At 56.9% G+C, this 57,671-nt stretch carries 42 protein-coding genes (1 of these 42 running past the window's edge); 23 read left to right on the top strand and 19 right to left on the bottom strand.

Annotated elements, in window-relative coordinates; genetic code table 11:
• Positions 1 to 2,396 carry the 5' portion of a TonB-dependent receptor gene (locus JAO29_RS18940; RefSeq protein ID WP_334269834.1) on the bottom strand. The gene continues 1,180 nt to the left of window position 1, outside the view, so the window shows 2,396 of its 3,576 coding nt (coding positions 1-2,396); its start codon is at positions 2,394 to 2,396; the stop codon falls past the left edge of the window.
• Positions 2,397 to 4,076: 1,680 nt separating this feature from the next.
• Here JAO29_RS18940 and JAO29_RS18935 point away from each other — a divergent pair.
• The 6 genes from JAO29_RS18935 to JAO29_RS18910 all read left to right on the top strand — a co-directional run bounded on the left by JAO29_RS18935 (position 4,077) and on the right by JAO29_RS18910 (position 11,024).
• The gene (locus JAO29_RS18935; protein ID WP_334269833.1) at positions 4,077 to 4,499 is read left to right on the top strand and encodes a hypothetical protein; all 423 of its coding nucleotides are present in this window, start codon (positions 4,077 to 4,079) and stop codon (positions 4,497 to 4,499) included.
• Between the two features lie 257 nt (positions 4,500 to 4,756).
• Positions 4,757 to 5,707: a hypothetical protein gene (locus JAO29_RS18930; protein ID WP_334269832.1), complete on the top strand. Its 951-nt coding sequence runs from the start codon at positions 4,757 to 4,759 to the stop codon at positions 5,705 to 5,707.
• Positions 5,708 to 7,958: 2,251 nt separating this feature from the next.
• Positions 7,959 to 8,381, top strand: coding sequence for a hypothetical protein (locus JAO29_RS18925; RefSeq protein WP_334269831.1), 423 nt, complete (start codon positions 7,959 to 7,961; stop codon positions 8,379 to 8,381).
• 10 nt (positions 8,382 to 8,391) lie between these two features.
• The gene (locus JAO29_RS18920; RefSeq protein ID WP_334269830.1) at positions 8,392 to 9,168 is read left to right on the top strand and encodes an ATP-binding protein; all 777 of its coding nucleotides are present in this window, start codon (positions 8,392 to 8,394) and stop codon (positions 9,166 to 9,168) included.
• On the top strand, positions 9,168 to 10,676 hold the full coding sequence (locus JAO29_RS18915) for a DnaB-like helicase C-terminal domain-containing protein (RefSeq protein WP_334269829.1): 1,509 nt from the start codon (positions 9,168 to 9,170) through the stop codon (positions 10,674 to 10,676). The genes JAO29_RS18920 and JAO29_RS18915 overlap by 1 nt, the downstream gene beginning before the upstream one ends.
• 129 nt (positions 10,677 to 10,805) lie before the next feature.
• On the top strand, positions 10,806 to 11,024 hold the full coding sequence (locus JAO29_RS18910; RefSeq protein WP_334269828.1) for a helix-turn-helix domain-containing protein: 219 nt from the start codon (positions 10,806 to 10,808) through the stop codon (positions 11,022 to 11,024).
• 90 nt (positions 11,025 to 11,114) lie between these two features.
• On the opposite strand, the gene JAO29_RS18905 is transcribed toward JAO29_RS18910, so the two are convergent.
• The 6 genes from JAO29_RS18905 to JAO29_RS18880 form a co-directional block, all read right to left on the bottom strand.
• Positions 11,115 to 12,275 (bottom strand): tyrosine-type recombinase/integrase, encoded by a 1,161-nt coding sequence (locus tag JAO29_RS18905; RefSeq protein WP_334269827.1) that lies wholly within the window; start codon positions 12,273 to 12,275, stop codon positions 11,115 to 11,117.
• A 441-nt stretch (positions 12,276 to 12,716) separates the two neighbouring features.
• Positions 12,717 to 15,923, bottom strand: a complete 3,207-nt coding sequence (gene treS / locus JAO29_RS18900; protein WP_334269826.1) for a maltose alpha-D-glucosyltransferase — start codon at positions 15,921 to 15,923, stop codon at positions 12,717 to 12,719.
• Positions 15,920 to 17,986, bottom strand: coding sequence for an alpha-1,4-glucan--maltose-1-phosphate maltosyltransferase (locus tag JAO29_RS18895; RefSeq protein WP_334269825.1), 2,067 nt, complete (start codon positions 17,984 to 17,986; stop codon positions 15,920 to 15,922). Before JAO29_RS18895 ends, treS begins: the two co-directional genes overlap by 4 nt.
• Before the next feature lie 331 nt (positions 17,987 to 18,317).
• Positions 18,318 to 19,307, bottom strand: coding sequence for an ADP-glyceromanno-heptose 6-epimerase (gene rfaD, locus JAO29_RS18890; RefSeq protein ID WP_334269824.1), 990 nt, complete (start codon positions 19,305 to 19,307; stop codon positions 18,318 to 18,320).
• The gene (hldE, locus tag JAO29_RS18885) at positions 19,304 to 20,785 is read right to left on the bottom strand and encodes a bifunctional D-glycero-beta-D-manno-heptose-7-phosphate kinase/D-glycero-beta-D-manno-heptose 1-phosphate adenylyltransferase HldE (protein ID WP_334269823.1); all 1,482 of its coding nucleotides are present in this window, start codon (positions 20,783 to 20,785) and stop codon (positions 19,304 to 19,306) included. Before hldE ends, rfaD begins: the two co-directional genes overlap by 4 nt.
• An 87-nt stretch (positions 20,786 to 20,872) precedes the next feature.
• Positions 20,873 to 21,964: a glycosyltransferase family 9 protein gene (locus JAO29_RS18880; RefSeq protein ID WP_334269822.1), complete on the bottom strand. Its 1,092-nt coding sequence runs from the start codon at positions 21,962 to 21,964 to the stop codon at positions 20,873 to 20,875.
• 88 nt (positions 21,965 to 22,052) lie between these two features.
• On the opposite strand from JAO29_RS18880, the gene JAO29_RS18875 reads away from it, so the two are divergent.
• The 4 genes from JAO29_RS18875 (at position 22,053) to JAO29_RS18860 (ending at position 25,181) form a co-directional block, all read left to right on the top strand.
• Positions 22,053 to 22,655 carry a DUF4254 domain-containing protein gene (locus tag JAO29_RS18875; protein WP_334269821.1) on the top strand — a complete coding sequence of 201 codons (603 nt, stop codon included), beginning with the start codon at positions 22,053 to 22,055 and terminating at the stop codon, positions 22,653 to 22,655.
• A 164-nt stretch (positions 22,656 to 22,819) separates the two neighbouring features.
• Complete coding sequence (locus JAO29_RS18870) at positions 22,820 to 23,380, top strand: TPR end-of-group domain-containing protein (RefSeq protein WP_334269820.1); 561 nt, start codon at positions 22,820 to 22,822, stop codon at positions 23,378 to 23,380.
• A gap of 90 nt (positions 23,381 to 23,470) precedes the next feature.
• Positions 23,471 to 24,553 (top strand): gluconeogenesis factor YvcK family protein, encoded by a 1,083-nt coding sequence (locus JAO29_RS18865; protein ID WP_334269819.1) that lies wholly within the window; start codon positions 23,471 to 23,473, stop codon positions 24,551 to 24,553.
• A 31-nt stretch (positions 24,554 to 24,584) separates the two neighbouring features.
• A complete protein-coding gene (locus JAO29_RS18860; protein WP_334269818.1) occupies positions 24,585 to 25,181 on the top strand; it encodes a GNAT family N-acetyltransferase in 597 nt (198 codons plus the stop codon).
• Here JAO29_RS18860 and rlmN read toward each other — a convergent pair.
• Positions 25,108 to 26,382 carry a 23S rRNA (adenine(2503)-C(2))-methyltransferase RlmN gene (rlmN, locus tag JAO29_RS18855; protein ID WP_334269817.1) on the bottom strand — a complete coding sequence of 425 codons (1,275 nt, stop codon included), beginning with the start codon at positions 26,380 to 26,382 and terminating at the stop codon, positions 25,108 to 25,110. The two genes, JAO29_RS18860 and rlmN, sit on opposite strands and share 74 nt — an antisense overlap.
• A 76-nt stretch (positions 26,383 to 26,458) precedes the next feature.
• Here rlmN and JAO29_RS18850 point away from each other — a divergent pair, with 76 nt between their 5' ends.
• From JAO29_RS18850 to JAO29_RS18830, 5 genes are all read left to right on the top strand, one after another.
• The gene (locus tag JAO29_RS18850) at positions 26,459 to 27,778 is read left to right on the top strand and encodes a M16 family metallopeptidase (protein WP_334269816.1); all 1,320 of its coding nucleotides are present in this window, start codon (positions 26,459 to 26,461) and stop codon (positions 27,776 to 27,778) included.
• A 41-nt stretch (positions 27,779 to 27,819) separates the two neighbouring features.
• Positions 27,820 to 28,338 carry a type IV pilin protein gene (locus tag JAO29_RS18845; RefSeq protein WP_334269815.1) on the top strand — a complete coding sequence of 173 codons (519 nt, stop codon included), beginning with the start codon at positions 27,820 to 27,822 and terminating at the stop codon, positions 28,336 to 28,338.
• Positions 28,338 to 28,973 (top strand): outer membrane lipoprotein chaperone LolA, encoded by a 636-nt coding sequence (gene lolA, locus JAO29_RS18840; RefSeq protein WP_334269814.1) that lies wholly within the window; start codon positions 28,338 to 28,340, stop codon positions 28,971 to 28,973. The genes JAO29_RS18845 and lolA overlap by 1 nt, the downstream gene beginning before the upstream one ends.
• A gap of 152 nt (positions 28,974 to 29,125) precedes the next feature.
• Complete coding sequence (locus tag JAO29_RS18835; protein WP_334269813.1) at positions 29,126 to 29,851, top strand: HAD family hydrolase; 726 nt, start codon at positions 29,126 to 29,128, stop codon at positions 29,849 to 29,851.
• A gap of 46 nt (positions 29,852 to 29,897) precedes the next feature.
• Positions 29,898 to 30,362, top strand: a complete 465-nt coding sequence (locus JAO29_RS18830) for a (deoxy)nucleoside triphosphate pyrophosphohydrolase (protein WP_334269812.1) — start codon at positions 29,898 to 29,900, stop codon at positions 30,360 to 30,362.
• Positions 30,363 to 30,381: 19 nt separating this feature from the next.
• Here JAO29_RS18830 and JAO29_RS18825 read toward each other — a convergent pair whose 3' ends face one another.
• From JAO29_RS18825 to JAO29_RS18815, 3 genes are all read right to left on the bottom strand, one after another.
• Positions 30,382 to 31,638 (bottom strand): Nramp family divalent metal transporter, encoded by a 1,257-nt coding sequence (locus tag JAO29_RS18825; protein WP_334269811.1) that lies wholly within the window; start codon positions 31,636 to 31,638, stop codon positions 30,382 to 30,384.
• Positions 31,639 to 31,785: 147 nt separating this feature from the next.
• Positions 31,786 to 33,375, bottom strand: a complete 1,590-nt coding sequence (locus JAO29_RS18820) for a UbiD family decarboxylase (protein ID WP_334269810.1) — start codon at positions 33,373 to 33,375, stop codon at positions 31,786 to 31,788.
• 90 nt (positions 33,376 to 33,465) lie between these two features.
• Entirely contained in the window at positions 33,466 to 34,719 is a 1,254-nt protein-coding gene (locus tag JAO29_RS18815; RefSeq protein WP_334269809.1) for an acyltransferase family protein, read from the bottom strand.
• 141 nt (positions 34,720 to 34,860) lie between these two features.
• On the opposite strand from JAO29_RS18815, the gene JAO29_RS18810 reads away from it, so the two are divergent.
• Positions 34,861 to 35,574, top strand: coding sequence for an energy transducer TonB (locus JAO29_RS18810; RefSeq protein ID WP_334269808.1), 714 nt, complete (start codon positions 34,861 to 34,863; stop codon positions 35,572 to 35,574).
• 6 nt (positions 35,575 to 35,580) lie between these two features.
• On the opposite strand, the gene JAO29_RS18805 is transcribed toward JAO29_RS18810, so the two are convergent.
• The 4 genes from JAO29_RS18805 to JAO29_RS18790 form a co-directional block, all read right to left on the bottom strand.
• Positions 35,581 to 36,609, bottom strand: a complete 1,029-nt coding sequence (locus tag JAO29_RS18805; RefSeq protein WP_334269807.1) for a VTT domain-containing protein — start codon at positions 36,607 to 36,609, stop codon at positions 35,581 to 35,583.
• Between the two features lie 119 nt (positions 36,610 to 36,728).
• A complete protein-coding gene (locus tag JAO29_RS18800; RefSeq protein ID WP_334269806.1) occupies positions 36,729 to 37,325 on the bottom strand; it encodes a Dps family protein in 597 nt (198 codons plus the stop codon).
• Between the two features lie 79 nt (positions 37,326 to 37,404).
• Positions 37,405 to 38,652: an HlyD family secretion protein gene (locus tag JAO29_RS18795; protein ID WP_334269805.1), complete on the bottom strand. Its 1,248-nt coding sequence runs from the start codon at positions 38,650 to 38,652 to the stop codon at positions 37,405 to 37,407.
• A 2-nt stretch (positions 38,653 to 38,654) separates the two neighbouring features.
• Positions 38,655 to 40,220 (bottom strand): TolC family protein, encoded by a 1,566-nt coding sequence (locus JAO29_RS18790; RefSeq protein ID WP_334269804.1) that lies wholly within the window; start codon positions 40,218 to 40,220, stop codon positions 38,655 to 38,657.
• 230 nt (positions 40,221 to 40,450) lie between these two features.
• Here JAO29_RS18790 and JAO29_RS18785 point away from each other — a divergent pair, with 230 nt between their 5' ends.
• Together JAO29_RS18785 and argJ are read left to right on the top strand one after the other, a co-directional pair.
• Positions 40,451 to 41,524: a Gfo/Idh/MocA family oxidoreductase gene (locus JAO29_RS18785; RefSeq protein ID WP_334269803.1), complete on the top strand. Its 1,074-nt coding sequence runs from the start codon at positions 40,451 to 40,453 to the stop codon at positions 41,522 to 41,524.
• Positions 41,525 to 41,843: 319 nt separating this feature from the next.
• A complete protein-coding gene (argJ, locus tag JAO29_RS18780; protein ID WP_334269802.1) occupies positions 41,844 to 43,076 on the top strand; it encodes a bifunctional glutamate N-acetyltransferase/amino-acid acetyltransferase ArgJ in 1,233 nt (410 codons plus the stop codon).
• Positions 43,077 to 43,149: 73 nt separating this feature from the next.
• Here argJ and JAO29_RS18775 read toward each other — a convergent pair whose 3' ends face one another.
• Entirely contained in the window at positions 43,150 to 44,724 is a 1,575-nt protein-coding gene (locus tag JAO29_RS18775) for a putative bifunctional diguanylate cyclase/phosphodiesterase (RefSeq protein WP_334269801.1), read from the bottom strand.
• Between the two features lie 254 nt (positions 44,725 to 44,978).
• Positions 44,979 to 46,496: a GGDEF domain-containing protein gene (locus JAO29_RS18770; RefSeq protein WP_334269800.1), complete on the bottom strand. Its 1,518-nt coding sequence runs from the start codon at positions 46,494 to 46,496 to the stop codon at positions 44,979 to 44,981.
• Between the two features lie 320 nt (positions 46,497 to 46,816).
• On the opposite strand from JAO29_RS18770, the gene aceE reads away from it, so the two are divergent.
• The 3 genes from aceE to JAO29_RS18755 all read left to right on the top strand — a co-directional run bounded on the left by aceE (position 46,817) and on the right by JAO29_RS18755 (position 52,442).
• Positions 46,817 to 49,495 carry a pyruvate dehydrogenase (acetyl-transferring), homodimeric type gene (gene aceE / locus JAO29_RS18765; RefSeq protein ID WP_334269799.1) on the top strand — a complete coding sequence of 893 codons (2,679 nt, stop codon included), beginning with the start codon at positions 46,817 to 46,819 and terminating at the stop codon, positions 49,493 to 49,495.
• A gap of 80 nt (positions 49,496 to 49,575) precedes the next feature.
• Positions 49,576 to 50,454, top strand: a complete 879-nt coding sequence (locus tag JAO29_RS18760) for a thiamine pyrophosphate-dependent enzyme (protein ID WP_334269798.1) — start codon at positions 49,576 to 49,578, stop codon at positions 50,452 to 50,454.
• Between the two features lie 74 nt (positions 50,455 to 50,528).
• A complete protein-coding gene (locus tag JAO29_RS18755) occupies positions 50,529 to 52,442 on the top strand; it encodes a capsule assembly Wzi family protein (RefSeq protein WP_334269797.1) in 1,914 nt (637 codons plus the stop codon).
• A gap of 12 nt (positions 52,443 to 52,454) precedes the next feature.
• Here JAO29_RS18755 and JAO29_RS18750 read toward each other — a convergent pair whose 3' ends face one another.
• Together JAO29_RS18750 and JAO29_RS18745 are read right to left on the bottom strand one after the other, a co-directional pair.
• Positions 52,455 to 53,399 carry a UDP-glucuronic acid decarboxylase family protein gene (locus JAO29_RS18750; protein ID WP_334269796.1) on the bottom strand — a complete coding sequence of 315 codons (945 nt, stop codon included), beginning with the start codon at positions 53,397 to 53,399 and terminating at the stop codon, positions 52,455 to 52,457.
• 107 nt (positions 53,400 to 53,506) lie between these two features.
• Positions 53,507 to 54,922, bottom strand: coding sequence for a UDP-glucose dehydrogenase family protein (locus JAO29_RS18745; RefSeq protein ID WP_334269795.1), 1,416 nt, complete (start codon positions 54,920 to 54,922; stop codon positions 53,507 to 53,509).
• A 127-nt stretch (positions 54,923 to 55,049) separates the two neighbouring features.
• On the opposite strand from JAO29_RS18745, the gene JAO29_RS18740 reads away from it, so the two are divergent.
• Both JAO29_RS18740 and JAO29_RS18735 read left to right on the top strand, forming a co-directional pair.
• Positions 55,050 to 57,299, top strand: a complete 2,250-nt coding sequence (locus JAO29_RS18740; RefSeq protein ID WP_334269794.1) for a GumC family protein — start codon at positions 55,050 to 55,052, stop codon at positions 57,297 to 57,299.
• On the top strand, positions 57,296 to 57,671 hold a 376-nt coding region (locus tag JAO29_RS18735), incomplete at its 3' end, for a polysaccharide biosynthesis/export family protein (protein WP_334269793.1). The genes JAO29_RS18740 and JAO29_RS18735, both read left to right, overlap by 4 nt.

Here is a 57,671-nt window from a genome sequence, read left to right as displayed (position 1 = left end):
GCCGCCGGTGTGGGAAATACAGGCTGGGGAAACGGAGAAACGTCGGTGCCGCCTGTTTGACCGCAGCCTGCATTGCCCGTACCGCCGACTAACCATGGATCACTGAAGCATAGCTGTGCGGAACTGTTCGGCGAAACCAGATAATTGAATGGAGGGTTTTGCTGGACGCGCTGCTGAACGAAGAAGTTCGGCTGGGTGTACGCATAAGCCGCGCCGGCACGAACCACCGTCTTGCCGTTTCCATAAAGATCGTAGGCGACACCGAGGTTTGGATTGAACTCCCAAGGCGTGTTTTTTGTGAAGTTGGACGTAACTCCCGAATCTCCGTAGAAAAACACTCCAGCGGGAGCATTGGGATACACGGAGCTATGCTGGTTGGCTGCAAACGCTTCCATATTGAATACACTTCCGCGATGAAAGTAGTCATGCGGGAAGTACAGGGGCTGCCAGCGAATGCCGCCCGTCATGGTCAGTCTGGTCGAAGCATGAAAGGTATCCTGCACGTACAGGCTGGGAATTGATCCCCGCAGCGCATTCTGCTGGGGATTGCTTTGCTGGAAGCCACTCAGAGCCCCCTGGAGTAAATCCAGGTTCGCGTCGCCTGGCTTTGTTTGTCCGCTCCAGGTTCCATTGAAGGTGAAGGCGCCGTTGGCTTGATAGCCGTTGTTAAGATTCAGCTGGTTTCGAACGAATGTACCACCGAAAACTATTTGGTGCTTGCCTCGTATCCAGGTCAGGTCGTCGGAGATATCGATTGGAATGTTGTCATTGATCGTAGCGAGCAGGTTGCTGCTGCTGCCGATCGAATTGCAATGATTGGCCCCTTTGGTTCCGCAGCTGATCGCAATACCGGAGGATACAGCCTGGAAATCCTTGATCCCGAAAGCAGAGGCGTTGGGGGTCGCGGAATTGAAGCCTCGACTCAGCTGACGCCGCACTGCCGTGAAATGCACCGAATTCACAAGGCTGGAACTGAAAACGTGATTTTCACCGATTGTGATCGTCTGCCACCGGATCTCAGGATTGCCGGATTGGGTCGTCAGCAGGATATTCGTCGGCGAGTAAAAGCTGGGAATTTGGTTGCTATCGAGGAAGTACCGGACATACAAGTTGTCTTTGTTGCTGATGTTGTAATCGACCCGAGTATCGAACTGGTTATCGGAACTGACGTTCGGAATGGAATACGAGACATGGCCGCAATTGGAGGGATCGAGAGCGGGATTTATCGGAGGAAGCTGCTTAATCAGCGCCAGCGCTGATGCGTTCCATTGTGGGAGCGGTACCGCGGGGTACCCATGGGCACTATAGTTGTATTTGTTGTCCGGCAGGAGAGCGCCAGTTATTGGGTCATACAGCTGCACAACCGGTCCGCAGTTGTTCGCTACGCCGGTTCCGCCCGATGCTGTGGGGGCCGGGTCGGTCTGAGAAAAGTCACCTGCGAGATTTGCGGCGGTGGGCACGTATGCATTTGCATTCGACTTCGCAGAGCTGGTGTAGGTGTGCTGAAATGCAGCAAACGCGAAGAGCTTGTTGCGAATGATCGGGCCACCAAAGGTGCCGCCATATTGGTTCTGGTGCAGCGTATCTTTCGATGTGGAAAAGAAATCCCTCGCATCGATGAAGTTGTTCCGTATGAACTCGAATGCTGATCCGTGATAAATATTCGTACCTGAGCGGGTAACGATGTTTACCAGACCACCCGCCTGATTGCCGTCCTGCGAGCCCAGTACCGCAGTCTCTACGCTAAACTGGCCGATGGCATCAGGGAATGGTAGTGGACCGTTACCGCCACCCATGTAGTCGTTGTTATCACCGCCATCCAGCCGGTAGCTGACGGCATTTCCTATCGCTCCAGCGATTGAGATGTTGGTGGTCTGGGTAGGGTATTTACTTCCGGTTGTATCCGCCACGCTATCGCTCTGTGCTCCGCCCGCCAGAGAGATCAAACTCGTCATGGTGCGGCCATTGAGTGGCATCTCGGTCATTTGAGTGCCGTCCACGGTCTGCTTGAAGGACACGTCTTCCGTCTGTAAGGCCATCCCTTCGGCATGAACCTCGACCTTCGTATCCGTGCTGCCAACAGTCATTTTCGGATTGATGGCGATACTGCTGCCGACTTCTAGAATGTTGCCTGCTGACGTGAATGTCTTAAAACCTGGTGCGCTTACCGTCAGTGAATAGTTCCCTACATTAATATTCGGAAACGCATAGCCCCCGACTGAATTGGTCTGCGTTTTAAGGGAGACGTGGCTCGCAGCCTCAGTTAAGGTGATTGCAGCCTGGGGGATTGCGGCTCCAGAAACATCTACAACTGTTCCTTGAATGCTCCCAGAACCTGTCGTCTGGGCTATTGTCTTCGCTGCGGGCAAGAGGATAACGGAGCAGAAAACAAACATGCATAGATCGGCTGGGTTCACTTTCCTCAAGCACCTGGTCAAGCAGGCAAGGAAGTTCGCTTTGGTAAATTGCGGTCTGCCGAACCGATGACATCCATTTGTCAATCCATTGGTTTCCATCTTGAATCCTCCTGGGAGCTGCCAAACGAGGGCAAATAAAAAGCCGCCCATTGGTCACGCCGAAGGGCGTGGCTAATGGGCGGCTTCTCTACTCTCCACCGCTTACAGTTGCCATTCTAATCGCGACGTCCCGTGAAGGATCATTAGGAATATTAAGACTCGGGTAATAAACCGCTAAGTCATATCGAGCTCAAATACCAGCCCGAAGTGGGTTCGGTATGGGCGGCTGCGGGGTCTGATGACGCATTTCGCAAGGTTCCGTGTTTGCTCCGCCCGCCACCGAACAACTCCCAAGAAAAGCGCCGCGCGAAAAATACACCCCATAAGGACTTTAGCCTTATGGGGTCAAAACTTCAGTCTTATGGGTAAACCCACATTTCCAGGCTTCTCCGCGTAATCGTTTTCCACAGGGCTAAGCCGGTATTAGCAATCAATAGGTGCTGCGCGACGACTGACTCGACACTGGGCGTGGCAAAACCAATATGAGGAAAATTGCTCAAGAAACCATCGACGAAATTCGTAACTACGCCAGGGATAATCCATCGTCGACTTACGAGCAGGTCGCTGAGGGCGCAGCCGACCAGCGAGGCCAGGATCACATAGTCGCGCTTGCCCTTTGAGAGTAGAACGATCAGGTACAGCCAGCACCTTTTTGGCCTGCTCGCGAGTCAGCCAGTTTCTCAGGCGAGTTCCCCTCTGCACTAGTTGGGGACGTCGATCAGACTGGCAGCCTCCTCCTCGCCGATCATGCGGTTGCGTGTGCCTCACCGATCATTTTCCGGAAAGCCGAGAGCCGGACGTTTCTAGTCGAGGCGAGAGTGTCTCCAGGCTCGCCCGCCACTCTATTAATAAGAACCGGGAGAGAGGTCGGCTGGCAGAGAAGGCGAGGAGGTCGTCGATGGCTTTCCCGTAGTTGCGTTTGGAGTGCGGCGACGTTACGGTGTCGAGAACCATCTGGAGTAGCTTGGCGTGCGCCGGAGTGAGGGCTACGGGCTCCCCTTCCCTGCTGCTTGGGGCTGGAACCACCAAAATGAGCTCACTGGTCTTGAAATGATTTTACTCCTGACAAGTTACATTATCGGAGCCAGTTTGATTGATTCAAAAGGATTAGCAGCCATCTTGGGGCTGTGCCGCCGTGCTCCCTTCGTTGGAATCCTTGCTTCGTGACCGATACAGGAGCCCTGCTGATTGACCCTAGCAGTTGTTCTTCATCCAATCTCATCTATAAAACTTCCTCTGCCATGCGCAGCTATTAGAGAGCGGCTTCATCCCTCTGCAGTGTTTTAGTCGATCGCTGGAACGTCGCTCTACAGATCATGTTCACCGGTGCGGGAGGAGTGAAGATTATGAATAAACTGCTAAGGTGATCATTTCTGCTAGCGACGATCGCGACTGCGGGATAGCCGCCTACCAAGAGGTAAATACAAGCCACTTCTCAAATACAGTCGATTTCAGAACCGAGTTTTTCATATTCGGGTTCCGGACCCCAAAACGCGTATTACTCAGTAGGTGCTGGTGACGACGTTGTCGCTGGCACAAATCAACATTGAGGATTGATTTATGAAGTCAGTTTCAACCCCTCCCAACCTGCAGTCCGTTGCTGTTCTCGCGAAGGCTACGATGCTGCTTGACCTGAAGGAACGATGGTCTGAAGACAATAGACCTTACCACTTTCCCCACGCAGCCGCCGTGCTCATGGGACATGTCGCCTTGCTTGAAAGCCACGACGCCGCTTTGATTCATCGTGTCACCGGATTTCCCCTGGGCTTCGTGTCGGACATGATCTCCGCTCTTTTGAAGAGCGCGAAGTGGCATTCCGACTCCGGCTACATTGACCTGGTGCGCCTCGCACGCGCCTCCAACGCACACGAGTTCGATGCGATGCTCGGCGAGCACATTACGCATGGAACGTTGCCTGATGAAACCTACTCTGAGCTCGAAATGGCGTGGTACCGGCTGATGGGGGTGCACATCGAACTCTAGACCTTCGGCCGATTCAACTACAGACTCGGCACGAAGATAGCGTTGCCAGATTCCATCACAATCTGGCAACGCTATTCACTGAAACCACTACGCAAAGAATGTTGGGCTCGCTTACTGCGAAATGCACGCACCCACACTAATCCCGCTCGCCGATGCTCGTTGAGCAGGTGAGACGCTCCGACAGACCAGCTTTCAGCTTTGATAGACTCAGCCGGAGATACGATTCCGTCGCTAAGATCGTTGGGCGAGGTGGCTGGATGAGGCAAGCTCGATCCTCCGGGTATGGAGTTACGGTTGCCATGCTGGCGATAGTGATCGTGCCCGCTGCGCTAACGCTGCACAGCGTACATGCCAACGCCCTGGGAAGCGACCATAGTCCCGGCGCTTCACCATACGGATACACCATCAGCCTGCTTCTGTTCATCATGCCCTCGTTAGCCATCGTCATCTGGTTTATTCCTCGAGACGGTCTCACGATCTCAAAGCGGGCCTTCTTCTGGACTTTAGGGCTGTTGTTTCCCGTCGGTGGAGTTCTGGATTTCTTCTTCGCAAGATACTTCTTCACCTTTCCCAATGTCACCGCAACACTCGGAATCAGAGCGCCCGCGCTGGGTGGCGGGGTTCCCATTGAAGAGTACGCTTTCTATCTTTTGGGTTTCATTGCAACTCTACTGCTCTACATCTGGCTGGATGAGTACTGGCTTGCGGCTTACAGCATTCCGGCTCAGGCGGAAGAACGGATTACATTCGATCGTTTGCTACGGTTTCATCCGTGGTCGCTGGTGCTCGCAGGAGTTCTTATCTCTGCCGCCCTCCTTTACCAGAGATACGTGCTCCGCATTCCGGGAAGGTTTCCAGGCTACTTCATCTACCTGGTACTGTTCGCATTGCTTCCCTCGACCGCGCTCCTGCCGGCAGCTCGTCCGGTCATCAACTGGCGGGCGCTCAGTCTTACGATGTTCATACTTCTGGTCACGAGCCTGTTATGGGAGGTCACCCTGGCGTTGCCTTACGGCTGGTGGAATTTCCGTGAAGAGCAAATGCTCGGCATCCGGGTGACTGCCTGGTCGTTCCTCCCAGTGGAAGAGGTCTACGTTTGGATTGCGGTGACCTATAGCACGGTGATCGTTTATGAGATTGTCAAACGCTGGAAAAGCTCCGGGCGGTCGATATCTCACGCGTTCCTGGGGACAGGGGATGTCTTATGACACACATCTGGACCGAAGCGCACTGAGGAAAGCGCTTCCTGATTCGTCACTGACGGGAAGCCGACTAACAAGAGATTTATATCGAACATGGGGCTGCCAACTTCTGCCACCCAAGAGTTGGACGAGCTTCGTATCGACATCCAAGACCGATGGACCGTCGCCGTTTGAAGCTATCGAAGGAATGTTGGTGGTGGACTAACTCAACAAAGGTTGGAAGGACTAGCAACTGGTACTGACGGTGCTTCTTTCCCGAAGGATTTCTTCACACTTTTTCACCAAGGCGACGGTCCATTCAACACGTCTGCAATGTGATACTGCGATGGGACATCAGGCCATCCCTCTCCGGAGATAAGGACCAGAATAGAAGCATTCTTGCATCGTGAGCTTATCGTATCTAGCGCAACCCGCCTCTCGAAATCAGCCAATGCATGGCAGGATGACTGCAAGCTTGAAATTCATTACTCTCGCAAAGAGACTTGATATTTCACACATCAACTGCATACTCAAGTCCAGCCCAGCTCTGGACAATACGAGACCTCTGATCTGAGAGACGGTAGCGTCCTTGTTACACACAAGCGCTTTCATCGGCACCTTCCGCGGGTTGCGATCATAGACCCTAGCTCCTTCCTCATACTGTCGCGCAGCGGACATAGAGGGACGCATCTCAATCCGCGATGTACCGCATCTACTGTCCCCAGTGAACGCCTGTCTGTAAATGGCTTTCGGATGGTATTGAGCATGGGACTGTCCGACCAGGACGCAGACGAACTACTGAGGAAAACTGCTCATACGCTCGAAGTTATTGCGAGCCTGACGTTGCTAACACAGCTTGACGCCGACCACCCAGAAAGCGTGAGAAGGTACATGTCCCTTGCTGACGAAGATTGAAGTCATTCGCTAAGGTTCTCCGGAAGCACCTGCGTCATCAGTGATTGCGCGGAGCACGCAGTCCGAATCGGGCGGGAGGCTCGATGCAGAGAAACGAAGCCCCTGAACTCGTAGCCTCAATGTGGATAACGAAGATCGATACTCTCGAAACAGAGATTCGCTATATGACCGCAAGCTGCAAACAAATGGGTCTGTCAGACACGAGGATCGAACAGCTCACCGGATTGAAAGAAAGAGCTTGAGATTGGGGAGCAGGCCCTCGACGGAATCCGGCACCTGCTTGCGAACAAACTAATCGGACAGCCACTTTGAGGTAGTGATTTCGCCCGATTACTAAGACAAGGATAACGTACCGATGCGTACGCGGAACTACAGGACCGGTGCTTGAAGTCTTGCTGCATTCGACGCCCATGCAACGGGTTCGGCTGACAGATACGTCCTAGAGCTAATCCCAGCAAGAGATCGGAGAGGTCGATGGCTCAGCACACCGGAACAGTCTCATGGTTCAACAATGCAAAAAGGTATGGGTTCCTTTCGCGTGAAGACGGCCCGCCTGATGCGCGGGGCGGGGCGGCGGGATTCGTCATGGTCTTATGTTCTTAGATTTGGCCGGATGGTTATTTAGGGGTGAGCGTCTAAACATGAAGCGTAAGCGAATGGTTAGACATTACTGTCCGGAGTTGTGTTTCTGCTTTTGCCTTTGTTCTTGCTCTCTCTCGAAAGAGAGAGATGTCTATTTCTTTTTAAGTTTTCTTTTTATGTTTTCCCTTTAAGTACTTCAGCTGCACGTCATGCATAGGTCCCCTGCACGTCATGCATAGGTCCCCTGCACGTCATGCATAGGTCCCCTGCACGTCATGCATAGGTGACATTCGGCTGATTCAAGCTTGGCAATCGAACAATCGATCCAGAACAAAAATACCCAACACGCCAAAAACAAAAGTGCACGCCGAACTTGATATCGGACGCATTGATGAGAGGCAAAATAAAGCTCCTGGAAGGAGCACCCATATTGGGGGGCGTCTTCCAGGAAGACGTATTACCCCTCATGCCGCCTGGGCGGCCAAGGAGCAACTGATGCACGAACTACCACCACCGCCCATGAGTCCCCTGACTCGGATGACGCTCACTTCAATCCGAACTGCGGACCGGCCCCTATCACTCAGTGAGTTGTCCACGATCACCGGAGCGTCAGCCGTAACCACAATGAAGATCACGCAACGACTTGTTAGGGTGGGCCTGATCGAACGTCTTCGATCCGGCAAGATCAGCTACTTCGTCTCGGCCACCGAGCCAACGGAAGTTGGATCCTGAAGTGGCACTGAGCTATTGCAACTCCAAGCGTCTCCACCAAGCAATCGATATGAGAGATGACCTCTACGCGGCGGGCCTCAAAGCTCCGGACTGGTGGGTCCTTCAGGCGATAGCGAGGAGACTCGCGGCCATCACAGAGCCTCCCGAGAACGGCAAGGTGCAGCGAATTAAAGATACGGGATTCGCATCGATCTCCACCCTCGCCAAGGATGCGGGCCTTCACTACCGGCGAACGCATCAGGCATTGAGGAACCTGATCAGCGCCGGGTTCCTCCATAAGTCAGTGGAGGTCCCCGATAGGCAAGTGAAACGTCACCGGATCGCCGTCGAGCGGTTCGACCTATATCTGCCCACCGATAAACCGTCGTTCGGCGCGGCCTCCGCGCCTACACCAGCGCCCAAACCTACTTACAGTCGTCCCGCCACCGCCACCTCATCAGCCAAACGCTTTGCAAACCCGCGAATTACATAAGAAGGAAGAAATGGACAACAAAAAACTAACCATCGACGAAATCCTTGAGCGCATGCGTTTCGAGGAACTCGTTGCCCTCGGTCAGGCCCCCTGCCCGCAGTGCAATCGAATCTCACCTCCCGGATGCCTCGTATGCTCGCCGCTGCGGACCTACTGGCGCTACTGGAAACAGGTCGCGCCCCGGTTTAAGGACGCCGCCGTTCATCTGCTCAAGCCGCAAGAGGATCTCGCCGACCTGTTCAATATGGATCGCCAGCGAGACGCAATCGCGCTGGTGAAGGTGAATCCCTCCGGCTCTTACTATCTGGCGGGTATGTTCGGCGCAGGAAAGACGCATTTCCTTCACGCCCTCTATAGACAGGCATTGTACGCGACCGCCGCGCAGCACGAGCACCTAAGTACGATGCCCGTCTGGCTGTGCTCCGCCCCTGAGCTCGTCGAAGCCGCCTCGGCCCGCAAGTCTGATCCCTCGCTGGCCTTCCCGCGAATCACCCCTGAGCTCGTCGAGAAGGTCAGCCGTCAAAGCATGCGGCCCTGCCTCTTCCTTGATGAGTTGGACAAGTTCTCTCCGACCGAGTCCCGGATGAGTTTCCTGGGTTCGCTGATCGACTCCGTGTACTCGGCGAACGGTCAGATCGTTGCCGCTGCCAACATGGCACCGATCGATCTCGTGGAGAAGTGGGATCGCGCGGTCCCCTACTATGCGGATTCAATCATCCGCCGCTTTGCATTCGCGCCATCAGGCACCACCATTACCTTCACCCCGGAACCGAAAGAGGTCCAGTAATGTACGACGAGCAAGAGCTAGACAAGCGCCCGTTCTTTCAGATCATCCACGCCATGATCCGGGAGGATGCAACCGAAGAAGAGCAGGAGCGCACCCACCACGTGATGGAGTGGGTGCACAAGAGCCGCTATACCCTCGAGCGTGTCAGCCTCCCAGAGGAAAAGAGGCTCTTCGGAGAACTCGTCGCTTATTACCACCAGTACGGCTCGACACCGACCCGGGATATCTGCACGCAGATCGTCACCAGCAAGCAGAGGCCGAAGGCCATACTTGACCTGCTCGATGACTATGACAAGCAGGCAGACCAACTGAAGTCGCTCTCACACCTGGACCTTGATATGCAGCTGGACCTGCGTAAGCGCGACTTCGAGGTCCGACGTCTGGTTACGATCCTGGCAAACGCCAAGATGATCACCATGGGAGCGGTCGACAATCCCAAGGGCAAGGACCATCCCCAGCTATCGGGCACCCGCGATGCGTTGACCTACATCATGGAGTGGAGCTCGAAGGTGCTCATGAGTGACGAGCCAACCGTCACCGCTGATACGCTCGCGGAGCAGATGATCGCGAAGTACGCGGCTACAGCGGAGGACGAGCGCACTGGCCGCCGCGTGATTAAGACGGGGATCTCCGCAATCGATGAGCTCCTCGGGGGCCTTCGGCGCGGCGAACTCAACGGCGTCCTAGGTTATACCGGCCAGAGGAAGTCGGCTACCACGCGCACCATCGCGTATAACGCCGCGCGGGCTGGGCATCGAGTCCTCTACATCCCACTCGAATCAAGCGTTGGCGAAGAACTCACCGCACAGTGGGTAATGCACGCTCATGTGCTCGATCCTCACTGCACTGTGAGCACAAATAAAGTTCTCGATGCAAGACTCTCTCGAGATGAGGAACGCGCCCTATTCAACGAGGTTGGGCCGGACTTCGGACAGACTGCCGGTCGAAACCTTATCATCGCGGACGTTGGTCGCGACCGCACCTGGGAGAACATCAAGCGGGCCATCGAGCGCGAGACGAACTCCGACTATCCCGTTGACCTCGTCGTTATCGATTACCTCACCCTCGTTACTCTGCCATCCGGGTGGGAGGCGAAGGAGCGGATGGTCTCGATCATTCAAGATGCCAAGCAGCTGGCCCTGAATGCAGGAAGCGGGCGGGGAGTGTCAATCGTGACGCCTATCCAAGGCAGCCGGAAGGGGTATGAGGAGGCGACCGCGCAGGACGGCGCATGGGAAACGACTGGTATCTTCATGCACTCGGAGCTGGACAAGTCGCTCGACAACTGCTTCTACGTCTACACCAACGACGAGATCAGTGCCGGAGGGGCTGTCAAAGTTGGATCGTGTAAGGCCCGACGCGGGGCCAACATCCCAGCCACCTTCGTCGATATCAACCCAACGTCGGGCTTCGTCGGAGCCGCGAAACCCACGGCCAGGGGAGATAGGAACGCGCCGCTTCCCTCTTCATCTAACCCGCTTGCCTACTTCGACTACATGGAGGTCTGAGCAGATCCCACCTCCTGGTCAGGGGGTGGGATTTTTACATTCTCCATAATCAAGGTCCGGCGGCCTGGCGCGGTATTACCCCTCATGGCCTCGCATGAGACCGCATTGAGTAGCAAGAAAGGTAAAGAAATGAGTAAGACTGCCACCGCCGACGCCTCCGAGCTCCGCCTGCTCTACGACCGCAAAACGGCAGCGAGGATGACTTCAATCAGCGTCCGCTCCCTGGATTACTTGATCTCCAGCGGAGAGCTCAAAGTGCGCCGGATCGGCACCCGCATCCTGGTTGCGCATGCCGAGCTCGTTAGGTTCGCTGGACGTGATCACGTCGGGACTGTAGCTGCCGCCTAAACGTAAAAGGCCCGAACGGGTACCAGCTTCCCCGTTAGGGCAGTTGAGCCAGGGCCCTGTCAGGCAGAGAGCGCTGCGGTTTCAGATTATTCATACCTGCTTGGTCGAGTTAAGCACCGCCAGCGCGTCATGGATCTGCGACGGCGCTAAATGCGAGTACCGTAAAGTTGAGGCAAATGACGCATGACCAGCCGCTTCGCGGACCACGGAAAGATGAACCCCCGCCTGTACTAACCGGGAACAAAAGGTGTGTCGCAGGTCGTGCCAGCGGAAGTTCTTTATCTTGGCTTCCTTCAGATATGCATTGAACCACTTGTGGTTGTCCGTCTTCGAGAAGACCAGATCGGCGTCTTGCCTGCCATCCCGCCTGCCAAGGGTCATCTCTTGAAGCTGTTTCAGGTCCGCCGCAACATCATCGATGATGAAAGCGTTTCTAGGCTTCCCGTTTTTGGTGACCCGAAGGCGCATGATGCGCCGCTTCAGGTCCGCATCGGCCCAGGTCAAATTGAACTGCTCCGACTTTCGAACTCCTGTTTTCAGGGCGAAGTCGAATTCAATCCTTCGCTGTACCGCATGATTCCTAAGGATTGGCTGCCGGATTGGATCGCAGGCATCGATCGCCTTCTGAAGTACCTCACGGAGGCGCTTTTCCTCGGCTTCCGACAGATAGCGTTCGACGCCATTACCTACGTCGCGAAGGGGAACATCGGCAGCAGGGTTTATATCGACCAGATCTTTCCGCTTGCCGTGCTGGAATATCATGGAGAAACTTCCGCGCAGTTTGTTGATCGTCGCATTGGCGAGCTTTCGGTCCTCTTTCAGTTCATCTAGCCAGGTCTCGATCTCCGACGATTTGAGACCGCTGGCTATTCGATCTCCGAATACATCTTTGATCTTGGCGATCCGGACCGGTGGATTCTTCTGATCCCTGTATTCTTCAGGGTGGTGCTTGATGTAAGCCAAAAAACCATCACAGAGTTTTCCGGCCGTGACACCCCCGGTGTCGCCGAGGATCGCGACCTCCTTGGTGGTCAGGACGGGTCGCTTCGCGGTCGGTGGCAGGATCCCTTCCCCCGTGCGCCGAACTGTTCTCGCCTTCTCCACCCAATCGATAGCTGCACTCCGTCCAGCCGGTCCTCTCCCGAACGACTTCCGGACAAGTTTCCCTCGAACCCGAAGACGGGCACACCAAAGGTCGCTTCCTGGATCTCTCTCGTACACCCCCGTCACCGCCTTGGGCTTCTTAGGCACTGATCCCCCTTTAAGAAGAAATGTGACACGCAAGCTCTACGTGTAACACATTACCTTCCTTGAGGCGATGGTCTTCGACCATGTAAATTGTGATACAAACGTGATACACAATCGTCGTATCCGTTGCGACACAGTGCGACGGATCAAACCCAACTACCGATGTAAAGCCAGCTTTAACATTGAGGATTTGCCACTTTTTGCGAAACGTTGCGACGCTATGCAAGGAAGCCAAGTTAGCCCTTTTAAGGCGTTGGTCCTGGGTTCGAGCCCCAGCGCTCTCACCATTCAAACCACTGCTTCATCAAATACCGCGACAATATAAATAAAAGAGACGCCCGGGATAAGCCAGTGCTCCCACACCGGATTGCCCTCGTTGGGTGCCCTCGCGTGCATCTCTAAGTCGATGTGAGCGACCATGAAGATTGGTACGACTCCATTCCCTCACTTCCAAGTGCCTTGGATAATCTCCAGGACACCTCTGAGCGGTATGTTTACCCACAGAGGACGATGATTGAGCTCATATTCGAGTTCGTAAAGGGCTTTCTCTAAGAGATAGGCCTTGAGCATCGTCTGCATCGCGGGTGTCAACTTCTCCGAGCGCGCGAGAATATAGCCGTCCAAATAGCGCGTTTTGAAGGTCTGTTCCCGAGCTTTCAGAAGGCCATCTGGATCCGTCTGCTGCTGAATGGATACTGCGACGACATAACTGAGGGAACGCAGCATCCCTGCCACATCCCGTAGAGGAGATTTACGAGTCCGGCGTTCCTCCAGCGATTTCACCGGCTCGCCTTCAAAATCGAGAATGACGAAGTCATCTTGCGTACGCAGCACCTGGCCGAGATGGAAGTCTCCATGTATTCGAGTCCGCCTACCGGACTCGCTCACGTCGACATCAGCAAGTTTGTCTGCGAAGGCTTCGATAAGTTGCCGATTTGTAAACAGCGATGCGGCATCCGTAAGCTGGTCGTCGGGAAGCCCCGAGAACCGTTGTCTCAGTGCTGAGAACGTGGCGGCAATCTGACCTCTGAATTTGTTTGCTTCCTCAGCGAACATCTCGGGCGATCCAATGATGGCATCGAAATCTGGCCCCTTCGCTTGTTCTAGAGCAGAATGCATCTCCGCGGTACGCTGAGCAAGCAATTCTATTGCTGTCTCGAAGTACTCAAGGACATCTTCTGGCGCTGGGCTTGTCTGCGCTTTTTGCAGCTGTTCCAGAGCCCAATACCATCCGTCACCGACATTGCGAACCTGACCCTGCAGGAGTGCCAACACATATTCACTCTCCTCAGCCGTGTCTTGATCCGTGACCTTATAAACAATCTCTCCAGCATAGGGAGCGATATGCTGGAACTTCACAACCTCGGTAAGCATCTTGCCAATCTCCACATCTGGATTGATGCCTGGTTGCACTCGCCTGAAAAGTTTGAGAATGAGTGAATCGCCGAATAGGATCGACGAGTTGCTCTGCTCTGCAGAAGACAATCGTGAGGTTTGCGAGGAGGGAGCTTCCTTTGCAAGGAGACCTGCGATGCCCTGTATCGTGCCTTTGGCTGAGCTGATACTCTTGTCGCCCTGGATGATCTCGAGGAGGGCCTCCCTCGTGCCAGGCAGAGCCAAAGCATCCACAATCACCTGATTGCTCTCAGTTCCCGGGCCAGCAATGTGACCGATAAGGTGCCGCTCTTCTACCGTTATCTCGTCGGAGACAAGAGCAATTGGCAGAATATAAGTTTCCGGCTCCTCTTCCTTGTATGCGATCTGAAGAAGAAGCAAGAGGCTGTCGTCGTTGGGTAGTTTCGCCCAATCAAATACAGTGACATTTTGGATGGTTTTGGCTTTAGAGCCAAACCAACGCTGCTGGCACAAGTACTTCGGCAACATCGATTCCTGGAACAGCTCGAGGCCAGGCCCAGACATGATGTCTGTAACTTCGGTGACGAGTGCAGTACTTTCGATGGGAGCACTGATTGCAGGAGCTTCCTGTACCCGGGTCGATTCCTGCAGCTCCAACCACAAAAAGGCATACGGACCTAAAGTCAGTACATAGGGCTCTTTTCCGATGGAGGGAAAGGTGACATACCCCAACATCTCCACGGGAACGGAGTCCTCCCATCTGCTGAGATCCAGGAAGACTGCCTGTGCGAACCGGGAGAGGTTAGCGACGCAGAGCACCCGCTCGCCGTCATACTCTCGCACGTATGCCAGCACTTTACGATTGTCGGGTTTGAGAAAGGAGAGTGAACCTCGTCCGAAGACCCGGAAAAGCTTACGCAAAGCGATCATATTGCGGGTCCAGTTCAGCAGACTCGAAGTATCACCTTCCTGGGCTTCGACGTTGATTGCCTGGTATCCCCACACTGGATCCATGATGACGGGAGAGTAAAGCTTTGCGGGAGTTGCTCGGGAGAATCCTGCGTTGCGATCGCTGTTCCACTGCATCGGTGTTCTGACACCGTTTCGATCGCCCAGGTAGATGTTGTCTCCCATTCCAAGTTCATCGCCGTAATAGAGGATCGGCGTTCCTGGAAAGGAGAAAAGCAAAGAATTCAGCAGCTCGATGCGACGCCGATTGTTATCCAACAGGGGCGCAAGCCTTCGACGAATGCCGACGTTGACCCTCATGCGGGGATCTGCCGAATAGGCAAAGTACATGTAATCCCGCTCATCGTTGGTGACCATCTCCAGCGTGAGTTCGTCGTGATTACGAAGGAACAATCCCCACTGGCAGTTCTCCGGTATGTCGGGGGTCTGCGCCATGATCTCCGTTATCGGTAGACGATCTTCCTGGCGAAGAGCCATATAGATTCTTGGCATCAAGGGGAAATGGAATGCCATGTGGCATTCATCACCATCCCCGAAGTACGGTCGAACGTCGGCCGGCCACATGTTTGCCTCTGCAAGAACGAGGCGGTTCTCATATTCTTCATCGATGGCTTCTCGTATCTGGCGAATGAGGACGTGGGTCTCAGGGAGATTTTCGCAGCTGGTTCCGTCTCGCTCCACAAGGTATGGGATCGCGTCGAGGCGCAGTCCGTCGACTCCCATATCCAGCCAAAAGCGCATCGCGCGAAGGACTTCTTCGAGAACACGAGGATTGTCGAAATTGAGATCAGGCTGATGAGAAAAGAAGCGATGCCAATAGTAGGCTTTCGCCTCCTCGTCCCAAGTCCAGTTGCTCTTTTCGGTGTCGGTAAAGATGATCCTGACGCCGCTGAAAAGCTTGTCCGTATCGCTCCAGACATACATATCTCTCTCGGGCGTTCCGGGGGCAGCGCGCCGTGCGGCTTGGAACCAGGGATGCTGGTCACTCGTGTGATTGATGACCAACTCAATCATTACCTGAAGACCACGTTTGTGCGCCTCGCTTAGAAACGCCTTGAAGTCATTCAGCGTTCCATATGCAGGATTCACATCCATGTAGTCCGCGATGTCGTAGCCGTCATCGCGCAGGGGAGATGGGAAGAAGGGTAGCAGCCATATGCAGGTAATCCCGAGATCCCGAAGGTAGTCCAATTTGCTCAGAAGACCCGGGAAATCACCGATGCCATCGCCATTCGAATCCGAGAAGGCCTTTACGTGGAGTTCATAAATAATGGCGTCTTTGTACCACAGTGGGTCCGTGGCGCTCCCCGATTTTCTCTTGTTCACACGTGTGCCTCATTCTCGAGATGATTCGAACCATCAATATGAAAGACGTGGGCTGGCATCACCGCCGGGTCGAGCCGGATGAAGTTCCGTGAGCCGTTCCAGACATACGTCGACGAATCCAGTAGATCGCTACAAAGATAAGGGCGATCCGATGCAAGGCCGATCTGCGACAAATGCAGATCAGTCCAGCCGCTTTGAGTATTATTCACGTCAAGATTGACGACTACCAGGATCACATCGGAGCCTGAGGTCTTGCTATAACAGATCAGTTCAGGATTGTCTGTCGGGTGGAAATGCAGCGTGTCGTTTCGCTGCAGACCAGCATGCGCCATCCTGGCATCATTCAGGGTCTTCAGGAGCGGCATCAAAGAACGTTCGTGATCTCTATCCCATCTCCGGATCTCGTACTTCTCGCTATTTGCGTACTCCTCACTTTTCTCACGCAGCCTCTCACTTTCGAGCAGTTCATACGCGGGGCCATAGACACCATAGTTGGAAGACAGCGTGGCAGCCAGGACTACGCGTTGCACAAATGCGGCGCGTAATCCCGTTTGCAAAATGGCGGGAAGAATGTCGGGAGTGTTAGGCCAGAAGTTAGGCCTGAAGAATTCGCATACCGGCTCTGAAATGAGCTCTGTCATATATTCTTCCAGCTCCTGCTTCGTAGTCCTCCAGGTGAAGTATGTATAGCTTTGAGTGAAGCCGCGTTTTGCTAAGCCGTACATCACGTGAGGACGCGTGAATGCCTCCGAGAGGAAGATCACCTCAGGATGGAGGCGTTTAATCCTGGAGATACACCACTCCCAGAAGGGAAATGCCTTCGTGTGAGGATTGTCCACACGGAAGATCTTTACTCCCCGCTGGATCCAGAATGCGAAGACGTTGAACAGCTCCTCCCACAAAGCGCGCCAATCACTCGATTCGAAATTAAGTGGATAGATATCCTGATATTTCTTCGGAGGATTTTCTGCGTACTGAATAGAACCGTCCGGGCGGATCGAAAACCACTCAGGATGACTTTTTACCCAAGGATGATCAGGCGAGCACTGGAATGCTATGTCCAGCGCAATCTCAACTCCATTCTGGAGTGCCACCTTCATCATCTGCTTAAAATCGTCGAAGCCACCAAGTTCAGGAGCAATGGCAGTATGCCCTCCGTCCTCATTGCCAATAGCCCAGGGACTCCCGACATCTTCGGCTCCAGCCTCTACATTATTGTTTTTTCCCTTACGATACGCTCGTCCGATTGGGTGAATGGGAGGCAGATAAATCACATCGAATCCGGCACTCGCTATCGAAGGAATGAGTTCTGCTGCATCTCTCAGAGTTCCATGTTGACCCCGGAGGCCCAATGACCTTGGAAAGAACTCATACCAGCTCGAAAAGCGAGCTCGTTCGCGATCAACCAGGATCTGGAAGTCGTCCGACGCAGATGCTAATCTCAGGTCAGGGTTACGTGCAACGAGTGCCTTGATATCGTCCGTAACCGGATTGTCATAGTAGTCTCTCTGCTCTTCAGCCAGATGCCGAAACTGAGAGGCTACAGCTTTCATCTGATCGGCATCCGATCCCTTGATCTCCAGAGCCATCTCATGAAGTAACTTTGCGCCCGTGAGAAGCGCCAAAGGGATTTCTTTCCCAGTTTCGGCGCCTGCTGGCGGTTTAGTCTGGGCGCCCGATTCCAGACTCTGGTCATCTACCGTCGCTGGCTGGGTGGCAGGACGATGCTGGGCGAGGAGTCGCTTACTGAGCTGATCCGACCAGGTATCGAAATGGTCTACCCATCCTTCGACGCGGAACAGCCAAACTCCGATGCGGTCGGGAGTGAATTGAGCCGTCCAGATGTCGTTCGTCACGAGATGCATAGGAACGGAGTTCCATAGTTTTTCCTCCTCCGGCTTGTAGAGGAGCCGCGCTGCTACATGATCGTGGCCATCTGAGAAGATGGCGGCACTGACACTGATGTCATCACCAACTATCCTCTTCGCTGGGAATCGACCTCCGTCGACCACCGGCTTGATCTCTTCTATGACAACACGTCTCCTGCCCTCAAATGACGTCACCGGCGCTCCCGACCATATAGACTCGCTGCCTAAGAAGGATGCATCTCAGTCAATGAACGTTTGTCCAGACTTGAGCAAACGGTAGCCGAATGCCTGGGACATCTCTCCGGGCGCCGTGCTGATCCAGAAACCCGGCAACTCCGCTGACGTATCCGTTGCCTCTGCGTTTTGAAAGGGTAGTCAGCCATAAAATCTCCTCTTCCAGATTATTGAATGGGAGAGCAGGCAACTCCGTACCCCTCCTACCCGGGCTACGGATTCTCCGAATATCTCGCACCAGAGCAGGAGAAAGTCGAAGGGTTTGGCCACTCACAGGCTGAAAACTCCATGTTTACTCGAGATATTTGCCTGAGTCAGTAAAGGTCTGCTTCACGCCGTCTTCAAGCGTCGTGAACGGATCATGATAGCCGGCGGCACGTAGCCCTTGAACGTTTGCCTCAGTAAAGTGCTGGTAACGATTCTTGAGGTCGCCTGGAAACGGGATGTACTCGATCTTGGCCGGACCATGCACTTGCATGAGAGCTTCCGCCACAGCCTTGAAGGTGCGGGCCTCTCCTGTCCCAGCATTGACGACCGCGCGCACATCGGGAGAAGCAACCTGCTCCGGTAGAAGCCCTCCGAAGAACATATTGATGCGGGCGAGATCACGCACGAAGACAAAATCGCGGCGCTGTTCCCCGTCGGCATAGCCACCGGATCCCTCGAACATGCGGATCGTACCCGTATCCTTCATCTGTTTGGTGAAGTGATGAAGCACGCTCGCCATGCGCCCTTTGTGCTGTTCGCGCTTGCCATACACATTGAAGTAGCGCAGGCCGACAACCGCACTCTTCATCGCCGGCATGAGCCGTCGCACATAGTTATCAAAGACGAGTTTGGAATAGCCGTAAACGTTGAGCGGACGTTCATTCGCCGGGATCTCCGTAAACTTCGTGCTCGCTCCGTACACGGCTGCAGTGGATGCATAGACAAATGGAATCTTATGATCGAGGGCGAAGTGAAGGAGTTCTTTGGAATAGGTGAAATTGTTGTCCATCATGTACCGGCCGTCATCCTCGAGCGTATTCGAGCAGGCTCCCTGGTGCAGGATGGCCTCGATGGTTGCGCCCCCAAAAGCTCCGGCTTCCAGTGCTTCCCGGAACTCGCGTTTATCCATGTAGTCGGAGAACGCTGCACCTTCGAGGTTCAGAAACTTCGGGCCGCTTAGATTGGGTGCAGGAGCCAGATTGTCCACGACAAGGATGTCTTTGTGGCCGATCCGGTTGAGTTCATGGACGAGATTACTTCCGATAAAACCTGCACCGCCGGTAACAATAATCAATTTTCCTTCTCCTGGATCCCCATGAGTTTTCGAACAATATTCGTCGTTGAAAAGCCTTCGACGGTGGGAACAATCTCGACTCTTCCACCGAATGCAAAGACCTCTTCGTGACCAACGACAGTGTCAATCGTATAGTCGCCGCCCTTCACCAGCACATCGGGTTTCAACACCCGGATCAGCTCCAGCGGTGTATCTTCTGCGAAGAGCACGACGGCATCCACCGAAGCCAGCGCCGCCATCACCCGGGCACGCTCATTCTCTCCCACGATAGGACGGGTTGGGCCCTTAAGCCTGCAGACGGATGCATCTGCATTGAGCCCAAGAACGAGCTTGCTGCCAAACCTACGGCAGTCTTCCAAAAGTGTTATGTGCCCCACATGCAACAGGTCAAAACAGCCATTGGTGAAGACGATCTTCTCTCCCGAAGCGCGCCACTCGGCAACGCGCTTGGCGACCCGTTCACGGTCTAGTATCTTCTCGCCCACTGTCAGATTGGTGCTCGGTGTGAGAGCCGCAATCAGCTCATGCTGCGCGATGGGTACAGTACCCATCTTGCCGACAACGATGCCGGCGGCAAGATTCGCCAGATCGACCGCAGATTCCACTTGCAACTCGCCCGCTAGGCACGCCGCGAGTGTTGCAATCACTGTATCTCCCGCACCGGAGACATCGAACACCTCACGTGCACGCGCTGGAGAGTGATACCTCCGGTCAGGGTACAACAGGGCAATTCCCTTCTCGCTCATCGTCACTGTTAGAAATTCGATCCCGTGCTTCGTGACCAGATCCTGCCCGGCATCGAGCAAAGCTTCCGTTTGATGCGATGAGATGCCTGTCGCCAGCGAGAGCTCACTCAGGTTTGGGCAAACTGAGGTTGCTCCGGAGTATTTGCCTAGATCGGGGGTCTTGGGATCAGCGAGCACAGGAATCCCCTTCGTCGTGGCTGCCTCAATCACTGCCCGGCACAGTGTCTGCGAAAGCGCCCCTTTGGCGTAGTCGGACAGGATCACAGCATGAACTTTATCGACCAGCGAGGTCGCTCTCTCGACCAGCCGCTCCATCTCGACTTCGGGGGGAGCCTCCCGGCTCTCGATGTCCAGCCGCAACAGCTGCTGCATCCTGCCGACGATGCGCGTCTTGGAGATCGTGGGCAGCGAACTGGAGACCACACCGACCGTATCCACACCCGCCCGGTCGAGAAGCGTCTTGATCTCTTCCTGTTCCGGGTCTGCTCCCCAGAATCCCGCGAGGACAGCATTACAGCCCAGTCCGGCCAGGTTCATGGCAACGTTGGCAGCTCCGCCCGCACGCTCATAACGCTGCGCATGTCGGAGCACAGGAACTGGAGCCTCGGGAGAGATACGCTCCACCTCGCCATGAATATAGCGGTCCAGCATGATATCTCCCACGACAAGTATCTTCAGCTGGGAGAATCCACCTTCAAGTAAGTTCAGAATGGAATGCAGTTCCGGCAACATGCGGTAGGCTCGACTCCTTCTTCTTCATCATCGCATCTCCAGCTATGGAAGATGCGAATCCATACAACCATCGTGTCAGTCACACCTCTATCCAAGCGAGGCGCGAATCTGTTCTATAACCTCATCGACCGTGATCGATGTGAGACATCGTTTCTTTTCAACGATGCAGGTCTCCAGACCACAGCCCCAGCAATCGGTCTTGTGATAGACCACGCGGTGCTGACTGCCATAGGGAAACCATACCCGGGGCTTGTTTCTTGCGGCGAAGATCGCCACACAGGGTGTCTGCACGGCCGCTGCAAGATGCATCGGGCCACTGTCATGGCCTACAAAGATGCGCGCTCGATAGAAGGCCGCAGCACTCTCGCGCGGTTTCAAAACTCCACAAAGGTTTACTGTTTCGCCGCCACCCGCCTGCCGCCAGCCTTCTGCGGCAAACTCGCTAGCATCTTTCTCCTCCGGTGCGCCCGTGAGCGCAAGTCCATGGGTTGGGTACAACTGAGCCAGCCGGTCCAACAAGGCACGCCAATTCTCTTTTCCCCAGTCTTTGGACTGCACCTTGGTGCCCACGCTGACGGCGATGAGGGGCCGTCCACCAATGGGCCTAAGTGCCTCATCCGCCCGTGCCTGCTCTTCCGCGGTGAGGTGGAGATCCCAGTTCGCAGCATCGTCAAGGTTCCCTTCTCCAAGCGCAGCAAGATTGCGAGCCAGGCGTGCTGCCTCGGGCTCCAGCGTTTGTGTCGTCTCATCCCAGCAATGGGTCTGCATCGTTTCCGTCACAGGTACACCGATCCTGCGGCTGATTCCGCAGAACCTGAAGAACTGGTCATCCCTCTGCGCAGAAGCTGTTCCGCGTGCGGATCCCAGGTATACGAGGACCTCCGGGCGCCAGCTTGCAATCGTCCACCACAGGCGGGCCAGTTCCGGAACGCTTCGCGTCCCCACCGGATATCGAAGGTAACTGTGAACAAGACCGGTATGCTCCAGGATGGCGGCCGAGGGCGGGGCTTTGGAGGCCACGGGAAGATTCGTCAACATGCGCCGCTCCGCGTGCGGAAACGCGCGGGCTACCAGGTGCAGGGCAGGCAAAGCCACTACTGTGTCACCCAGGCTTCCTAACCGATAGATAAGCACACGTCGCGTAGAACTCTGTTTTTCGACTGCCAGGGAGGAGGTCATATCCTCTTCCTAGTCTGCGGGTTCCCACCGTTCCCTGCAACCGCTTGAGGCCGGCAAGCTGGTAAAGTCTTCGTTGGAGCCCCCGGAAGTGCTGATACTCAACGCCTCGACTATCACTGAAATGCAGGATCGAACGACGGAAGATTGGCACCAGAGCGCGCCGGTAGAACCGATCCGGCCTGGCGACCTCGACTCTGTAATTACCGCACAACACCGGTCTAACTTCGACCTCTGGCACGAAGAGGACAAAGCACGGGCCCCCCAGGCCTCGGATAGCGATATTGCTACGGTGAAACGCACCATCGATCGGCTCAATCAACGACGCAACGATCTGGTGGAAAGAATCGATCAGATGATCCTTGCCGGCTTTGAAGAAGCCATGAAGACCTATCCCGATGCGCCAATGCACTCCGAGACACCCGGTATGATGATCGACCGGCTTTCCATCCTCGCGCTTAAGATCTTTCATACCCGGGAGGAAGTCCATCGTGAAGGTGTAACCCAAGCCCATCAACAGCGAAACCGCGAGCGCCTGAAGATCCTCGAGGAACAAAGAAGTGACCTTGCGTTCGCTCTCGATGCATTTCTCAAAGATGCGGCGCAGGGTCGGCGACGATTCAAACTCTACCGACAGATGAAGATGTACAACGATCCCGAGCTCAATCCTGCGGTCTATAAACAGAAGACATAGCGCTCAATGTCGCATCCGGAGACCTCTGCACGAAAGGCTTACCCATCCGGGGAGTTGACCTCAGCGCCGGGGCTGCGTATAAATCCGGAACGGAACAAAAAGATTTTAGGTTAGCCGCTACAACGGCAGACTGAGGAATGCACCTCGCAGGCGAAACGAAAACCATGGCACAAACAGCAAAGACCGCAACTGCTACCAAACGTTCCCCCCGCATTCTTGCCGGTGCGATTACACCGGCAGACGATCCAGCACAAGCCCAGGTTCTGGCAGACTACGAAGTGGCCATCAGGCTGATGCAGGAAGGCAAGTTCGAGAAGGCGCGCGCGGCGTTTGAGAAGCTGCTCGCAGCAGGAGCAGGAAATCTTGCTGACCGCATCCGGATGTATATCACCGCATCGAACGCACAGCTCTCCCGGCAGAAGGCCACCTTCACCAGTCACGAGGAGCACTATGACTATGCCGTGTCACTGCTGAATGATGGCCATTATGAAGATGCCAGAGAGCAGTTTCAGGAGATCCTGAAGCACAAAGCTGACGCGGATTACGCATTCTATGGATTGGCGGTACTCGCCTCGATGACGGGGGATGCACACACATGTCTCGAACATCTGACAGAAGCGATCCGTCGCAACCCGCGCAATCGCATCCAGGCGCGTGCGGACTCTGACTTTCAAGATATGGCGGACGATCCTCGATTCACCGAGTTGCTCTACCCGGAAGCCTAGCCGCTGCTCTCGACCCGCGACTACTGGCAGCCTCAGGATTGCTGCGTCCGTTACCATACATGTGTAGAAGCGCGCAGACGAAGAGGTAATGTGAGTTCGCTCAGCACAATCGGACAGTTGGAACGACCGCTCCGCGTCGTCGCTATCGGTGGCGGTACAGGCCTCTCGACCCTGCTGCGCGGCCTTAAGAGGTACGTTCCTGTCCAGGACAGGCGCAGGCGCCCGCGTACCGATGCACCTAACGAGCAACGGGCACAATCCTCTGATCTCATCAGCGAATTAGCCGCGGTCGTGACAGTTACCGACGACGGGGGATCTTCGGGTCGTCTCAGAGAAGACCTGAAGATCCTTCCGCCTGGAGATATTCGGAACTGCATGGTCGCCCTGTCTGAGGACGAGTACATGCTCTCCAAGCTCTTCAAATACCGGTTCGATCAGGGAGAGCTGCAGGGACATAGTTTCGGAAATCTCTTCCTGGCTGCCCTCTGCCACATCACCGGAGACTTCGCCAAGGCCGTGCAGACCTCGTCTCACATTCTTGCCATTCGGGGTCGTATCTTTCCCGCGACGATGGAAAATGTCACCCTGGCTGCGGAGATGCAGAACGGCACAATCGTACGGGGCGAGACCAATATCACCCACAGCGAGGACACAATCCTTGAATTAAGGCTCGAACCGCCAGAGGTCGATCCCCTGCCGGAGACCCTCGAGGCAATTGCGAACGCAGACCTGATTACCCTTGGACCGGGTTCGCTCTATACCTCGCTTATCACCAATCTGCTCGTGCGCGGTATACCCGAGGCAATCGCCGAATCACGTGCCACCCGGGTCTTCGTCTGCAACCTGATGACGCAGGCGAACGAATCCCTCGGACTGACTGCCTCGCAGCACATCGAGAAGATTTTGAAGCATGCTGGTGGAGTAAGTAAGGACCTCTTCGATTACGCGCTGATCAACACCGCTCCCATCTCGCCTTCCACACTTGCGCAGTATGCGCGGGAGGGGCAGGAGCCGATCATCAACGACCTCGAGCGGGTTCGGCAGCTCGGAGTTGAACCGATTACGGGCAAATTCCTTCATGAAGGCGAAGTTCTGCGTCATGACTATGATCTGGTAGCCAAAACTCTTCTTGAACTGTGTCTGGCCCGGGTGCGGTCTGCTCAACCTGCCTGACCCACCCTCCCATCCGATCGCTATGACAAGAGTGAAAGTTCCAACACTTACGGGCAAACGCGTTCGACTGGAACCCCTCTTTCAGAGCCACTTCTCTGGACTTGAAACAGTAGCCTTCGATCCCGCAATCTGGCGTTATATGCTCGTCCGGATTGCAGATCGGGAAGAACTGCAGACCTGGATCGATTCCGCACTGGCTACCCCAAGCGAGAAGCAGATCACATGGGTAACGTTTGCCACCCGTGGTGCTGAGAACCGCCTTGTAGGTTCGACACGACTGATCGATATCGACATGCGTCATAGGACTGCTGAGATCGGGCACACATGGATTGCGCCCGCGCTCCACGGTACCGGCATCAATGCCGAGGCAAAACTGCTGCAACTCACCTATGCGTTCGAAGATCTGGAGATGAACCGGATCGCCTTCAAAACTCACCATGAAAACCTCCAGTCGCAGGCTGCGATCCGGAAGCTGGGTGCCGGATACGAGGGCACCTTCCGCAACCACTACGTGATGCCCGACGGATCGCTCCGCCATAGCGTCTGGTTCTCAATCACACGGGAGGAGTGGCCGCAGGTTCGATCGCGACTAATGGCGCGGCTTCGGGAAGATCAACCGTTCGCTTGAGCTGACCGCAGGCGGCATAGATGTCGCGGCCGCGGGGACGTCGGATATAGGCAGGCATACCCGCATCGATCAGCATCTTCTGAAAGATCGCCACGTCCTCTGGCTTAGGCTGCGTGTACGCGATGCCCGGCCCCGGATTCCAGACGATCAGGTTCACCTTCGCCCTCAGTCCCTTCAGCAGATCCAGCACCTCGCGAGCATGCTCCGGCTGATCATTGACGCCACCAAGCAGAACATACTCGAATGTCACCCACTCGCGCTTTCCGAGCGGCAGTGTCTTGACTGCCTCTAGAAGCTGCGCGATGTTCCACTTGCGGGTAATCGGCATCACCTCTTCCCTGATCCGGTCGTTAGAGGCATTCAGACTGAGGGCGAGCTTGGGTCTGAGTGGTTCGTGCGCAAATCTGCGTATTGCAGGCTCAATTCCGCTGGTCGATACCGTCATGCGGGACTCAGGAATCCCGATCTGTTTCACCAGGAGTTCCACGCTGCGGATGAAGGAGTCATAGTTCAGAAAGGGTTCGCCCATCCCCATGAAGACCAGGTTGATCCGATCCTTGCCAATCTTGATCTTGTGCCGATTAAGGACCGCCGCCACCTGGCCTGCAATCTCCCCGGCCGTCAGGTTACGCTTGATACCCAGTTTGGCTGTGAGGCAGAACTGGCAGTTAACCGCGCAGCCCACCTGGCTGGAGATGCAAATGGTCGCCCGTCGGTAACCCTTCAGTTCAAGAGCTCCCACATTTCGCAGATCTGGCTTGCTGCGTCCTGATCCTGGCGCGTCGGCGAACTCGGAGACATTCCCCTCCAAGCCGTCGACAGCTTCTTCTTCAAGCGAGGCATCGCTGCCATCTCCACGCTCGCCGCCGTCCCCATCCGGCATCCAGACCGTCTCGACCGTCTCCCCGTCCGCGAGGCGCATCAGGTAGCGCTCGGTTCCGTCCACTGAGCGGGCTGCCTGCACGATCTCCGGAAGACCGACCCTGTACCCCGCTTCGATAAGCTGCTCACGAAGGGAAGAAGGAAAAACGGTCACCTCTTCGATAGAAGTAACTCTCTGATTGTAAATGGCTTGACATAGCTGATTCGCCCTGTAAGGCTTCTGGCCAAGCTCTTCCAGTAGCGTCTTCAGCTCTGCCGGGGTCAAGCCGAAAATCTGCCGTTGAGCCTCAGGGTTCATACCATTTATTTTGTTCAACATAGCATGCAAAACTTCGCCTATTTCCTTGTCTTTCTATAGTTTACGCCTATTCCCATGGCTGTGAAACAATAGATCTATGGCAGCAACGACTCTGATTGAAGATATTCGCCTTACCCCTCGTGTCTCCCGCAGCATCCGCAAGACAGTTCTCTCAAATGGCCTTACTGTGCTGACGGAAAGCATGCCCCACCTGCGCAGCATCTCAATGGGCGCCTGGATCGCGTCCGGCTCCCGTGATGAAGCTTCTGAGCTGAACGGTCTCCATCATTTCGTGGAGCACATGGTCTTCAAGGGAACCACTTCGCGTTCTGCCCGGCAGATCGCGCGCGAGGTCGACACCATTGGCGGAAATCTCGATGCCTTCACGGGAAAAGAGACTGTCTGCTTCAACATCAAGGTCCTGGATGAGCATGCATCGCTGGCGCTCGATGTTCTTTCGGACCTGGTTCTCCATCCCACGTTTACTCCTGAAGATCTGGATCGGGAGAAGGGTGTCATCCTCGAAGAGATCAAGATCGACGAAGACAACCCGGACTACCTGGTCAATGAGATGTTCACCCAGAACTTCTGGAAAGGGGACCCGCTCGGCCGGCCTATTCTCGGGACCAAGAAGACGGTCTCCAGCTTCAACCAGGCGATGCTGTTCGACTTCTATCGCGATCGCTTCACGCCGCGCAATATTGTCTTCTCGGCTGCTGGGAATCTGGATCACGAGACCTTCGTCGCCGAGGTAGAAAGGCGATTTGAGGAGCTGGCGCCCAGCCACAACCATGTCTTCCCGAGGCGCGATACCCCCGTATCGACCCCGCACATTACGCTCAAGCGCAAAAAAGCTCTCGAGCAGGTTCAGCTTTGTCTCGGGGTTCCGGCTCCTGCCGTCAACCATCCCGAGCGCTACGCGATCTATCTGCTGAACAGCATCCTCGGTGGAGGAATGAGCTCACGCCTTTTCCAGACCATCCGGGAAGATCAGGGCCTCGCCTATTCCATCTTCTCGGAGATGTCCCCGTTCCGCGATACCGGTTCTCTCTGCATCTATGCAGGAGTGGCGGTGGATAAGACCCGGCAGACGATTGAGCTCACGATGCGCGAGCTGCGTCGTCTCAAGCAGGAGACGGTCAGCTTGTCCGAGCTTGGGCGCGCCAAGGATCAGCTGAAGAGCAACATGGTCATGGGCCTTGAGAGCGGCTCCAGCCGCATGGCGAATCTAGCCCGGCAGCAAATGTATTTTGGCTGCTTCTTCGGAGTAGAAGAGATTACCTCCGAGATCGAAGCCGTCACGCCGGATGACATTCAGCGGCTGGCTCAAGACCTCTTCCGGCCCGAAGCCATGGCCATGGCGCTGCTTGGAAATCTGGGCGAGATGAAGGTCGAGCGCGACGACCTCGTTTGCTGATAAAGTTTTGAATTGTTGCAGTTACAAAGGATAGGAACACGATGAAGATTGGGCACCCGAAGAACGCGGCACGGCAAATGGAAGAGGGCTTTACCCTGATCGAGCTTCTGATCGTCATGTCGGTCATGCTCATCCTTATGACCCTTGCTGTACCCCAGATGCTCAAGTTGACGAAGCAGGCCCATGAAACCTCGGCGATGCAGTCGGTACGTACCATCGTGCAGGCCGAACTGCAGTACAACTCCATGTACCCGGCCAATGGGTTTTCCTGTTCCCTGGCTCAGTTGGGCGGTGACCCCAAAGCCGGTGCGCCTTCAGCCCAGGCAGCCCAGCTCATCGATGTAGGTCTGGCAACAGGCAACAAAGCGGGATATACCTTTGCAATCACTAACTGCAACAAGGTGACGGTCAACAATCAGGATATGTACACCTCCTATGAGGTGACAGCTGTTCCGAACTCAGTGGGCAAGTCAGGGGATCGCGGTTTCTGCTCCGACGAGAACAATCGCATCACCTTCGATCCTGCCGGGGGCACCAACTGCACCCAGCCTATTCAGTAATGCTTCGTCGCATCCTGCTTCTGCTCCTCCTCCTCCCGCCCAGCCTGGCGCGGGCTCAGAATGCAGACGCCCTGCTCAAGCGTGTGGACGAGCACTACAACCGGCTCACATCGCTCCGGGCACGTTACACCGAACACTATGCCGGGATGGGCATTGATCGTACGGAGTCAGGCACCCTGCTGCTGAAGAAGCCCGGCCGCATGCGCTGGAGTTACGACCAACCAGAGGGGAAACTCTTCGTTCTCGACGGCAAATTCGCCTGGTTCTACACTCCGGGAGACGATCAGGCTCAGCGTCTCCCAGCCAAGCAGCTGGACGATCTGCGCAGCCCTTTGCGCTTTCTGCTGGGGCACACGCAACTGAAGAAAGAGCTGGTCAATGTGAGCGTTACCGAGGATAGTCACGGGATCCATATCGGCGGTGTCCCGGTCGGTATGGAACAACGCATCCGCCGCCTGACCCTCGATGTCTCCTCCTCTGGAGAGATACGCCACATGAAGCTTGAGGAGATTGACGGCGCACTCACCGAATTCGACTTCACACAAGTTCAGGAAAACGTCCCCACCCAGGAAGCCGATTTCGTCTTTTCGCCTCCTGAAGGGGTGACAATCGTGAACGCGCTTCCCCCCGTCTAGACTTACCTCCAAATTGCGAGCGTTAACCTGTCTTTCATACGAAAACGGGACGATTGATCTGTACGCCGCTTTCCTGCTCTGAAAGAGTAGACTTTAAGAAACACCGAATACAAACCGCGCGTGACCGCTGACCGCGCAGAATAAGAATGCTGATGCCTACGATTACAACGAGTATCTTTTCTACCGAAGAATTCTTCTCCGCCGTCCACTCCCTCGTGCCTGAAATTGCGGTCTTTGATTGCGACGGAACCCTTTGGTCCGGCGATGCTGGATCCACTTTCATGATGTGGTCCATCGAAACCGGCTTGGTGTCGCGAGAGGCAGCTGACCTGATTGATGCTCGCTACCGCGCATACCATCGGAATGAGGTCTCTGAGATCGCGATCTGCGGGGAGATGGTGCAGCTCTATCAGGGGCTTCGCGAAGACGAGCTACGACGTGCGGCTCGGGAGTTCTTTGCCACACGCATCGAGAAAAACATCTTCCCTGAGATGCTCAAACTCGTGAAGGAACTTCGCTCCCGAGGCGCCGACATCTGGGCCGTAAGCTCGACCAACGATTGGGTCATCGAAGAAGGAGTCAAGCACTTCGGCATACCACCGGAACGCGTCCTTTGTGCTCGCGCCGAAGTCAGGGGCGGCATTATCACCGATACTTTGCTGGACGTTCCTACCGATGAAGGGAAGGTAGTCTCCCTGAACCGGGTTGGTATCACCCACCCGGATGCGGTCTTCGGCAACTCCATCCACGACGCCGCCATGCTCGGAATCTCGCGCCGCGCATTTCCTGTGAATCCCACGACGGGCCTTCTTGAGATCAGCAGCCAGGCTGGATGGCCTGTTTACTATCCCGCGTCCGTAACTCCTAACCCCTCATAATTCAAAAGCATTCAGAGGCGGGTTGGCGTCTAATAGTTTTAGACAAGTGAAAGAGCCAATTCGCAAACTAAGGGACTCGCAGAACCCGGACGCTGCTCCAAAGCCAGTCAGGCTTGTGGTGGCCGCGCTGATTCTGCGTGACACCGAATCCGGATTGGAAGTTCTCGTCTGCCAACGAAAACCCGATCAGCCGATGAGTCTCAAGTGGGAGTTCCCTGGCGGCAAGATCGAGATGGGCGAGACTGCTGAGGACGCACTCGCCCGCGAACTGAACGAAGAACTTGGCATCACCGCCACGATCGGTCGGCGTATCGCTCGGGTCCGCCATAAGTACAGGAACGGCGGAACCATTGACCTGCAGTTCTTTGTAGTCCGCGAATTCACTGGCGCAATCGAGAATCGTATCTTCAACGACATGCAGTGGTCGCCGCTTGCTCATCTGCCGAACTTCGATTTTCTCGCAGCCGACCTCGGCCTAATTCGGGATCTCTCCGAGGGCAAGCTTATCTAGCTGCCTCTTCGATGTCTGCTCAGCTTCCGCCATGCAGACCATTCCACATCAACACCAGCGACAAACCGATCACGATGATCGTGGTCATCCACGCCACAAGGTTGAACCAGCGAGAGTTTGTGTACTTGCCCATAAGCTCGCGCCGGTTGACCAGGCGCAGCATGAAGATCAGCACCACCGGCAACAGGACTCCATTGAGCACCTGCGATCCGATGATGACATTGATCAGAGGGAAGTTCGGGATCAGAACCACGGCGGCGCCGAGAACCAGCAACAGGGTGTAAAACCAGTAGAAGAATCTGGCGTCCTTGAAGCTCTTATCAAGCCCGCTCTCGAAGCCAAGGCCCTCGCAAACCGTGTAAGCCGTAGATAACGGGAGAATGCACGCCGCAAACAGCGAAGCGTTGAACAGCCCGGCAGCGAACAGAATGAATGCATATTGGCCGGCCAGCGGCTTCATGGCGTCGGCTGCATCCGAGGCCTCGGCGATGTTGCGCATACCATGCGTATAGAGAGTCGCCGCACACGCCACAATAATGAACCAGGCGACCACATCCGTGAAGATCGATCCGATGATCACATCCAGGCGGGAGTGCTTATACTGCCGAACATCGATTCCCTTCTCCACGATGGAAGATTGCAGATAGAACTGCATCCACGGTGTGATGGTGGTGCCGATGATGCCGATGGTCATGTAAACGTAGTTGCGGTCCTTCCAAACACTGCGACCGGGTACTTTTACCGTCTGCACCAGAGCCTCATGCCAGTTGGGGCTGCTGAGCACGCCCGCAAAGATGTAGGCGATATAGACCGTACTTGCGATGAGAAAGACCTTCTCTACGCTTTTGTAATCCCCTTTCACGATCAGGGCCCAGACGATAAAGGCACAGATAGGCACACTGATGTACTTGCTCACATGAAACAGCTGCATACTTCCGGCAATGCCGGAAAACTCAGCCATAACATTGCCGAAGTTCACAATAACCAGCAAGATCATGACGAAGAAGGTGATGCGCAATCCGAACTCTTCGCGGATGAGGTCGCTGAGTCCCTTACCGGTGACCACACCCATGCGGGCACACATCTCCTGCACCACAATCAGCGCAAGGGTGATGGGAATGATGGTCCACAGCAGCTTGTAGCCATATTGCGCACCCGCCTGGGAGTAGGTGAGTATCCCGCCGGAGTCGTTATCCACATTGGCTGTAATGAAGCCCGGGCCGAGAACGGCAAACACCAACAGCAACCGGTTTCTCCATCTGCGCCACAGTGTCATGAAAGCCCCTTACTACTCGAAGAGAGGACACGGTTTCGAATAGCCTGGAAGAACGGCCAGCCGTGAAGTTGTGCATTGATTTGAGGGCGTACCCGCTGGTTATAGAGTAACCCGACAGTCGATGGAGTGCTCCCGGCCCAGCACCAATTATTCGATCCCCAGCTCTTTCCAGATAGCGTCGACTCTGGATTTCACCGCCGTATCCATCGTCAGCATCTGCGGCCATGGACGATCGAAACCCTCTGCCTTCCACTTCCGCGTCGCATCGATGCCCATCTTGCTTCCATAGTTCGGAAGACGGCTGGCATGGTCCAGCGAATCGACCGGTCCCAGAGTGAATTGAATGTCTCGCTCCGGATCGATGTTGTTGGTCGTCCGCAACACGACCTCGCCGAGATCCTGGACGTCACAGTCCTCATCGACCACGATGATGCACTTTGTGAACATCGCCTGGCCCATCGACCATATGCCATTCATCACTTTTCGCGCCTGTCCGGCGTAGGACTTCCGGATCGACACGATCATCAGGTTATGGAACACGCCCTCAGCGGGCAGGTTTACATCCCGGATCTCAGGCATTATCAGCTGCATCAGTGGCAGAAAGATGCGCTCCACTGCCTTACCCATCCAGGCGTCTTCCATAGGCGGCTTACCGACGATGGTTGCCGCATAGACAGGATCGCGGCGGTGAGTAATACAGGTGATATGGAAGACCGGATAGTCGTCCTGCATCGTGTAAAAACCGGTGTGGTCGCCAAAGGGGCCCTCGGTCCTCAACTCGCCCAGCTCGACATATCCCTCAAGTACATACTCCGCATTCGCTGGAACATCCAGATCAACGGTCTCGGCCTTCACCAGCTCTACAGGCTTCTGGCGAAGAAATCCGGCAATCACGTACTCTTCCACGTCAGGAGGAACAGGCACAATCGCACTGAAAGTCGTCGCCGGATCGGTCCCAATCGCAACAGCGACATCCATGCGCTCATTGCGGATCTTACCCAGAGTCACGTGAGGAATGGTCTCCAGCGACTCTGCCGTCGTCGTTCCTCCGGCAGTCAGCGCCATAAGATCTACGGCGGACGATGCATCCGCCGATGTGCCGCGCAGACGCTCACGCATATGCTCCGCAGCTACCTTCTGCCGTTGCCAGTGCATGCCGGTCGTGCGACTGTCGAAGACCTGCATGCGGTACATCCCGACATTGCGTTTGCCCGTCTTCGGGTCGCGTGTAATCACGCAGGGCAACGTGATGAACTTGCCGCCGTCATGGGGCCACGTTTTAAGCACAGGAATTCGGCTAAGATCTACTTCCTCTCCGCGCAGAATCACCTGTTTGCATGGCGCGTCTTTCGGGCTCACCTGTTTTGGGAAGAAGGCGCCCACCTCAGCCAGCTTGGGAAGCATCTTTAACTTATCCATCAGGCTGATGGGAGTCTCCGGCTTCAGCAGAACCCGGATCCTGTCCGCGATGGCATCCAGAGATTCGGCCTCGAGAGCGAGCTTCATGCGACGCTCGCTGCCGAACTGATTCATCAGCACCCGGGCTCCGGGATGCCCCTTCACGTTTTCAAACAGCAGCGCCGGCCCACCAGCCTGCGGCGTGCCCTTTCCCATCTTGGCCGCACGATCCGCAATCTCAGCCATCTCCAGAACCGGATCGACAGAGACTGTAATGCGCTTCAATTCCCCTGCTTGGTGAAGCGCGTTAATCCAGGCGCGCAGATCTGTATAAGCCAATTTCTTCTCCTGCCGCATCGCAATGCGGTCCGTTACCTATGGTAAACGGCGGCATCTACCTCGCGGCGAGGACATTCCGCAGCCTGCTCGCTACAGCTTGACGAAGATCTTCTTCTGCCACAGAATCCAGTTCGGGATAAAGCAGACCAGCACAAAGGCGATGGCGAACGCCACCGAGGTATTGTCGGTCGAGCCATGACTCGCGAAGATATGCCAGTACACCCAGCCCCCTCCCGTAAGTGGCTTCCCTTGCGGGGTCGTGCCCGCCAGATGAATCAGAGAGAGCGTCTTCTCAACGATCGCAGCCATGACATAGGCCACAATGGCATTTGAGCCAAACACCAGCCAGGGCCAGGTGAGCCACTTGCCTGCCTTTGTCTCCTGGAATTTGTGAATATCGATCAGCCAGTAGCAGGCCGCGAGCCCCACGAGAGCGCAACCGGCGGCAAACAGCACATAGGAGCTCGTCCACAGCTTCTTGTTGATCGGAAACCAGAGGTTCCACAGCAGCCCCGACGAGATCCCAACCAACCCCGCAACGAACAATCCAGCCGCGCACTGGTTCTGCGTGATCGACGGAGATTTTCCTCCCGAGCGCCTCAGCCAGATAGCAGCCACAGCTCCCAGCAGGGTCGTTCCGATTGCGGGAATGGTGCTCAGCAATCCTTCAGGATCACGTGTCACCTCGTACAGCCTTCCGGTGTGCAGCGTGCTCTGGAAGAAGCCCATGATCCCGCGGTCCAGCCACGCGGCCAGGTTACGGTCGGGATCAAGCAGAGGAATGTCATGGGTCGGAACTCCGAAGCCCGGGACAGGGACAAAGCGCATGATGAGCCAGTAGCTGACCAGCAGAACAGCCGTAATGCTGAGGAGGTTCCGCGCCTTCTGGGTCTTCAAACAGATGAGACCTGCAATCAGATAACAGAGCGCAATGCGCGGCAGGACTCCATAGATACGTAGATGCGAGAACCGGAAGAACGGGACGAGGTTGATCAGCATGGCGACCGCAAAGATCGTCACCGCTCGACGTACCGTATGCAACGCAAGTTCCCTGCGGTCCGCTCCGCGCTGCAGTCGTGAGTGGGTCGAAAGAATGATCGAGATACCGACGATAAACAGGAAGGTCGGGAATACCAGGTCTGTCAGGGTCCATCCATTCCAGGCCGCATGTTCCAGCTGCGTATACACATGTCTGCCATCTCCCGCATCGTTCACCAGGATCATGAAGGCGATGGTGATGCCGCGCAGCACATCGACGGAGAGCACACGCGTAGAAGGCGCCACGAAGGTGCGCGTGGAGGCGGCGGCGGTCGGATCAGCGAGAGTGGTGGAGTGTTCAGCCATGGTGATTCATCATCTCTCACATCACACACTCTTGTGCAGTGTTTTCTGCGGGAACAATCTTCCTGCGGTCGGGGTCTAAGCCAATACGGACGCATCCCTCGCAAATGCGCCCCTGAACCTACAAGGTTTATGGAGGTAGCTATGTTCGAGGAAGGTATGGTCGAATCCCTTCTTGCACCCGTCTCCACCACCCGGCGCTGGACCATGGCGGGCTCAATCGTCGTTCAGGCGCTGATTGCGCTTGCTCTCGCCGCCTTGCCGCTGCTCCATCCGGAGAAGCTTATCTTTCACGCCGCAACGCCGCTCGTCTTCACCCCTCCACCGCCCCGTCCTCCTGTCCAGCGCAACGCTCCTGTAGGACCTGCTCCGGTGACCTCGTATTCTGCTCCTGCGCCAATCCAGGTACTGATTCCAGGCAGCTGGCGAAGGTCCGGAGTGAGTGCTGACCTGGCTCCAGCCTTGATGCCCATGGGCACTGCGGTCGACGGCTCGCTCCCTGCGGCTATAACCAGTGGACCAGCTAGCAATCCCGCAGTCAGCATCGTTCGTTCCTCCGCGTCATCAAAGCCGGTCCGCATCTCCAGCGGGGTCTCCGCAGGAATGTTGCTCTCGCCGTTGCACCCTGTCTATCCGGCAATCGCCCGCGCGACCAGAACATCGGGGACGGTTGTCGTCGAGGCACTAATCTCAAAGTCCGGAACGGTCGAACGGCTGCATGTCGTAAGCGGGCCAGAACTGCTCAGAACAGCGGCCCTGGATGCCATTCGAACCGCCCGGTACAGACCGTTTCTCCTGAACGGCGACCCCACAGAGGTTCAGACCACCATAACGGTGAACTTCACCCTTGGCGGATAAGCTCGCTCAAGCCACTGAGAGAGGCTTCTTGGTGGAGGAGGCAGGCACAATCTCTGAGGTCAAAACACCGGTGGCCGGGGTATCCACGACGTAGTCAACCAGCGGATATCCCGCGGCCTTCCAACCGTCGAAGCCACCTCGCAGGGGGCGCACTCGATAGATCCCAAGCTTGTGAAGCTGTAACGCGAGCTTCGCACTCGTCTCCTCACTAGGGCAGGTGCAGTAGAGCACCACGTCCCGGTCACGAGGAATGATCTCGCTGTGCTGCCGAATCTCGTTAGGCCCAATACGGAGCGCACCGGGAAGAACTCTTGGATCCGGTAGATAATCCAGCGGGTGGCGTAGATCGACGATGAACGGAGGACTGTTTCCCTGCTGGGCCGCAAGATCGATCATCGCCTTCAACTCTTCCGGCTCCAGCCGCATCTCGCGAACCTGTTGCAGGAACTTCCTCTGCTTTAGGATGCGGTACGCCATCAGACCGATGACCATCAGAATGAAGATCGCGAAGGCGAAGTGGCCGAGCCAGTGGAAGAAAGGAGCGCTCTTCAGTGCGATGTCGCCGAAGAACCGTCCCGCGAGCAGGAAGGTCTCCGCCCAGAGAAGGGATCCCCCAAGATCCCAAAGCAGAAACTTTCCGTATGGCATTCCGATCTGACCCGCGATCGGAGGAGCCACGGTGCTCAACCCGGGGATGAACTTCGAAAGCAGAAGCGTTGAAGGTCCGCGACGCGAGAAGTATCCTTCCGTCTTACTGACGCAGGTGGTTGCCTCCAGCGAGAGACGGCAAAGCAACCGGAGCACGCTTCCGCCATACCTGCGCCCCAGCGAATACCACATTGAGTCGGAGATCAAACAAGCCGCCAGCACCGACAGCAGCGCATAGGAGTGATGGATCCGGTGCGTCGCGGTCAGGGTTCCGGCTGTCAGCAGGACAGGGACACTGGGCACAGGAACGCCGATCTGCTCCACGAGGACCCACAGGAACAGAATCAGATAGGCGTAATGTACGAAAAATGCGAGCGCGATCGGCATAACAGAAGATCCATCGAAACCTTGAACGTATGCGGATTGGATGATGGACTGTGTCTTAAAGATACACAGCCCGGCCACTCTGAGGGTGGACCGGGCTGAGATATTAGCTTGGTTCTGTTCTATTTTTCAAGGACCAGCGGCATCTCTACCAGATGTTCGGTCAGAAACCAGGACTGCAGTTCATTGGGCCGAAGTACATCGCTGACTACCAGGTCATTTGTTCCCTGATCCCCAGCCTTGTCGGCCGCCTCGGAGATGTCCAGGCAGCTCTGGATGATGTGCTTGTGCGCCTCGAGCAGTCGTGAAATCTGGACCGGAACGGCCTCTTTGCCACGCGGCGGACGGGCGATCTTTGTCATCTCCGCCGCATCTCCACCCATGGCGACTGTGACGCCGCCCAACAGCTGAACCCGCTCTGCGATCGTGTCCACGATCTCGACCTGCTCATTGAAGTGCTTATCAAACAACAGGTGCAGTTGGTAAAATGTAGGGCCCGACACCTGCCAGTGATGCTTCTTGTACATGTCACGGAGAGTGATCGAGTCGGCCAGAAGCTGATTCAGCTGAGCCACCATGTCGGCTCTGACATCGGCATCAAGGGCGTGAGGAAGATCCTCGACTACCGTGCCGAACTTCTGAATCTCGCGAGCTTGCGCATGCCAATGGGGAGTCGCCGCAGCACCAGCCGCCACACCCTTCTTAATTGCAACCGCCATTATCCACCTCTTTCAGATACATCTTTCTTGTATCAGATGCGGAGGTGGATATGGCGGTTTCTTACTTCGGCAGCTTTAGCTATTTGACTGAAACAATTGGGGTAACCGAGTAACCGGGTCGCAATTTGTGGTCGCTGTTTTCCTGATCCAGATTTGTAAAATCAATACGGACCGGAATACGCTGCACCACCTTGACATAGTTACCCGTCGCATTCTCGGGGGGGAACAGGGACAGCCTGGATCCGGTTGCGCCGCCGATCTGGCGAATCACTCCGTGGAACTTCTTCCCGCCCAGAGCATCCACCTTGAGCACAACCTTCTGCCCGTTGTGCATACGCTCAAGTTGGGTTTCCTTGAAGTTCGCCGTGACCCACAGATTATTGAGAGGGATGATCGTCAACAGATCCTGTCCGACGGAGAGGTTCGCTCCCACATTGACGTTCTTTTTGTTCACGATGCCCGTTACCGGAGCGAGGATCTTCGTGTAGCTCATGTTCAGCTTCGCCTGATCGACCTTGGCTTGCGCCTGTTTCACGTCTGCCGACGCAGCGTTTGCCTTCGCCTCCTGTGCCTTGATCTGGCTCGGACCGTTCTTCGTAGCTTCCATCGCTGTCGAACGAGCTTGCGCCAGCTTCTGCTGAGCCTGTCGTACGGCCTCCTGCTGTGCAATCAAGGTGGACTCTGCCTCGAGCACTCCGGCGCGATTGGCGGCAGCGGCGGCGACCGCAGCATCGTATTGCTGCTTCGAGATGACGTCTTTCTCTACTAGCGGCTTGTATCGCTCGACGTCAAGATCCGTCTTCGTCGAATTTGCCTTTGCCTGTTCGACGCGCGCGTTCGCGGCAGCAACCTGTTTGATCGCCTGGGCCACAGCGGCCTGCGCGCTCTGGACATCTGAGCTCGTGGTGCTGATGCTCGTGTTGGATGTGATGCTTGTAATCGGAACGTTTACGTTCGCCTGGATGGCGGCGGCCTCCGCGCTCGCCAGGTTAGCCTGCGCCTGTTCGAGCGCAACCTGGAAGTCCTTGGGATCGATCTCGGCCAGCAGATCGCCCGCCTTCACTTCCTGATTATCCTCGACGTAGACCTTCACCACCTGCCCTGCAATACGCGAGCTCACCTGGTAGAGATCGCCATCGACCTGGGCGTCGTCCGTATCCTCCGTAAACGTGGAGTGCCAGTAAAAGAGAGCGGCACCGATGACTAGAAGCGAAACCACAGCGATGATGATCAGCTTGCGGCGCGACTTCTTCTCTGGAGACTCATCTTCCAGCTCCGGCGCATTATCTTTATTCGCGTCGTACTTCTTCTCTGCTTGCTCTGGCAAGGTTACTTTCCTCCGAGATAATCTTTGTAATTTGTCTGCGCGGCACCCAATGCACGAGCCAGCGAAAGCTTGGCTATATTGTGCTGGTAGAGCGCGCTGATGTACTGATCGTTCGCCTGCTCCGTCTGGGACTGCGCCTGCGATACAGGTAAGTTGTCTGACACACCGGCCTTGAATCTCTGCTGCGCCTCATTGAGAGCTTCATTGGCCAGCTCGACGTTCGAGTGAGTCGCTTCGACCAGCTTCGCCGCGGCCTGAATATCCAGAATGGCATCGTGGACATCCTGGTTAACCTGCTGTGCCTGGTCGCCGAGCCGCGCTCGCGCCTGCTCATAATTCGCCGCAGCGACCTCATTCTGTCCACGCGTCTTGGCGATCTGCAGAATCGGAACCGTCAACTGCCCTGTAGCCGTGTAGCTGGAGTGGGAGTGTCCAGGCGTCTGTCCAAGGTCGCCAAAATCACCGACAAAACTCGCTACGGGGAGCTGGTAGTCCCAGGCAGATTTCTTCTGCGCTTCGGCTGCCTTGACCTGCTCACCAGAAGCAGCGAGGTCTTTGCGGGTCTTAAGAGCCTGTTCGACGGTCGCCTGCGGATCAACGTCATTGAAGGCTGCATACGGTACAAGGTCCGTCAGCCTGTATTCCTGATCAAGCGGAAGACCGATGACCCGGGCCAGCGCAAGCTTGTCTTTGGACAGCTCATTCTTGGCAGAGATCAATGTCTGCTGGCCGTTCTGGTAATCCACCTGCGCCCGCAGAACATCCAGCTTAGGGCTCGTTCCGGCCTCGTGCGCCGCTACCGCCTGATCGAGCGTCACTTTGGAGGTCGCCAGCTCTGCCGTTACCGCCTCGACGCGGGCAGCATCAGCTACACAGACCAGATATGCATTGCCAACCGTCAGCACGACCAGGTCGCGTGCATCCTGCGCGGTCAGCTTGGACGCAGCGAAGTTGTGCTTGGCCGCAAGGTAGTTCTGCAAAGCCGAGAGATTGAAGAGATTCTGCGTGAGATACGCACGGAAGTCGACGACCTGAAACGGTCCGACGATGGGATGCAGTCCAGGAAACTTGAGGCCGTAAGCAGCCAGATTGACCTGCTGAACGTTGATGCTCGCTGCGCCAGTGAGCGTGGGAAGAAGCGACTGAAGCTCTTCGAGACGCTGGCCGTTGGCGTTCTTCTGGGCGGCGCTCTGCAAGATGATTCCCAGATTGTTTCGCAGTCCCCGTTGGATGGCGTCATCCAGCGACAGGTCCATCAGGTTGCCGGTCGATGTGCCTTCGACGATGCTGCCTTTGAACGAGTCGGATGAGACCTGAGCGCCGTTCTGACCGGAGGCAGTGTAAAGCTGCTGCTGCGCTCCTGCCATGGCAGAGCTTTGGGGTCCGCTGCTGGGTCCCGTCTGCGTAGGTCGCGGCTGATTCCCCGATGGAGAAGCCTGCGTGTCCTGCGCTAACATCGGCTGCCCCAATAGGGTCAGACCCAGAACGACCACTGCTCCACGGAAAAGGCGAGCTACTTCTGTGTCGATCGCCCGGCCTGCGACGATCTTCCCGTTGCGTTGCACCATAGCTTCGATATTAACCGTATCCCCTGTTTTGTCAGCGGGTGTTCTCCTCTACAAGCGAAGGAGACCGAGCCCGCGGCTGGCATTCTTATACGAATTCTGATGCTTGCGTTTGTTTTCACGGCTCAAAAAGTTTCGCAGGGGGTTCAGTATCAAGAAGTTCGGTCCCAGGCCTTCCATGAAATAAACTTTTCCGGAGACAGATTTCATACTTGAGAACCAATGGAGGATCGATGGCAGAGATTGGAGTTGCAGTAATCGGTTTCGGGCTTGCCGGGCGTGTCTTTCACGCGCCGTTTGTCAGCGCAGTGCCTGGCCTGAGGCTCGAAGCCATTGTGCAGCGGCGTGGTGACGAGGCCGCGAAGGCCTATCCCGGGACGCGAATTCTGCGCTCGGTCGAAGAAGCCCTCTCAGACAGCGCCATCTCTCTCGTCGTGGTCGGCACTCCGAATGAGACGCACTACAGTCTCGCCCGGCAGGCGCTCCAGGCCGGAAAGCACGTTGTCATCGACAAGCCCTTCGCGGCCACAAGCGAGGAGGCAAGAGAGCTTATCGATCTTGCGGGCGAGAAGAAGCTGATCGTCGCACCGTTTCACAATCGGCGATGGGACGGCGACTTCCTGACCGTCCGCAAGATCCTGGATTCAGGCGAACTGGGGCGGATTGCGACCTTCGAATCTCATTTCGACCGCTTCCGTCCGCTTCCGCGAGAGGCGACGTGGAAGGAGGCCGCCAACGATGCCAACGGCATGCTCTTCGACCTGGGGCCGCACCTGGTGGACCAGGCTGTGGCGTTGTTCGGGCCGCCGGAGAGCATTACGGCCAGCGTGCGTCGCGACCGCGACACCACAGCCATCGAGGACGCCTTCGATATCACGCTCCACTATCCGAAGCTGCAGGCGATCTGCCGCGCCACCATGCTGGCCGCTGAGCCGGCTCCGCGCTTCCTGATCCACGGAACCCGGGGCAGCTTCCGCAAGTACGGGCTCGACCCGCAGGAGCCGGCGCTGGTCGGCGGAGCGAAGGTTCCGCCGGTGGGCGATTCCGTTGAGTGGCTGCGCGAGCCCGAGTCGGCCTGGGGAACGCTCGTCGTTGCGCCAGATCCGAACCAGCCGGGCGACCTGAACCGCACGACCGTCAGGACCGAGGCAGGTGACTATCGTGGCTACTACGCGAACGTTCGCGACGCGATCCTGGGGACGGGCACGCTGGCGGTTTCGTCAGAGGATGGGTATCGGGTGATCCGGCTGCTGGAGTTGGCACGTCAGAGCAGCGCGGAGGGGTGCACTCTCGAGGTGAGGTTCTGACCCACCCCCTCCCCCACCTAAATCGTGCAAAATCTTCCATCCATGTGACTTAGGTCCGGACCTCCGATGCGAGATGCGGATTGCGGCGATCCGCTCCGCATCCTTTCCCCTCGAGGGCTGGCGGACGGCTGGAAGCAGTCCGCCAGCCCGTCCGATTTGGTCTGTATTAAGGATAGCGGAGGGCAAGGAACTGAACGGCAGAGGCTATGTCTCTGAAAAGGAAGCAGCTTGTGCGTGAAGGGTGCTTGACAAGGTGCGGCTCCGCAGCCTGTAGCGGCACACCCCACAAGGGGTCAAAGTGCTTGATAGAGTAGAACCTATGAGGGTTGCGATGAAGGTGACGGAAGACCTGCCGGGAGGTTTCCTGTGGGGCTCGGCGAAGGCTGGTATCAAGGCGAGCGGAAATGCGGATCTGGCTGCCTGCCTGTGCGAGGGCCTGGCCCAAGGGGCGGCGATGTTTACCTCCAACCAGGTTGTAGCTGCGCCGGTAATCGTTGGCCGGCGTCACCTGATGGCGACCGGGGGACGTATCGGCATGGTGCTGGTGAATGCCGGCAATGCCAACTGCGCTACCGGACAGGCAGGTATCGAAGCCTGCGAGAAGACATGCATCGCGGCAGCGGAGAGCTTCGGCTGCATCTTCGACGAGATCTTTCCCTCTTCCACCGGCATCATCGGCGTCCCCTTCCCTGCGGATAAGGTGGTTGCGACGCTTCCGGAGTTGAAGGCATCGCTTGGCAACACGACCGGCCACGCGGAAGGCTTCGCCAGAGCGATCATGACCACCGACACACGGATGAAGGTCGCACAGGCGAGCTTCGCGGCAGGCGGAACAGAGGTCCGGATCTTCGGAGCGGCCAAGGGCGCGGGCATGATTCATCCTCGGTTGGGAGCTCCCGTGGCTCCGCATGCCACGATGCTGGTCTACCTGTTTACCGACATCGAGGCCGACAGCGCTCAGCTGCGGGAGCTGCTTCCGTCTGCGGTGGATAGGAGCTTCAACTCGATCTCGATCGATGGAGATACCTCGACCAACGACACCGTGCTTCTGCTCGCCAGCGGGGCCAGCGGTGTGCGGCTTGACGAACGCACGGAAGAGAATTTCGCCGCTGCCCTGGCTTCGGTGTGCAAGACGCTCGCTTACGGCATCGTGGATGACGGAGAGGGCGTTACGCATGTCGTTACCCTGCACATCACCGGCGCGCGGAGCGAGTACGAGGCGAGGCAGATTGCGAAGTCCATCGCTCACTCACCGCTTTGCAAGACAGCGTGGTCGAGCGCGGACCCGAACTGGGGACGGCTGATGGCGGCGGCTGGCTACTCCGGAGTGGAGTTCGATCCGGCCCAGGTCACGGTGAAGATCGGCGAGGAGCCGGTCTATGAAGGCGGGATGCGGTCTGCTGCCTTCGACGAGGCCCGCGCGCACGCGGTGATGCAGCGAAGGGACTACGTGATCTCAATCGATATGGGGCAGGGACAGGCGGAGTGCATGTTTGTAACCTGCGACCTGACCGAAGAGTACGTGCGAATCAACGCGGACTACTCGACGTAAGCACCTCCCCGGCTGATTACGATGTGGGACAGGCGAGGCACATCCTTACCCCGGCGATGGGACCGAATCGGATTCAGGTCAACGCAGGCAGAGCATCCTGCACCATCTCAAGCGTGTGTTCGGCGGAGACGAACTCGCTGAAGAGATAGCCCTGCCCCTGTTCACAACCGGTGCGGAGGAGAGATTCTTCCTGCTCTTCGTTTTGAATGCCCTCGGCGGCGATCTTGAGGCCAAGCCCCTGCGCCAGACCGACCAGCGCATGGACGATCTCGCTGCTTCCTTTTTCGACCATCATTTCGCGAATAAAGCTGCTGTCGATCTTGATCTTGTCCAGCTTGAAGTTTCGCAGGTGGTAGAGACTGGAATAGCCGGTGCCGAAGTTGTCGAGAGCTATCTGGACGCCAGCTTCTTTGAGGGCCCCCAGCGTTGCCTGCGCTGCCTCGATATCCCGAACCAGCGAGCTCTCCGTAATCTCAATCTCCAGCCGCTCGGGCCGCAGTCCGGTCTGCTCAAGGATGTTGAGGATGCGCTGCTTCAGATTCCGGTCCTTGATCTGGCTTGAGAGCACGTTGATGGAAAGCCCGACGTTGGAAGGCCAACGAGCAGCCGCGGTGCATGCCTGCAAGAGGATTTGGTCTGCCAGCTCGTGGATGAGACCGCTCTCCTCGGCGATAGGAAGGAAACGGTCGGGAGAGATTTCACCAAGAGACGGATGATGCCATACCGGCGAGGCCTCAAAACCGATGACTCTCCGGGTTTTGAGATCGACGGAGGGCCGGAAGTGCGCAAGGATGGTGTGGTTCCTCACTGCGGAACGAAGCTCCTGCTCGAGCCACTGACGCTCCTGAACGCGCTTATCCATCTCTTCTTCAAAGAAACGCACGGCGGAGCGGCGTTCTTCCTTGGCGCGATAGAGCGCGAGATCGGCCTTCCTGAGGAGCTGATCGGTGCCAACCGCATCATCGGGAAAGAGGGCGATTCCGATGCCAGATCCGACATGATGGACGGTCGGGCCCACCTGAATGGGAGGCGCAAGCGCCTCGATGACCCGCAGAGCGACACTGGTAGCAGCCTCGGCGCTGGTGAGGTGCTGGGCCAGGATGGCAAATTCGTCGCCGCCTATCCGAGCAACCAGGTCGCCATCCCTCATCGCGCTGAGCAGGCGCTGCGCCGTGATAACGAGCACTTCGTCACCCCGGCCATGACCGTGGGTGTCGTTGATCTGCTTGAATCCGTTGAGGTCGAGCAGGAAGACGGCGTGCACGGCACCTTCCCGCGGAGGAGAGGAGACCGCGGCTCGAAGAGCCTGGTCGAACTGACGCCGATTGGGAAGCCCGGTAAGGGCATCCTGAAATGCGAGCTCCCGGACGTGCTGCTCTGCAGCGACGCGCCGCTTCATCTCCTGCTTCTGCGCAAGGTAGTGCCTGATCGAAAAGACGAGCAGACCCAACGAGACGATCGCCCCCAGGAGAAGGGCTTCATCGAGCTCGATAGTTTTCTCATGCGGGGTTGCGTGACCCGCCATGGTGAAGAGGTCGTACTCGAAGGTCAGGTACAGTCCGACGACGATGATGAGAGCAACAATCGAAAGCTCTCCGAGGCTTTTACGGTGACGGATGATTAAGTTCCTCGCCTGCTTGAAATCCACGTTTGCTCTCCGGCGGTATCAGTCTCGCTGCCCTGTTTCCCTTCCCCATAGATATCTCCGGCGAAGGGACGTACACACGCGCGACTGGGCCGAGGCGGAATTTGCAAACAGTAGATAGCCTGCTTCCTATCTTCCGGTCCGACCCGGGCGACCGTCGATACAACTTTTGTGAACCGATGCGGCCCCGACTAAAGACAGAAAACACAGTTCTATCGCTATGAACCGGGCGCGGCCACATCAGGAATGTATTTGGATCAGGAGTGCAGGACGGGTGCCGGAACGTGAACGAAGAAGCATTCGACCCGATTGCGGCCGAGCCGTTTGGCCTGATAGAGAGCGGCATCGGCGGCCTCGACGAGCGCAGAGGATGTTCCTCCCGTGAAAGCCACATGGACGGCGATGCCGATGCTTACGGAGACGAAGAGCCCGATGGGGGTCTCGTTCCTGATCGCCAGCGAAAGAATCGCCTCACGCATCTTCTCGGCGACGAGTCGCGCGCCCTCTATCCCGGTAGCCGGCAGAATGACAGCGAACTCTTCTCCACCGTAGCGCGCGACGAGGTCGCCACTGCGGCCGAGGTTGCGACGCAGCGCATCGGCGATCTCCACCAGGCAGGAGTCGCCGTACTGGTGGCCATGGCTGTCGTTCATCATCTTGAAGTGATCGACATCGATCAGCAGAAGCGCGAGGGGCGCACGGGATCGGACGGCACGTTTCCATTCGGCATCAAGCGCCTGGTCGAAGCAGCGGCGATTGGGTATGTTCGTCAGACCGTCCAGAAGGGAGATCTCCTCCAGCCGGTCGCGCGCGATCTGGAGAGCCTGCTGGGATTGTAGGTAACGGTTCTGGAGCGTCGTCATCCGAATGCCGTAGACGACCAGGGCGACGAGGATCGCGGCGATTCCCATGCTGAAATGGGTAGGCACGATGACAGCGCCGAGGATGACCAGAGCGACGGTGTAGACGATGGAGCTGGCGTTTTCAAGAAAGAGCGTCAGAGGCCCCTTCTCTGCTGCCGAGCGGGCCTTTGTTCTTTGGACGGAGGGTGTTGTCACGGCCACGGCGAGAAACAGGAAAGGAAGAGAGGCGAGAACGTAGAAAGCAGCGGATGGAAGGTTCCCGCTGACGACGCTCTCGTGGTTGTAGAGACCCACGCAGACGGCATAGAGCCAAAGGAATGCACACAGGATTCTGAAGAAATCTCTTCCTTCTTCCCACCGGGGATTTGCCGCCACACGCAGCGTTGCGGCACACGCGAGAAGGACGTTCTCAACGTTGTAGGCGAGCGCCAGTCGCGATTCGGAGATGGGATGAATGTCCCGGGTGGCGAAGGGGACGACAGCGAAGAGGGTGATGTATGTCAGGTAGGCCGTGAGGAGCACCTGGATGCCATCGAGCAAGAAGAAGAGCGGAATCTTTTGCTGTTCCGTCGAGGAGCAGATGGACAGGAGGATGGGCACTCCATAGAGGAAGAAGACAAAATCAGAGTAAAAGGCAGCGTCGGCGGAGACGTTGACAATGAGGATCTCCCATATAGTCAGGAGCATTCCCAGGATCCACAGCGACAATCCTGTGATCAGCAGGATCCAGAGAAGTTTGCGGGGTGAGTCGGGGGATCGCGAGCGTTTGTAGGAACAGAGGAGCGCCACCGCGGGTGAAAGGGCCAGAAGCCAGTTACCTATGGCGACGGCATGCAGGGGGAGAGCCCACATGGAAAGCAGGTAGGCGGAGAGGATGATACAGGCGAACAGAAAGACTCGACGCGTCGTCAATATCCTTTCAAGCATCCCTAAAATCCCCATATCGCTTCCAGTTAGTCCAATAACGATCTCATAAAGTCGGGAGAATGCAATGACCGGCTTGTGGTAGTCAGGGTCGCTCCGCTGGTTACCCGTGAAATGAGATGCCCGCCGACGCTTCCCGGGACAGGCGGCGGGTCAGAAGAGAGCGGAGAAAACCCCGGAGATCCGGTTTTCGCACGGGAATTTGCCCCGTGGGTGACGGTTATAGGCTTTGGCGATTATCTTAGATACGGATTAGTTTTCCTGCGGGTTAGTATGACCGTGGAGAGATGGGGATATAAGGACCGCTTATGACGACAAAGCTTGAAACGCCCGCGCAGGTTGACTTTGCTGCCGAGGTCTCGGAGTGGATTGAAGCCTTCGACCAGGTGGTGGCGAATGACTGGGAACAGAGCGCCGAGTTGCTGCAGGCGCTGCGGACACGGGCTCGCGAAGCTGGACTTTCGGTCGCCAGCGACGTAACGACTCCCTATCTGAATACGATCCCTAAGTACGACGAGGTTCCCTACCCCGGGGACCGGAAGCTGGAGCGCAGGGTCGAGGCCCTGATTCGCTGGAACGCCATGGCGATGGTGCATGGCCAGAATAAGAAGGATGCGGGCATCGGCGGACACATCTCCACGTACTCCTCTCTGGCGACACTGCTGGAGGTGGGCTTCAATCACTTCTTCCGCGCGAAGTATGCGGGTACCTCAGGGGATCTACCGGGCGACTTCATCTACTTCCAGGGCCATGCTTCTCCCGGCGTGTATGCGCGGGCCTATGTAGAGGGGCGTTTCGATGAGAAGCGGCTGAAGCACTTCCGCCACGAGCTGCGCGGAGAGCCGGGGCTGTCGAGCTATCCCCACCCGTGGCTGATGCCGGACTTCTGGAAGTTCCCAACCGTCTCGATGGGTATCGGGCCTCTGAATGCGATCTACCAGGCGCGATTTATGCGCTATCTCGAAAACCGCGGACTGATTGAGAAGAGCGACCGCAAGGTCTGGGCGTTCGTAGGCGACGGCGAGACGGACGAGGTCGATACGCTGGGTGCAATCTCGCTGGGAGCGCGCGAGAAGCTGGACAACCTGATCTTCGTCATCAACTGCAATCTGCAGCGACTTGACGGCCCGGTGCGCGGCAACAAGCGCATCATCGATGAACTCGAGGGGATGTTCCGCGGAGCAGGATGGAATGTCATCAAGGTGGTTTGGGGATCGGACTGGGATGAGCTGTTCGAGCGCGACCACCAAGGGCTTCTGCTGAAGCGCATGGAAGAGTGCGTGGACGGCGACTACCAGGCCTTCAAGGCCAAAGGCGGAGCGTACCTGCGGCAGCACTTCTTCGGGAAGTACCCAGAGCTGCTGAAGCTGGTGGAAGACAAGACCGATGAAGATCTGGCTCGCCTGCACCGCGGCGGCCATGATCCGGTCAAGATCTATAACGCCTACAAACGCGCGCTCGAGCACAAGGGCGGACCGACGGTCATCCTGGCCAAGACGGTCAAGGGCTATGGCCTGGGCTCCACTGAGGCGCGCAACGCTTCGCACCAGGAGAAGAAGCTGACCGACGAATCGATGAAGTACTTCATCGAGCGGTTCGAGATTCCGGTCTCGGCTGAGGCGGCCAAGGAAGGTGCGTTCTTCCGTCCCGATGAATCGGCTCCGGAGATCAGGTATCTGCACCAGCGGCGCCAGGAGCTCGGCGGCTACCTGCCGAGTCGCGAGGTTCCGAAGATCGACTTCAAGACACCAGCGCTCGAGACCCTCAAAGAGTGGACGGGCGGGTCGAACAACCGTGCCGTTTCGACCACCATGGGCTTCGTGAGCCTGTTGCGGCATCTGCTGAAGGATCCCACGTTCGGCAAGCTGGTTGTGCCGATCGTTCCTGACGAAGGCCGAACCTTCGGTCTGGAGTCGGTGATTAAACAGGTGGGAATCTACGCTCCGGAAGGGCAGAAGTACATTCCTCATGATTCGGACATGCTGCTGAGCTACCGCGAGGAAAAGAACGGTCAGGTTCTCGAGGAGGGCATCACCGAGGCAGGCTCGATGGCCTCGTTCACGGCTGCGGGAACAGCGTATGTGAACTATAAGCTGCCCATGATTCCCTTCTACATGTACTACTCGATGTTCGGTTTCCAGCGCATCGGGGACATGGCGTGGGCGTTTGCGGATTCGCGCGGCAAGGGCTTCCTGATGGGTGGAACGGCGGGACGGACGACGATGCTTGGCGAAGGCCTGCAGCATCAGGACGGCCACAGTCACGTACTGTCCAGCACAGTGCCGACCTGCCTGAGCTACGACCCCGCCTATGTGTATGAGCTTGCAGCCATCGTGCAGGACGGATTGCGGCGCATGTACGAGAACGGCGAGGACGTCTTCTACTACATCACCATGTACAACGAAGACTATGCCATGCCAGCCATGCCTGAGGGCGTGACGGAGGGTATCCTGCGCGGACTGTATAAGCTGAAGCCCGCGTCGAAGGGCGAGGCGACGGCGCACCTGTTCGGCTCCGGTCCCATCCTGAACGAAGTCGTGCGTGCCCAGGAGATTCTCTCTTCCAAGTACAAGGTGGAAGTCGATGTGTGGAGTGTTACCAGCTATACCGAGCTGCGGCGTGATGCTCTTGCGGTAGAGCGATGGAACCGTCTGCACCCGGCCGAACCGGTGAAGAAGAGCTATCTCGAGACAACGCTTGAAGGCGCCAAAGGTCCCATCATCGCAGCCAGCGACTACATGAAGGTGCTCCCCGACGCTCTCTCACCGTGGCTGCCGAACCGCCTGGTGACGCTCGGAACGGACGGCTTTGGCCGGAGCGATAACCGCGAGCACCTCCGCAGGCACTTCGAGGTGGATGCCGAGGCGATCGTCGGAGCCACTCTTTCGAAGCTTGCACGCGAGGGCAAGATCAAGCCGAAGGTGGCGCAGAAGGCCCTCGTGGATCTTGGACTCGATACCGAAGCGATGGATCCGGCTAAGGCATAATCAAACAAGCAGGATGGCTGTAGCCAAGAGGGTTCCGTGCGGGACCCTCTTGGTGTCTAGCGATCAGGAACGGGAGAACCATGACAGCAAAGAGTGCGGGCGAAGCTGGCGAGAATCCGCTGGTACCCAACGCAAAGCTGAGGCACATGTACGCGAAGATGCTGGAGGTCCGGGCGCTGGATGAAGCCGTCGCCAAGCGATTGGCTGCGCGAGGAAGGAAGCGTGTTGCTACTACGCGTGGCGAGGAGGCTGTGCGGGTGAGCACAGTCGCCCAGCTAGGCGAGCAGGACCTGATAAGCGATCCCCAAGCGACTGCCGGTATGGGTCTGCTGCTGGGCGGCGACCGGTCTTCCCTGCTCCGCGGCTTTACCAATCCAAAAGCCGGACGCGAAGACCTGATGGCAGATGCCGGTGCAAGCCGCATGTTGAAATGGATTGCCGATGAAGAGCAGCGGCTGCACCTGGCTGTGGGTGCGGCCCTCGCCCTGAAGGCGCAGGGCAAGCAAGGCGTTGTCGTCGCCTATGCCCGCAAGGGAGATCTCGCCACCGCGGCCTGGCGCAGGATTCTCGAGCCGGCAGCGAAGCTGGACGCTCCGATTATCTTCGTCGTTCTCCAGAGGCCCGGTGCGGTGAAAAAGGGAGCGGAGCTCAATGAGATCTGCAAGATCGCACGCGCGGCCAAGGTACCGGGCATTCCGGTGGACAGCTGCGATGCCGTCGCCCTCTACCGCGTCATCCAGGAGTCTCTGGGCCGCACGCGCGGCGGCGATGGCCCGGTCCTGATCGAGTCAGTTAGCTGGCGCCTGGAGAAGAGCAGCCGAAGAATTGACGATCCGCTGGAGCATTTGAAGGATTTTCTGCTGGACCGCAAGATCTGCGATCCCGCGTGGTTCCGTCATGCGGGTAAGAGCGGCGGCAGGTCGCCGGTCAGGCAACGTTCGGCATCCAAGAAAAGATAAACTTAGGAACACGTACTGTTTTCCGCCTTGGAACTACACCGGCCAGACGTGTCTCCGGGCCACTTGAGGTGCAATTGCAGATTCGAAACGTTCTTCTCGCATCCAGCCTGCTGTTTGCGGGGACATTCTCCCCAGGATTCGCTCAAAGTTCTCCTACTGTAGCAGCACCGTCTCCGAATACCGGGCAGGTGCCGGCACTTCCGCCTTACGATCCCGACCAGAAGCACCACAAGCAGTCTGAAACGAAGCCCGGGGCCAGCAATACGCCTTCGGAGGGTACGCCAAAGCCGGCGGCAGCTCCGACCCCTCCGCCGGACGGGCCAGGCAAGGCGTATGAAGGCTACATGCCGGATAGTCCTCCGAAAAAGAAGACAGATGCTCTCGGGTCTGCGTATATCCCGCTAGACAGCTGGATCTATCCGAACACGATGCGCCTGTACTCCATGGGGTTTCTGGATGACACCTTTCTCGGGATGAGGCCATGGACGCGACGCAGCGTCGTTCACATGCTGCAGCGCGCCCGGCCGGACATCATGGCCAGCAATAACGAAGAAGCCCAGGAGATCTTCGCCAGCCTGCTGGATGAGTTTGAGGATGAGGTTCCCTCCGGCAATGTCGATCGCGGCGTTCTATACGGCATTCACTCGACCTATACCCGGTTCACGGGGATCGGAGGCCCGGTGCTGCGCGACAGTTACCATCTGGGACAGACCATCGCGAACGACTACGGGCGACCTTATGAGAGTGGCTTCAACAACATCACGGGTTTCTCGACCCTGAACGAGGCGGGCCGATTCTCTCTCTATCTTCGCGGTGAGTACCAGCATTCGGCGGCGGGAACGGGCTACTCGTACGATGTGGCATCACAGCTTGCTACCCTGGACCGAACCGTCCCTTACGCTCCTCCCCAGCGTCCCCAGGACACCATCCCGGAGGGCCCGGTAAGGAATCAGAACCAGTTCCGGCTGGTAGAGGCTTCTGTCTCCTTTCATCTGCTCGGACATGAGATCTCTGGCGGAAAGAATGACGCATGGCTCGGACCCGGTATGGGCGGCGCGATGGCGTGGACGAACAATGCTGAGAATATCTACTCGTTCCGCATCAACCGCGTAGAGCCGATGTACATCCCCTACGTCTCGAAGGTAATGGGCCCTGTCCGTTATGACTTCTTCTATGGCAGCCTGAAGGGCCACACCACGCCCAACAGCCCGTACACGCACTCCGAGATGTTCTCCTTCAAGCCCACCAAGAATTTTGAGTTCGGATTCCAGCGGACCATCATCTTCGGTGGCAAAGGGCATGCGCCGGTTACCCTGCATACCTTCCTCAAGGGATTCTTCGACATCAACGACACGACTGCGGCGGAGAAGTTCTCCCGAGAAGACCCGGGAGCACGATTCAGCGATTTCAACTTCTCGTACCGACTTCCTTTTGTTCGTAACTATGCCACGCTCTATGCCGATGCCATCTCTCACGATGACGTCACGCCGATCAGCGCCCCCAGGCGGGCGTCCTACCGGACGGGCATTTACATCTCGCAGTTTCCGGGCAGGCTCAAGAAGCTGGACCTCAGGGTCGAAGCCGTTAACACGGATCCGAACGTCTCTCCGGCTCACGCTGGGCAATTTATGTACTGGGAGGTCGTCCAGCTTCAGGGTTACACGAACAAGGGCATCATTATGGGCGACTGGATCGGACGGGAGGCCACGGGCGGACAGGCGTGGCTGACCTACCATCTGTCAGGAAACGAGTGGGTTCAGCTGGAGTACCTCCGAAAAAAGACGCCCGGCGACTTCGTCCCTCATGGGACGACGCAGAATCAGTTCAAGGTTGAACTGGTCAAGCGGTTCGGTCCGCAGCTCGAGCTGAAGTCGTGGCTGCAGTATGAGGGCTGGAAGGCTCCGCTGTACAAGAGCGGCTATCAGCAAAATACCGCGGCATCCGTACAGTTGACCTGGTATCCGAGGCTACAGCATCTGCCGCGCTAGGCAGCTGGTGGCCTACTGAGAGGCTACGCTGGAGCGAAAGTACTCCAGCGATCTCTCCAGACCCTCGCGCAGAGAGATCTTAGGTTCCCAGCCGAGCAGGGTCCGAGCCTTGGTGATGTCGGGACGGCGTCGTGCAGGATCGTCCGGAGGCAGCGGCATACGAACGATCTCCGAGCGCGAGCCGGTGACCTCAAGGATCTCCTTTGCGCATTCAAGAATCGTCCATTCGGTGGGATTTCCGACGTTCACCGGAAGATGCTCTTCGGAGCGCGAGAGCCGGACGATACCGTCGATCAGGTCGGAGACATAGCAGAAGCTCCGCGTCTGTGACCCATCTCCGTAGATGGTGAGCGACTCTCCACGGAGCGCCTGGATCATGAAGTTCGAGATGACACGGCCGTCGCTGGCCTGCAGCCGCGGACCATAGGTATTGAAGATCCGCACCAGGTGGGTGTTGAGGCCGTGGTAGCGGTGGTAGGCCATGACCGCAGCCTCGCTGAAACGCTTGGCTTCGTCGTAGACCGAGCGGGGACCGATGGGGTTGACGTTACCCCAGTAGGTCTCAACCTGGGGGTGAACCTCCGGGTCGCCGTAGCACTCCGAGGTGGATGCATGGAGATACCCTGCACCGTATCGGCGTGCGATCTCCAGCGTATTGAGAGTTCCGGCTGAGCCGACCTGAAGTGTCTCGATACCAAGCCGCGCATAGTCGACCGGACTGGCAGGGGAGGCCAAGTTGAAGACGTAGTCGACCCTACCCGCATCGAAGGGCAGCGTGATGTCCTGTTCCAGAAAACGAAACCGCGACTCAGAAGAAAGGTGTTGCAGGTTGGCCGTGTTACCGGTGGACAGATTGTCTACACCAACTACGGTATGTCCTTCGGCCAGGAGCGTGTCACATAGGTGCGAACCGAGAAATCCAGCAGCACCCGTGACAAGAATCGTCTGAGACGCCATAACTTACCTTCCATCTATTTTTCGCAGTGAATCTCGCCCGCAATAATAGGCCTGATGGGGTGCCTGCATCGAGGACATCCCATCCGGATGGCGGGCGGATCCGCCGTCTAGGCTTTCGTTGAAGCAGCTGCCAAATCGCGAACGGGGTGCGTCGCCGGCCGCCCTACGCTCAGGTAGGTGAAGCCATGATCGCTCATGACAGCGGGGTCATAGAGATTGCGGCCATCGATAATGATGGAATAGCGCAGCAGCTGATTCATTCGGCGAAGGTCGAGCTCTGCGAACTCCGGCCAATCCGTAAGAATCAGCAGGGCGTCCGCGTCTCTGGCCGCCTCATAGGCATCCGCTGCATATTGCACGTTATTCCCTGCGGGGAGGACCTGCATGGTTCTCTCCATAGCGGCGGGATCGTAGGCAGTGATGCTGCAGCCCTCGTTCACCAGCATGCGGAGAATTTCAATGGCAGGCGATTCACGAATGTCATCCGTGTCTCCCTTGAAAGCCAGTCCCAGTGCTGCAAGCTTTTTCCCGCGCAGGTTCCACAGGGCCGAGCGAACCTTGCTGACGAAGCGCTTCTTCTGGCGGACGTTGATGTTCTCCACCTCGGTCAGCAGGCTGAAGTCGATGCCAAGCTGTTCGGCGACGGAGCGGAAGGCGGCAACGTCTTTCGGGAAGCAGGATCCACCGTAACCGATGCCAGGACGAAGAAACTTGGGACCGATGCGGGAGTCCAGCCCCATACCTCGCGCTACCTGTTCCACATTCGCATTGGTGGCTTCGCAGAGGTTCGATACCGCATTGATGAACGATATTTTAAGGGCGAGGAAGGCGTTGGACGCATGCTTGATGATCTCCGCACTCTTAGTGGAGGTGAAAAGCAGCGGAGGGGGTTCGGAGACAGAGCAACAGCCGGCGATACCGTCTTCCCTCTGGTAGTATTCGCCGCTCGTGAGAGGAGCGTAGATATCGCGCAGTATCGCGGCGGCACGCTCGCTGTCGGCACCCACGACGATGCGGTCCGGATGAAGGAAGTCGACCACGGCTGTGCCTTCCCGAAGGAACTCGGGATTGGAAACCACGTCAAACAGATGGCGTTCTACGCCATTACGCTCCAGCGCACGGCTGATCCACTCGTTGGTGTAGACCGGCACAGTGCTCTTTTCGACGATGACCTTATAGCTGGTGATCGAGCGGGCGATCTCGCACGCCACGGCCTCGACATAGGACAGGTCCGCATCCCCGGTTTCGCTCTGGGGAGTTCCGACTGCGATAAAGATGGCATCGCACTCCCGCGTGGCTTCCGCAAGATCGGTCGTGAAGCGGACCCGGTCGTTCCCGTATCGGCTCAGAAGATCGGGGAGGTGGTGCTCGTGGATGAGGGTATCTCCCCCACGAAGGGCTTTGACCTTGCGCTCGTCGTTGTCGACACAGATGACCGGGTGGCCCATCTCTGCGAAACAGACAGCAGCTACCAGGCCCACGTATCCTGAACCTACCACAGCGATTGGTATGGGTTTGCTCATAGTTAGTTGTGGAGTACTTCCTCCGAAGGTCTAAATTAAGGATATCCGAATTGGAGTCTTTCGCGAACAGCGAATGCCGCCGATCAATTTATCTATATGATGCAACGTTTCTTGTAGACTAAACGGAATGGGTCCCCAAAGCGCGCAGACGCCGCCTACCGTGAGCGGCGTATCTGATTTCAATCCCCCCGCATTTGGCACAGCGGCGACCGACACGACTCTGTCCGAAACGCTCATCACATTGCGTAAACGGAAGAGAGTCTTGGCGCTCTTCGTTGTGCTGGGATTGATATACGGCATCTATTCTGCCGAAACGCAGCCTCGCATCTATGAGGCATTTGGCCGCATCCAGGTTCGTTCTGGATCCTCGAACGAGTACAGAGTCAGCGCCATACCCGGGGGCACATCCGAGCCCGGCCAGCGCCTGTTGACCGAGGTCGCCATCCTTCAGAGCGATTCGCTGATGCTGACCGTTGCGCGCGAGATGGACCTGGCCAATAACCCGGACTTCCTCGAGGGCGTTGCACCCAAGCCACGGGCTTCGATCGACGATCCAGCCGTGCGACAGGCGACGATCCATCAGCTTCTGTCGCATATGGGTATCTCTCAGGTTCCGAAGACTGAGATTATCCGCATTAGCTACCGTTCTCTCAGTCCGAAACTGGCTGCCGACATCGTCAACAAGGTCATATCTGCCTACATTCAGCGCAGCTATGAGACACGGTTTTCCTCCAGCCAGCGGGTCTCCAACTGGCTCTCCAGTCAGCTGGACGACTTGAAGCAGCAGGTCCAGTCCTCTCAGGAGCGAATGCTGGATGTCCAGAAGCGGCTCGGCATTCTGGGCTTCGACCCCAATCACAGTCAGATCACGGCGTCTCTGGACCAGCTCTCCACTGCATCGAATCAGGCGCGGATTGCGCGGATCATGGCGGAGTCTCAGTACCGGATGCTGAGCTCCATGGATCCGAACAAGATTGAGGGTTCGATCTCAACCGGTCCGGGCATCGCTCCCTCTCAGCTGAATACGCTGCGTGCTCAGATCGCAACGGCCCGTGCCGCCCTCGCCCAGATGGAATCGGACCTGGGACCAAACCATCCGACGGTCAAGGCAGAAGAGGCGCAGATCACCGAGCTTCAAGGTGAGATCAATGCTGAACAGCAGCGCTTGGTGCTGCAGGCGAAGCAGAACTATCTTGCGGCTCAAAAGGACGAGCAGGACACGACGGCAGCCCTCGAGACCGAGAAGAATAACGCTTACAAGCTTCGTGATGACCTGGTGGAGTACACCATCCGCCAGCGCGAGTTCGAATCGGATCGGAGTCTGTATGAAGGCCTGCTGCAGCGTCTGCGTACTGCGGGAGTAGAAGCTGGCCTCGAGTCGCTGGAGATTGACGTTGTCGATCCAGCGCTTCTACCCGCCAACCCGATTCTGAAGCGCAAGACAACTCTGGTTCTGACCTACTTCGTCATCGGCCTAGCCGTGGGAATTATGGTCTCCTTTCTGCTTGAGAGCCTCGATACGGGAATGCGGAACGTGGCTGAGGTCGAAGGAATCCTCGAGCTTCCCTCACTCGCTATCATCCCGCGGTTCCGACGCACTCCCGAGACGGGCGCTCTCAGCGTTGCGGTTCGCAACGTCATCTCTCTGTCACAACCAAAGTCGCAGTTCGCTGAGGCCTTCCGCTCTCTGCGAACCTCCCTCCTGCTGTCATCCGCAGGCCATCCGCCAAAATACATTCTGCTCACCAGCGCCACCCCGGCTGAAGGCAAGACTACTGCAGCCATCAACCTGGCGACCGTCCTGGCCCAGGGGAGTGCCCGAGTACTGTTGATCGATGCCGATCTTCGCAGGCCAACAGTACACGAGCGTTTCGGTCTCAGTGCGCGCGTCGGACTCTCAAGCGTGCTTACCGGATCAACTCCCTTTGAGAAGTCCCTGCAAACGATCAAGGAGGTTCCAAACCTCGACATTCTGGTCAGCGGGCCAATGCCTCCCTTTCCAACCGAACTTTTGAGCTCGGACGCGATGCGTCAGCTGCTCGAATCTGTAGGGGATACATATACCCATGTCGTCATCGATTCCCCACCCGTACTCTCAGTGACTGACGCCGTCCTTCTGGCCCGTCAGGCGGACGCTGTCGTCCTCGTCATCCGCCAGGGCAAGTCGAGCAAGCATATCGTTCGACGTGCCCGCGATCTCCTGCTGCGCTCCGGCGCTCCCGTCACTGGCATCCTGCTGAATGCAGTCGACGTGAGCTCGCCTGACTACTACGGCTATTACGGATACTCGGGCTACTCCAGCGCAGGCGCAGATGCTGACAGCTGGGAAGGCAAAACAGATACAAGGGGCCAAGGAAGTTCCGGGGAGGTGAAATGATGCGCCATCAGCCAATATGGAAAGCCCTCCGGTCGATTGCCGCCCTCCTGGTTCTGCTCGGAGGATTGAGTTCGGCAGTCTACGCACAGTTCAATGGCCCGGCACTTACGAGCGCAGGCGCGCTCAATGAACCGGTCACGCTGACGACCGACCCCACAATCCTGTATCCGCCAAAGCACGATCTGCGGCTCTTCCCGGGTGACCTGATTGTTGTTCATCTCTATCCGGCCAGCGATTATGGGCCGATGGTGAGAGTGAGCCTTGATGGCTCCATCCAGCTTCCGCTTATTGGAACCCTGCACGTACAGGGATTGACCATCGCGGAGGCCCAAAAGCTGATTGCAGATACCCTGATCGCGGCAGGCATGTACC

The sequence above is a fragment of the Edaphobacter sp. HDX4 genome, assembly GCF_036877565.1.
GTDB lineage: Bacteria > Acidobacteriota > Terriglobia > Terriglobales > Acidobacteriaceae > Edaphobacter.
This window is presented reverse-complemented; position numbering and strand designations above follow the sequence as displayed.

Excerpts from the sequence above, each read along its gene's own strand:
- JAO29_RS18880 (WP_334269822.1), bottom strand. The coding sequence starts at position 21,964 with ATGACCTCCTCCCTGGCAGTCGAAAAACAGAGTTCTACGCGACGTGTG.
- JAO29_RS18815 (WP_334269809.1), bottom strand. The coding sequence starts at position 34,719 with ATGGCTGAACACTCCACCACTCTCGCTGATCCGACCGCCGCCGCCTCC.
- JAO29_RS18850 (WP_334269816.1), top strand. The coding sequence starts at position 26,459 with ATGGCAGCAACGACTCTGATTGAAGATATTCGCCTTACCCCTCGTGTC.
- JAO29_RS18740 (WP_334269794.1), top strand. The coding sequence starts at position 55,050 with ATGGGTCCCCAAAGCGCGCAGACGCCGCCTACCGTGAGCGGCGTATCT.
- aceE (WP_334269799.1), top strand. The coding sequence starts at position 46,817 with ATGACGACAAAGCTTGAAACGCCCGCGCAGGTTGACTTTGCTGCCGAG.
- JAO29_RS18805 (WP_334269807.1), bottom strand. The coding sequence starts at position 36,609 with ATGCCGATCGCGCTCGCATTTTTCGTACATTACGCCTATCTGATTCTG.
- JAO29_RS18915 (WP_334269829.1), top strand. The coding sequence starts at position 9,168 with ATGTACGACGAGCAAGAGCTAGACAAGCGCCCGTTCTTTCAGATCATC.
- argJ (WP_334269802.1), top strand. The coding sequence starts at position 41,844 with ATGAGGGTTGCGATGAAGGTGACGGAAGACCTGCCGGGAGGTTTCCTG.
- JAO29_RS18745 (WP_334269795.1), bottom strand. The coding sequence starts at position 54,922 with ATGAGCAAACCCATACCAATCGCTGTGGTAGGTTCAGGATACGTGGGC.
- hldE (WP_334269823.1), bottom strand. The coding sequence starts at position 20,785 with ATGTTGCCGGAACTGCATTCCATTCTGAACTTACTTGAAGGTGGATTC.
- JAO29_RS18800 (WP_334269806.1), bottom strand. The coding sequence starts at position 37,325 with ATGGCGGTTGCAATTAAGAAGGGTGTGGCGGCTGGTGCTGCGGCGACT.
- lolA (WP_334269814.1), top strand. The coding sequence starts at position 28,338 with ATGCTTCGTCGCATCCTGCTTCTGCTCCTCCTCCTCCCGCCCAGCCTG.
- JAO29_RS18930 (WP_334269832.1), top strand. The coding sequence starts at position 4,757 with ATGAGGCAAGCTCGATCCTCCGGGTATGGAGTTACGGTTGCCATGCTG.
- JAO29_RS18810 (WP_334269808.1), top strand. The coding sequence starts at position 34,861 with ATGTTCGAGGAAGGTATGGTCGAATCCCTTCTTGCACCCGTCTCCACC.
- JAO29_RS18785 (WP_334269803.1), top strand. The coding sequence starts at position 40,451 with ATGGCAGAGATTGGAGTTGCAGTAATCGGTTTCGGGCTTGCCGGGCGT.
- JAO29_RS18750 (WP_334269796.1), bottom strand. The coding sequence starts at position 53,399 with ATGGCGTCTCAGACGATTCTTGTCACGGGTGCTGCTGGATTTCTCGGT.
- JAO29_RS18825 (WP_334269811.1), bottom strand. The coding sequence starts at position 31,638 with ATGACACTGTGGCGCAGATGGAGAAACCGGTTGCTGTTGGTGTTTGCC.
- JAO29_RS18790 (WP_334269804.1), bottom strand. The coding sequence starts at position 40,220 with ATGGTGCAACGCAACGGGAAGATCGTCGCAGGCCGGGCGATCGACACA.
- JAO29_RS18925 (WP_334269831.1), top strand. The coding sequence starts at position 7,959 with ATGAGAGATGACCTCTACGCGGCGGGCCTCAAAGCTCCGGACTGGTGG.
- JAO29_RS18760 (WP_334269798.1), top strand. The coding sequence starts at position 49,576 with ATGACAGCAAAGAGTGCGGGCGAAGCTGGCGAGAATCCGCTGGTACCC.
- JAO29_RS18920 (WP_334269830.1), top strand. The coding sequence starts at position 8,392 with ATGGACAACAAAAAACTAACCATCGACGAAATCCTTGAGCGCATGCGT.
- rlmN (WP_334269817.1), bottom strand. The coding sequence starts at position 26,382 with ATGTTGAACAAAATAAATGGTATGAACCCTGAGGCTCAACGGCAGATT.
- JAO29_RS18845 (WP_334269815.1), top strand. The coding sequence starts at position 27,820 with ATGAAGATTGGGCACCCGAAGAACGCGGCACGGCAAATGGAAGAGGGC.
- JAO29_RS18935 (WP_334269833.1), top strand. The coding sequence starts at position 4,077 with ATGAAGTCAGTTTCAACCCCTCCCAACCTGCAGTCCGTTGCTGTTCTC.
- JAO29_RS18910 (WP_334269828.1), top strand. The coding sequence starts at position 10,806 with ATGAGTAAGACTGCCACCGCCGACGCCTCCGAGCTCCGCCTGCTCTAC.
- JAO29_RS18870 (WP_334269820.1), top strand. The coding sequence starts at position 22,820 with ATGGCACAAACAGCAAAGACCGCAACTGCTACCAAACGTTCCCCCCGC.
- JAO29_RS18835 (WP_334269813.1), top strand. The coding sequence starts at position 29,126 with ATGCCTACGATTACAACGAGTATCTTTTCTACCGAAGAATTCTTCTCC.